The sequence below is a fragment of the Heterorhizobium halophytocola genome, from assembly GCF_017873095.1.
In the GTDB taxonomy this organism is placed as follows: domain Bacteria; phylum Pseudomonadota; class Alphaproteobacteria; order Rhizobiales; family Rhizobiaceae; genus Allorhizobium; species Allorhizobium halophytocola.
Genome location: NZ_JAGGJU010000008.1, coordinates 1 through 57,671, shown reverse-complemented (window position 1 = coordinate 57,671; position 57,671 = coordinate 1). Strand labels below are relative to the sequence as shown.

Genomic DNA, 57,671 nt, shown 5'->3' with positions numbered 1-57,671 from the left:
CGGGCTCGGTCACCGGTTGCTTGGTGGAGCGGTCGGCAACCAGTTCGGCGCCACAGAAAAGCCCGAGGCCGCGAACCTCGCCGATCACCGGATGTTTTTCTTGCAGGACCCGCAGATTGGCCAGCAGCCGCTCGCCCATCGCCGTCACGTTTTCCAGCAGGTTCTCGTCCTCGATGATCCGCATGTTTTCCAGCGCGGCCGCCGGTCCGGCGACACAGCCGCCAAACGTCGAGATGTCGCGGAAGAAGGACATCGGATCGGACGGGTCGTCCTTGAACAGGTTGAAGATCTTCTCGGTCGTCACGGTGCAGGAAATCGCGGCATAGCCCGAGGCCACGCCCTTGGCCATGGTGACGAAATCCGGCTCGACGCCGAAATGCTGGTAGCCGAACCATTTGCCGGTGCGCCCGACGCCGCAGACGACCTCGTCGATGTGGAGCAGCACGTCGTAGCGCCTGCAGATCTCCTGCACGCGGTCCCAGTATCCCTTGGGCGGCACGATGACGCCACCGCCGGCGGTGACCGGCTCGAGGCAGAGCAGCCCGACCGTGTCAGGGCCTTCGCGCAGGATCACCGCCTCGATCGCGTCGGCAGCGCGCTCGCCGTAATTGTCGATATCGCCATACTGTCCACGATATTCCAGGCAATGCGGCACCTCGACGAAACCGGGCGGCATCGGGCCATATTGTTCGCGCCGCTGCGGCTGGCCGGCAGCGGCCAGCGTCGCCAGGGTCGTGCCGTGATAATCGCGCTCGCGGTAGAGGATCTTCCACTTGTTGCCGCCATGGTGACGATGGGCCATCTGGCGCACCATCTTGAACACCTTCTCGTTGGCCTCCGAGCCCGAGTTCGAATAGTAGACGCGGCTCATGCCGGGCATTTTCGAGATCAGCTTTTCGGCGAACAGGGCGCCGGGCACGGAGCCGGCGGAATTGGCGAAATAGTTGAGCTTCACAAGCTGGTCGCGCACCGCATCGGCAATGCTTTCCCGGCCGAAGCCGACATTTACGGTCCACACCCCGCCCGAGACCGCATCGAGGTATTCGCGGCCCGCAGCATCCCAGACGCGCATGCCCTTGCCTTCGATATAGATCTTCGGATCGACGGTCTCATAGGGCTTGTGCTGGCTCATATGATGCCAGACATGGGCCCTGTCCGCTTCGATCACGTCGCGAATGTCGTTGGACTGAAGGGCAGTATCCATCATGATCTCCTGCAATAGCGGTAGATCTCCCGATACCACAGGGGTCGCCGATTGTGACTTGGCAAAATCCGCTGGCACCCTGAAATCCGTGGTCTGGACCGCCCAGTCACGGCGTCGGCAACCGGGTTGCGAGCGTGCGGATGACTTCCACATCGGCATTGGCAAAGGCTGCCCGCAGATAGCCCTGCTGGTTGTCGCCGAAGCAGGTGCCCGGCAGCATCAGGATGCCGTATTCGCTGGCCAGCCTTTCGGTCACCGCCATCGCACCCTCTTCGCCGAAAGGATGGCGCAGATAGGCGAAATAGGCGCCGATCGAGGTGATCTGCCAGCCGGGCCGGGCCGCAATCGCGTGGATGAAGGCCTGCCGACGCGCATCAATGATCTGGCGGTTGCCCTCACGCCAGGCGGACAGGGCGCCGAGAGCAAGAGCGACGGCATGCTGCGCCGGGCGCGGAGCGCAGATCTGCAGATTGTCCATGACCTTTGCCAGTTGTTCCATGACCTCTGCCCCGCAGACGAGAGCTCCGAGCCGGTGGCCCGGAACGCAGAACACCTTGGAGAAGCTGTAGAGGTGGACAAAATGGCTCTGCCAGTCCGGCTTGCCGAACAGTGCATGGGGGGCAGGCAATTCGGGCGGCAGGAAATCGCGGTAGGTTTCGTCGGCGACCAGCACGACGCCGTGGCGCCTGCAGGCCTCGTAGAGTTCGTCCAGCCGCTCCGGGCTGTATACCGCCCCGGTCGGATTGTTCGGGGTGACAACGAAGACGGCGCGGGTATTGGCGCCGATCGCCGCCTCGACACGCGCGGCGACAGGTGAAAACCCCTCTTCGGGATCCGCATCGACCAGTGTGACCCCGACGCCCAGCATGCGCAGGGTCATCTCGTGATTGAAATAATAGGGTCGGATGACGATAACATCGTCGCCGGGCTTCAGCAGGGCCAGCGCCAGCGCGAAAAAGGCCTGATTGCCGCCGGCCGTGATCTGCACCTGGCGCGCGTCGACATTTGCGGAATAGGCGCTGTTGACGTCTGCCGCATAGGCTTTCCTCAGCACCGGCTCCCCCTGGATATCGCCATAGCCGCATAGATCCCGGCGGCCGGCCGCGTCCGCCAGCCAGCCCAGGAGATCGGGATGTGGCGGATAGCCCGGCACCGCCTGGGACAGGTCGATCACCGGACCGGCACTGCCGTCATAGCGGCGCAGGAAGGCTTGCACGGCGGGGATCGGCGGCGGGGCGAGCCGTTCGACCAGCGGGTTGACGCGGACGTGTGCGGGCATGTCGTTCATGAGGTCACCTCTGGGGGCAAGACTTTGCCGGGATTGAGCAGACCGTCCGGGTCGAGTGCTGCCTTCAGCCGCCGCATCAGGGCGATTTCGGGCTTGGAACGGGACCAGGACAGCCAGTTGCGCTTGAGACTGCCGATGCCGTGCTCGGCGGAAATGCTGCCGGAATACCAGCGCGTGCGGTCGTAGACGATCTCTTCGACGCGATGCCGGATAGCGGCCGTGCCGCCGGGCGCCGAGGCCATGACGTGGATATTGCCGTCCGCCGCATGGCCGAAGAACACCGCACGGGCCTCCGGAAGGGTCTTTGAAAGGGTCGCGCGCACATCCTCGACGAAAGCGCCGAGCACCGCCGGCGACATCGAGACGTCGAAGCTTTCGTGGTCCCCCAGGACCGGCTCGATCTCGGCGCTGGCGTCGCGGATCGACCAGAGCCGCTCCATGTCCGCGAGCGACTGCGCCACCACCGCGTCCTCGATCAGGCCGGCTTCGAAGGCGCCCTGCAGGAATGCCTTGAACGCCTCTTCCTCGCGCGCGCCATCCGGCCCGCCGACCTCGACCAGGAAATAGAAGCCATGGCCCGCCTCGAACGGATCCCGGCAGCCAGGAACGTTCTGTGTTACCATCCGCCAGTAATCCGGCCACATCACCTCGAAGGCGGACAGTGCGGGCCCGAGGCTGCGGCGCGCCTCGATCAGGCATGCCATGGCCGCGTCGAAATCCCGTGTCGCCACCATGGCAAGACCGGTCCAGGCGGGCTTCGGCACAAGCGCCAGCACCACGCGGGTGACGATTCCGAGCGTGCCTTCCGAGCCGATGAACACCTGCTTCAGATCATAGCCGGCATTGTTCTTCAGCATCTTGCCGAGACTGGAGATCACCGTGCCGTCGGCCAGCACCACTTCCAGCCCGAGCACCGACTGGCGCGTCATGCCGTAGCGCAGCACGCGGTTGCCGCCGGCATTGGTCGCGACATTGCCGCCGATCGCGCAAGTGCCGCGCGCGCCGAGATCGACAGGGCAGAGAAGACCCTGCGCATCGGCCGCCTGCTGCAGGGACTGCAAGGTTGCGCCAGCCTCGGCCGTTATGGTCATCGAGACGGGATCGACCTCCTCGATCCGGCGCATTCGCTCCATCGACATGGCGAGGCTGCCGGCCGTCGGCGTCGCACCGCCGCAAAGCCCCGTCAACCCGCCCTGCACGGTTACCGGCAGGCGGTGGCGTGCACAGATCGCCATGGCGGCGGCAACCTGCGCCGTGTCGGCGGGGCGCAGTACCGCGAGCGGTTCGACAGGATCGCCGACGCTTGCATCCGCGCGGTTGCGCATGGGGCGATCGTCCCCCGAAAGATAGCCGGCGGGACCGAGGCATGCCGCGAGTTCATCCAATGCAATCTGGAGCGTGTCGGTCATCGGTTCGTCTTAGGTCGAGCCGCAAAGGGCCATCGGGAGCACGATCGGCCATTCGCCGACGGTTGGCAGCCATCATGGCAGGTCACGTCATTGCAATGCAATTGATATTGTTATAGCCGTTCCTGTGAAAATAACTAACAAGGCTCCTTTCCCGGATGGTGCGTCGTCTGCCCCCGCTGAACCCGCTGCGCGCCTTCGAGGCGGCGGCCCGTCACGGCTCGGTCTCGCTCGCGGCACAGGAACTCAATGTCACCCACGGCGCCATCAGCCACCAGATCAAGAGCCTGGAGGCAACCCTCGGCGTCAGCCTGTTCGAACGCGGCGGGCAGCGGATCAAGCTGACCCCGCAGGGTGCGCAATTGCTGCCGTCCGTGTCATCCGCCTTCACCGAGATCGCCACGGCCACCGCGCGGCTGACCCGTCCAACGACCAGTGGCACGCTGACGGTTGCCTGCATCCCGGCGCTGATGTCCTTCTGGCTGATGCCGCGCATCGGGGAATTCGTGCGCCAGTTCCCCGATATCCGCTTGACGCTGATATCCTCCAACGATGCGGCCAATATCAGCAATCCGGCCGTCGATCTCTGCGTGCTCTACGGCAATGGCAAATGGCCGGATTGCTGGGCGCGGCTTTGGAGTTCGCTCGAATTCTTCCCCGTCGCCAGCCCGACCATGCTCAACAGCCGACCCTTGCGAAACCTGCGCGATCTGCGGGACCATGTGCTGTTGCATGCGGACGCGGACGGGCAGGAATGGACCACCTGGCTGACGGCCATCGACGCCCGGGGCTTCATCGACAAGGATCGGCAGCATTTCATGGGCGATGCGCGGCTGGCGACCGAAGCGGCCCTGCACGGGCTCGGGATCGCCATGGGCGACAGCATCACCGCACGCGGGCTGATCGACAGCGGCGATCTGGTCGTGCCGTTCAATCTGGCAGTGCCGGCCAACGAAGCCTTCTACATCGCGGCGCGTGAGGAGGTGCAGGGCACGATGATCGCCCGGGTGTTCATCGACTGGCTTTTTGCAACGCTGGAAGCGGCGGCCCCCCATGACCCGCGGCTGTCCGCCCGGCATATGCTGCGCCGCCGGCCGGAAAGCGAGACGGAGACCGCATCAAGCGGCTGACAGGCCTCATTCGGCGATCTCGGCAGCGACCTTCAGCAGCCAGCTTTCGAAGACCTGCATGGATTGGCTGACCTCCGGCAGGTCCGGCCTGGCGAACCAGTAGCCATAGGCACTGCGGTAGGAAAGGCCGGCCGGATTGACGAGGCGGCCGGCGGCGAGATCCTCGACAATCAGTCCCCGCGGCATCAGCGCCATGCCCTGCCCGGCAAGGGCCGCGCGGATGACCATGGTATAATAGCCGAAGCGCGTCGTGTGGCGCACCGGCAGTCCGGCCCGCCCCCGGCTTTCGGCAAAATGCTGCCAGTGAAGGGCTGTCTGCGGGTGTTCGAGCATCTCGCCGCCGGCGGCCTCCTCGACCGTCTCGGGAGAGCCATGCTTTGCCCAGTAGGACGGGGCGCTGACGAGCAGGACGTCGCGCCCGAACAGGAAATGCGCCACCTCGCCGGCCGGCGGTTCGATGACGAAACGGAAGATGCCGTCCGGCACCTCCGACTGGGTGGGAGACACAAACGTGGTGAACTGCACCTCGATATCGGGATGGGCTTCGGTGAACTCGGCAAATCGCGGCAGCAGCCAACGGTCGCCGAGGATCGGTGGAACCTGCAACCGCAGGACCCGGGGGCCGGGCTTCAGCCGCGCCACCTTCAGCATGGCATCTTCCATAGCCTTCAGCGCCATGCGGGCATGCTCGATATAGATCGCGCCGACCTCGGTCGCCACCATGCCGCGTGGCGTACGCGAAAAGGCCGGGCTGCCGATCAGTTTCTCGAATGCGATCAACTGCTTGGACACTGCGCTCTGCGACAGGTTGGTGCTGGCCGCCGCGGCACTCGTCGAGCCGCGCTCGGCAACGGCCAGAAGCACCCTGAGCGCCGTCATCGACGGCAATGGCATGCCGGATACCATGCTGTTCTCCCTGGGCAAGGCTGATGAGCTCGCCACGGCTCTTTTCATCGCTGCCCCAAAATTTCCCTGCTGATGCAATCTAGCACCCTAGTCGTTTTCGTCATACCCCCGGGAAATATCTTCGCTTGTCCATGTTTTGAGCACATGCAAGCTTCGCTGAAAGTTTAGTCAGTGGAATATGCCATGCCCGAGCCGACACAGTTGTGGGGTGGACGTTTCAAGTCCGGCCCTTCAGAAGCCCTCGCCAATCTTTCCCGTGCCCCTGCCTCCTATTTCAGGCTCTACCGCGAGGACGTCGCCGGATCGCGGGCGCATGCCTCCGAGCTCTTGCGTGCCGGTGTGCTGGATGCGGCCGAGTTTGCCGCCATCCGCAATACGCTCGACGAAATCGAGGCCGACATCGCCGCCGGCCGGGAAACGCCGATCGCCGGCGACGAGGATGTGCACACCTTTCTCGAACGCCTGTTGATGGCGCGGCTCGGCGCGATGGGTGGCAAGCTGCGCGCCGGCCGCTCGCGCAACGACCAGACGGCCAACAACACACGGCTCTATCTGCGCCGCATGGCGCGCGAGCTTTCGGCCGGCATCATCGCCGTCGAGGAGGCGCTGCGCCTGCAGGCATCGGCGCATGTCGAGACCGTGATGCCGGGCTTTACCCATCTGCAGCCGGCCCAGCCGATCGTGCTTGGCCACCACCTGATGGCCCACGCCCAGTCACTGCTGCGCGACCTGCAGCGTTTCCAGGATTTCGACCGACGCTTTGACCGCTCGCCGCTCGGTGCCGCGGCGCTTGCCGGCTCCGGCATCGCCTGCCGTCCGGATCTGTCGGCGGTGGAACTCGGCTATTCGGCGGCTTGCGAAAACTCGATCGATGCCGTGGCCTCGCGCGATCTCGTGGCAGAATTCCTGTTCATCTGCTCGCTGACAACGGTCGATCTGTCGCGCATCGCCGAGGAAATCTGCATCTGGAGTTCCAAGCAGTTCAGCTGGGTAAAACTGCATGATTCCTATTCGACCGGCTCGTCGATCATGCCGCAGAAGAAGAACCCGGATATCGCCGAGCTCACCCGCGGCATGTCCGGCACGCTGATCGGCAATGTCGCCGGCTTCCTGGCCACCATGAAGGCCATGCCGCTTGCCTATAATCGCGACCTTGCCGAAGACAAGCGGTCGCTGTTCGAGACCATCGACGTGCTGCAACTGATCCTGCCGGCCTTTGCCGGCATGGTCGAAACCCTCGACTTCCAGGTCGACAAGCTGCGCGCCGAAGCCCCCCGCGGTTTCACGCTCGCCACCGAAGTGGCCGACTGGCTGGTTGGCCAGGATATCCCCTTTGCCCAGGCCCACGAAATCACCGGCAGCGTTGTGCGCTATTGCGAGGAAAGGGGCCATGACCTCGAAGGCCTGACGCCGGACGATCTTCCGAAGATCGATAGCCGGCTAACGGCTGAGATGCTGGATGCGCTGACACTGGAAAAGGCCCTTGCCAGCCGCACCGGATACGGCTCCACTGCGCCGGATCGGGTGCGCGAACAGATCGAACGGTTCGGCCAGGCACTCGACCTATGCCGCGACTTTGCCGGGACCTCCTTGAGCGGCACCGCCTTTGTCGCCGGCCTTCCCGCAAACGAGGAGCCTGCCGCCCGATGACAGGGACAGCAAGCGCCGGCGAGACCGGCAAATATGAAATCGCCCATCTGACCCTGGTGCCCAAGCGGCATGTCGGCCGCACGATCTCGGCGGCCGCGGTACTTCTGCTGATTGCCGCCCTCATCCGGGCCTTCAGCGTCGGCCAGATCGAATGGGGTTATGTCGGACAGTTCCTGTTCGCCCCGGTCATCATCGCCGGTATCGGCAATACCCTGGTGATGACGGTGGCGGCCATGGCGCTTGGTATCGTGCTCGGCGTTCTCATTGCCATCATGCGGATCTCCGGCAATCCGGTGCTGTCGTCGATTGCCGTCGGCTATGTGTGGATCTTCCGCGGGGCGCCGGCGCTGGTGCAGCTGATGCTCTGGTTCAATCTGGCGCTGATCTTCCCGACGCTCGGCATTCCCGGCCTGTTCGAATGGCGCACGGTCGATGTCATGACGCCCTTCGTCGCGGCCATGCTGGGGCTCGGCATCTCGCAGGGCGCCTATACGTCCGAAGTCGTGCGCAGCGGCCTGCTGTCCGTCGACAGCGGGCAGTACGAGGCCGCCAAATCGATCGGCATGACGCATATGAAGATGCTGCGCCGGATCGTGCTGCCGCAGGCCATGCGGGTCATGGTGCCGCCGATCGGCAACGAGGTGATCGGCATGGTCAAGCTGACCTCGCTTGCCAGCGTCATCCAGTATTCCGAAGTTCTGCACAATGCCCAGGTGATCTACTACGCCAATGCGCGCGTCCTCGAACTGCTCCTGGTCGCAAGCTTCTGGTATCTGGTGGTCGTCTCCGTGCTGTCGATCGGCCAGCATTATGTCGAACGCTATTTCGGGCGCGGCTCGAAGTCGATCACGGCGGCGGCATGATGGAGGAGAAGGCCATGAACTCCGAGATCATCGTCAAGGCGGTCGACGTCACCAAGCGGTTCGGCGACTTCCTCGCCCTGGACAAGGTCAATTTCGAGGTCCGGCGCGGCGAGGTGGGCTGCATCATCGGCCCGTCCGGCTCGGGCAAGAGCACGCTTCTGCGCTGTCTGAACCTGCTGGAGCGCATGGATGGCGGCGGCATATGGGTCAATGACGAGCTGATCGGCTATCGCCGCGACGGCGACAAGCTCTACGAGATCTCCGATGCGGACGTGGCGCGCCAGCGCCGGCGAATCGGCATGGTGTTCCAGCGCTTCAACCTGTTCCCGCACATGACGGCGCTCGAGAACATCATCGAGGGTCCGGTGCACGTGCTCGGCGAGCCGCCGGAAAAGGCCCGCGCGGAGGCCAAGCGCCTGCTGGAGCGGGTCGGACTTTCCGACAAGCAGGATCACTACCCTTCGGCGCTTTCGGGCGGCCAGCAGCAGCGTGTGGCGATTGCCCGCGCCATGGGCATGCGGCCCGACATGATCCTGTTCGACGAGCCGACCTCGGCGCTCGACCCCGAGCTTGTGTCGGAAGTGCTCGATGTGATGCGCGATCTCGCCACCTCCGGCATGACGATGATTGTCGTCACCCATGAAATGGGCTTCGCCCGCAATGTCGCCGATACCGTGACCTTCATGGAGGCCGGCAAGGTGGTCGAGACCGGACCGGCAGCCGAGGTTCTCGGCGCCCCGAAAAATGCCAGAACCGCCGAATTCATCAAGGCGGTCCAGACCTGATCCTCAACCCTCGCTTCCACTCCAAAAACCTTAAAAAGGGGAACCCGATGAACAAGACACTTCTCACGCTCGCCATGGCGCTTGCCGCCAGCGGCACGGCGCTGGCCGCCGAACTGCCGGACAACATCAAGGCGGCCGGCAAGGTGGTCGTCGCCAACACGCCGAACTACCCGCCGATGGAGTATCGCGACCCCGCGACCAACGAACTGATGGGTCTCGACATCGACCTCGGCACGGCGCTTGCCAAGCAGCTCGGCATCGAGGTCGAATGGTCGGATATCGGCTTCGAGCAGATGATCTCCTCGCTGACCACCGGCCGCGTGGACCTGATCGAATCCGGCATGAGCGACCTGCCGAAACGCCGCGATGCCCTGGATTTTCTCGACTACATGAAGTCGGGTGCGCAGTTCTACTCGACCACCGCCCACAAGGACGAGTTCAAGCAGCCGACCGATCTTTGCGGCAAGACCATCGGCATGAGCCGCCGCACCTCGTTCCCGGACGAGACGGCGAAGTGGAGCGCTGCCAACTGCGAAGCCAAGGGTCTGCCGGCCATCAAGGTCGTCGGCACCGAGGGTTCGGCCGATGCCCGCACCCAGCTGAAGCAGGGCCGCGTCGATGCCGCCGTGCAGGGTTCGGAAACCCTCCCCTATCTGATGAGCGTCGACAAGGGCGCCTTCTTCACCATCGGCGAACCCTACACCGCCGTCTATCAGGGCATCGGCTTCGACAAGACGAAGCCGGAGCTGCGTGACGCCTATATCGACGGCCTGAAGGCGCTGATGGAGAACGGCGAATACAAGAAGATCTTCACCAAATGGGGTCTCGAAGGCGCGATGCTGGACGGCATCTACATCAACGGTGAAGCCCGGAAGTAACGATTGCGAGCCCCGGCCCATCCGCCGGGGCTCTTCATTCCAAGGTCGGGGCTGCTGGTCCCGAGGCAGGACCCATGACATACGACCTTTCGCCCCGCCCCCTCAATCCGGCAGCGCCGGCACCGGCCATGACCTGGCCGAATGGCGCCCGCAGCGCGCTTTTCATCGGCTTCGATGTCGATGCCGAGACGGCCTGGATCGGAAACACGCCTGCCAATGTCGACCGCATGGTCACCACGTCGCACGGTGGCTACGACGCGCGGGTGGGGATCGCGAAGATTCTCGACCTGATGGACGAACTGGCGCTCAAGGCCACCTTCTTCACGCCGGGGTGGACCGCACTTGCCCACCGCGACCTCTGCAAGCGGATCCTCGATGCAGGCCATGAAATCGGCCATCACGGCTATCTGCACAAGATGCCGGACCGCACGAAGCTCGAGGAAGCCTTCGAAGAGATCGATCGCGGCTTCGAGGCATTGGAGGCAGCGCTCGGCGTGCGTCCCGTCGGCTACCGGGCGCCGTCCGGCGAAAATTTCCCGGAGCTGCTCGCCCATCTGGCCAAGTCGGGCATCCGCTATTCGTCGTCGTTCCGCGACGATATCCTGCCCTACCGCCATGCGTCTGCCGACGGGGCGAAGGGGCTCGTCGAGATCCCCGTCAACTTTGCCTTCGACGACTGGAATTTCGGCATGACCGCGCGCACCAGCCCGCGCCCGATCTTTGGCCGCGACGCCGTGCTGCAGCTGTGGATCGATGAATTCGAGGCCACCCATGCCTGGGGCGGCGTCACCACGCTGGTTCTCCACCCGCAAGTGTCCGGGCGACCGATGCGCTGGTTTCTGCTGCGCGATTTCCTCCGCCACGTACAGCAGAAGGGCGACGTCTGGATCGCCACCGGACGCGACATCGCCCAGCACTTCGAAACGATCGAGCGGCCGGCGGCGTAGACACGCTCCATCAACACACCCTCACTGGTTGTGCGCCTTAAATATTTGCGCGCCAAGACTTCAGGCATATTGCCAAGCCGCCCCCTCATGCATTACCACTACCTTATGATGTGATTTATAAATTATTATCTCATTGGTTGTGAGGGCGACACATGACGGCGCGCAGATCTTGTGGGTCGAAGTCCGGGCTGACAACCGGAGCGGAACCTGTTTTGTCGGGGGAGATGCGACACGGCCTCAATGCAGGCAACAGAGGCCTTGTCCGGCAAAAGCCAGGCCGATCGATCGCATGGGTCGCGATGCTGCTTGCAACGGTCGCCCTGCTCGTCCTGGGCCTCAGCCCGTCGGCAAGGGCATCAGACCATGCGGATCCGACCAATCTGATGGGGCCTGAGTCCAATATCACCGGCCTGTTCCTGTTTCCCAAGGACGACAGGCTGATCCTGATCTTCAATGTGCGCCGCGCGCTGACCGTGCCTGCGCCTTACTCTCTCGAACCCTATCTCTATGAGATCAAGCTGGACCTCTCCACGCCGGTCGATTTCACCGATCCGGCCAACACGGCCCGCTATGGCGGAACGGTCAGCGAACCGGCCAAGCTGCATGCCGACGCGACCATCAGGATCAGGCTGAACAACGACGCCAGTCTGAAAAGCGTGGAATACGAGGGGCTCGAAAACACCGGCGACATCCGCAGCTTTTTCGGCGTGCGCGACGACCCGTTCACCTTTCCGCGCTTTTTCGGCGTCAACGTCGTCTCGATGGCCCTGAGCCTGCCGCGCAACGCCTTTCCCGACGGTCAGCAGGATTTCATCCTGTGGGGCACGACATCGCGGGACGGTGAGCAGATCGACCATGTGGGACGCTCGATCCGCACCCAATTGCCGCGCTTCGGCTTTTTGAACACGATCGCCCCGGACCGGCAAGTGCCGGCACTGGTCGAGCATTCCGCCCGGACGACGAAGATCTACAATTTCCTGAAGGGCAACAAGGAATGGTGGTCGGCAGCCTTCGGCGAGCTGATGGAAACGACCTTCCTGCTGCGCAAATACGACAACCAGCCGGATGTGATGATCTATAGCGACCGTTTTGCACCCGGCTATCCGAACGGTCGGCAACTGGGCGACGACGTGGTGGCACAGACCTGCGCCTTCGGCGACTGCCTGCTGCAGGACATCGCCTTCATCGAAGGCGGCTTTCCGCGTTCGACCGTCAACGACAAGCCGTTCCTGCCGGACTTTCCCTACCTGGCCGAACCCTGGCCGGACAAGGCGCCACCGGCACCGCCGACGCGTTCGCTGACCCCCTATCTCGTCGTGATTGCCATCATCTTCATCCTGCTCTCCTGGGTGCTGGTGGAGGTCCTGCATGTCCTGGTGCGAAATATCTGGCGTCGGGTCCGGCAGCACGGACACAGGGCCGCGACGTGACCGCGAGCGCCGGGCCTACAGCCTTGCTGTCGCTGGCCCTGCTGATTCCCCCGGCCCCGCTTGTCGCCCATGATTTCTGGATCGAGCCGTCGAGCTTTGCCCCAAAGGGCGGGACGGCCGTTTCGGTCGACCTGCGCTTCGGTCAGCAGTTTGCCGGCGAGCCGGTGCCGCGCAATTCGGCGACCATCGACAGGTTCAAGCTGATGGACGGGGCGGGCGGATCACGGGAGATCGCCGGCGCCGACGGGCTCACGCCGGCCGGAACGATCGTGGCAGACGACAGACGGACACAGGAGATCGTCTTCGATGGCGGTGGCGGGAAGGTTCAAATGCAGGCCGATCCGTTCGAGGCCTATCTCCTGGCCTACGGGCTGGAGTGGGTGATCGACTACCGCGCCCTGCAGGGCAAGATGCGGTCTCCGGGCCGGGAGATCTTTCACCGCCATGCCAAGGCGCTGCTGACGGGAATTGCGGCGAGCCCGGTTGCGACCGAGGCCTCAGACCAGCAGCTGGAACTGGTGCCCGACAGCGACCCGACGCAAGAACGCCGGCCGGGATTGCGCGGCCGGGTTCTCTGGAACGGCACGCCGCTTGCCGGCTGTCTCGTGATTGCCCGCAATCGCGCGACGCCGAAGTCGGCGCTCCGCGTTCGCAGCGACCGGGACGGCCGTTTCAACCTGCCGCTGGCGGGCGGCGTCTGGCTGCTGCAATCGGTATGGATGCAACGCGCCGGCTGGTTCAGCGCCCATGACTGGGAAAGCCACTGGGCCTCACTCACCTTTCTGAAGCCTGGTCCGTGACGTCTTCGCGGCCTTCACCGGCTTGTCGCCCTCCTCATCGGCCGCTGCACGCTCCGGCGACCCGGCTATCTGACGCTCCACGGCCTGCACGATCTGCAGCAGGGTCGCGTCCGGTGGCAAAGGGCCGACACCCGCCAGAAGTGTGTCGACGATCTCGAAGCCGAGCGAGCGATAGCTCTCGAACTGGGATTCGCTGAACCACTGGTCAGCCGTGCTTTCATGCGGGAAGGTCGGGCTTTCATTGGCATAGGCACAGATGCCCGCGCCTTCGGTGCCGTGATAGCCGGGCTTGATATAGAGGACATAGCCATCCTCGCCGCCCCCATCGGCATCCCGGTAGTGTATCCGCCCGACCGTGCAATAGGGCCCGAAATCCGGCGGTTCGCCCGAAAGGATGCGTGGCTTCAGCTGGTCGAGCTCGGGAAAGGTCAGGCAGACGCCGAGATCGATATGAATCTTGCGCACCGCATTGCCCAGATCGGCAAAGGTGAAGTCCGGGTCGCAACCGGCATCCGACAACACGATCAGCCGGCAGCGCCGCCGCACCATTTCATAGAGCGCCAGGTTTTCGAAGTGGCCGCCATCGGAGAGATTGACATAGGCGCGGTCTGCCGTGGTCTGGCCGAACGCCTCCTGCAGCCATGGCACCAAGGCCTGGCGCGGACCGCTCAATTGCCAGAAGCGGCGGCCATTCGGGCCCGGATTGGCGAGCCACCAGCCGAGCCGCACGTTGAAAAGGGCAAACAGCAGGGTGATGGAGGGCGCCGAGTTATAGCCCATATTGGGATTGGCCGCGGCACCGGAGACCGCCATGGCCGTGCCCAGCGATATGCCCTGCTTGCCGCCATATTGCGCAGAGGGCTGGTAGGCGCCGCGAAACCCCTGCGGCGTGCGCGGGCACAGATCCGCCGCTCCGGCATGGCGCGGCGTGACGACGAAGGACATGGCCTTGCGCTGCTGCCAGGCATTGTTGCGGGTCGAGACCACGTTCAAGGTGCAATTGACCACGTGGAACAGGCGCCCGATCGGCTGCCGGTTGCGGTCCACTCCCTGCTGCGGCCAGAGCTCATGCATCAGCGGATTGTCGTGGAGGTCGAAGCCGGTGAACGGGTTGGGCTGGCGGTCGGCATGGGTGGCGCCGAGATAGGCGCGCACCAATCTGTTGCGATAGAGGTCGTGCAGCGAGAAACGGTTGATATTGACCGTTCGCGACACGACCCAGGCGATGAGTGCCGTCAGGATGAAAACCTGAAACAACAATGGGACCAGATTGCCGGCATCGCCGATCACATCGATCTTCCTGCCGAACAACAGGGTGTCGAGGCCGGTATCCTTGTCGGCGATCGTCGTGCCCACGCTCTTGACCGGGGCCAGCAGCACTTCCAGCAGCGACGTCCCGAGCACGATATAATCGAGCAGCGCTGAAAGAATGATCAGCACCAGCGCGAGAAAGGCCTGGCCGCCGGCCAGCTGGATGAATTTCCCGAGTCTGGTCAGGCCGCTCACCACCTGGGGATTGTCCTTGCGGCCGCCGAGCAGGCCCATGGTCGCCGTCGCCGCGAGGCTACCGCCGATCAGGGAATGGTAGAGCAGGTTGGTTTCGCTGCGCAGCAGGTCTGCCAGCCGGGAGCCGAGAAGGCCAAGTATCGTCGAGACCGTCCAGAACACGCCGGCTGCGACGAACCAGCCTGCGGCCCTTGCAAACCATTCCCGCTGCGCGTCGGAGCGGGTTTCCGTGCTGGTTTCGGCGACATAGACGGTTTCCGCCGTCACCTGCGCCATCAGGAACCAGGGCGGGCCGAGCACGGCAAGCGTCAGAAGCCGGGCCGGTGCATAATCGATCCCGACGAAGAGATGGATGCCGGCAAGGATGACCGCGGACCAGACGACACCGGCAAAGGCCCAGCGGATCAGGCGCAACAAGGGGCTATGCGGCTGACCGCGATGCGCGGGATAGGACAGCAGTCCGCTGGCGATGAAGATGGTCGGACCGACCAGCATCACATTCAGCGTATCGGGCGCCCATTTCTGCACGCCGATCGGCAATATCGCCCATGTGGTCAAAAGCGCGGCGCCGAAGATGGCAAACAGCAGATCCCATCGTATGAATTCCGACTGATTGCCGCCCGCATCGCCTTGGGCGTAATTGACCAGCGTATACCGCTGGCCGAGCATCAGCAGCAGCGTTCCGGCCGCCAGCAGCCCGGCATGGGTATAGTAGTGTTCTGCAAACGGCCCCGTGGCGCCGACAAAGGTAAGCGTCACCAGGACCCACTTGAGCGCCAGCAGCAGGCTGGCCAGGGCCGAGACCACGAGCAGCCAGACCAGCGTCAGGTTTCTGACCACGATCGTCGCCGCCGTCCAGGTGTCTGCCGACGTCAGGCCGACCTTCGGCGTCAGATAATTGCTGTCGCGGCGCAGATTGCAGATCGGCAACGGCTCGCGATCGGGACCGTCAGGCCGTTGCGTCAATTGCGCCTGGACCCGGTCAAAGCTCTGACGGCTCAACCATGCGGAAAGCCAGCTGCCGATATAGCCGCCGCCGGAGACGGTGGACAGATAGCGAAAGCGACCGAGCAGGGATGCCTCCGGTCGGGCCGGCTCGCCTGCGGCATCGCGCGGATAGGTGGCAAGCGCCTGCATGACGCCGAGTGCGAATGTGGCGCTGCGGATCCCCCCGCCCGAGATGCACAAAGCCGTTCGATCGAGACCATTGAGTGCGCGATTGAGCTCCACCGTGTCGAGGCCGGCTGGAATGCTGACACCCTCGATCTCCTGGGCCTCCTGGCGCAGGAGCATCGACGTATCGATCGACCTGGCCACCGGAGGCATTTCAGCTGCCACGTAAGACCGGATGACGTCCCACCACATCGACTGTTCTCCCACCCTCAGACGATGCCCGATTGCTTGATGATGACATCGGCGGCCTTCTCGCCGACCATGTAGACGGCACTGACGATGAAGAAGCCGGGGATGCGGGGAAACACGCTCGCATCCACGACCCTGAGGCCGCTCACCCCATGCACCTTGAAATCGCCCGAGAGCACGCCCAGGCGGTCGCGCGGTCCGATCGAGCAGGTGCAGGAGGCATGATGGCCCCAGGCATGATCGCGGACGAACTGTTTGAGCTGTGCATCGGTCTGGACCTCGACACCCGGGAGATGCTCCTTCACGATCAGCCCCTTCTTCATCAGCTTGGCCGTCATCGTGCGCACGAACTTGATGCCGGCGACGACCGAATCGAGGTCGGCGCCGTTTTCGTCATTGCCTTCCTCGAAGTAGCGAAAGTCGATCTGCGGCGGGTCGCGCGGATCGGCGGACCGCAGCGTGACGGTGCCGGCCGTGTTGACCGTATGCGCCTTCAGGATCGCCCAGGTCAGGTAGTTCAGATGGGCCGGAAACAGCGCCGAATAGCCCGGGAAATATCCCTTGAACAACCCCAGCAGCCCGAAGCAGAAAAGGTCCGGCAGCGGGCGCTCGGGCAGCGAACGCTTGATCACCGCAAGGATCGCGCCATTGGTCGTGTAGACGCCGTGGCGGCGGCGGCTCCATTCGCCATATTGCGGATCGCCGGCCGCGAATTTGGCGCCCGTCAGCACTTCCCAGTCCCGGTTCATCTCGTTGACGACCCCGACCTCGTAACGGTCCTGCATGTTGAGGCCGACGCCCGGCAGATCGACACGCACCGCAATGCCGTGCTTTTCCAGCTCCGCCTTCGGGCCTATTCCCGACAGCATCAGAAGCTGGGGCGTGTTGAAGGCACCGCCCGACAGGATGACTTCCTTGGCGCAATAGACCGCCTTGCGCTCAGGCTCGGTCTCGCTCGGCTGCCACGCGGCACGATAGAGGCGCTCCCCTTCCATGATCTCGACGCCGACGGCCCTGTTGTGGTCGTCGAAGAGCACGCGGGTCACAAGCGTATGGAGGGCGAGCGTCAGCCGGTCCGGGTGGCGGGCCTTAACCTCCAGCACGCGCTCGCGCGAACCGATGCGCTGGTGATTGCGGTTGGTGAGCGGCGGATAGCGCAGGCCCGTAGCATTGCTGCTGACGAGCCGCCAGTCGTTGGGATCGCCTTGGCTCTCTACAAACCAGTCCAGCCCCTCCTCCTGGTTCGGCTGCTCCTTGATCGCCTTGGCCGCGCTGTCGAAGATCGTGGCGACGAGCCCCTCGTCACCCAATGCCCGGATCGGCACCGCCTTCTGCGTCGTCAGCCAGCCGTTCCAGCCGTGCCGCGTCCAGTCCAGTCCGAGCTTTGCCAGCCATCGGTAGAGAAAAAACCGGTGTTCGCAGTTTTCCATGCGCTGGAAGATCTTGCGCATGGCGTCGCGGTTCCAGCTGTCGTCGCCTGTCAGTTCGGCGATGTAGTCCCAGTCCTCATTGTGCGGATAGACGAAAATCTGCGCATTGTGGGCCGTGCAGCCGCCGAGCGTGCCGGCGCGCGGATAGAATATACCGTTTTCCTCCGGCACGAATTTCGGATCGCGCTCCTGCAGCTGCTGGCTGTTATAGTGGCGCACGAAGAACTCCCAGCGCTGGCCGGTGTTTTCAGACGCGAAGGGGTGGAGGACGGGAACGTCGTAATCGTCGGGCAGACGGTTCTGGTCCGGATAGGCCGGATCGCTGCCCTGCAGCTGGCGCGGGTCGCCGCCGGCCTCGATCAGGAGGACGCGGGCGCCCGCTTCGGCCAGGCGCGCCGCCAGAGTGCCGCCACCGGCACCCGAGCCGACGACGATATAGTCATATTGCGCTTCGCTGGCGGGGCCTGCGGCCATCATCCATTCCCCCTTACTGTCCCGAGGTCGAGAAAAGGCGGGTCCGCTTCAGCGTCCCGCCCGCATGTCAGAGCATCTTCAGGAAGGCGATCAGGGCTTCCTTGTCGCTGTCGCTCAGGCCCTCAGGACCTGGTATGCCGGCGATCGTCGGAACCTGCCCGGTGCCGAAATAATGGCCGCGATTCACCTCGAAATCCGGGCATTTGCTGAGTTCGAGCAGAGGTTCCTTCAGGTTGGCGAAGACCTTCAGCGCGTCGGCGTCGCTGGCATTGCCGCCGAGTTCCTTCAGGTCCTTCTTGATCTCGATCAGCAGCTTCAGGAGCTTGGCATCGTTCGCGACGTTTTCCGCCGTACCGGCATTGTCGAGACGCAGATTGAGGTTGGACAGGATGTTGACCGGCGTTCCCTTAGGGATCGGCCCGATCCGGATCCCGCCGTCGCCGAACAGCCACGGCAGCCAGCGCTCCAGTGGCGAGGCCAGAACCGCCAGCTTGTCCGGCAGGTAGCCGCCGGCAATCGACAGATAGGAGGTCTCCGTCGTGCGGTAGATCTCGCCGACGCCGGCATCGCCGAGCACTGTGTCCTTGCGGCGCAACTCCGGCCACAGCATTTCCCGGATGCTTTTGTCGAAGGCCTCCATGCGATAGGCCACCGTCGGATTGGGTGTCGCGTAGGGCATGTCCGGCCCGACGCTGTTGTTGAGCAGATAGGGCGCCGTCGACCAGAGGCTTGCAAGCGTTGCCGGGCGCGTATAGCCCCGCCCCCCGGCCGGCATCTTGTAGTCCATCGGCGCGCCGGAGAACGGGTCCTTGACCGTGATCGTGCCGACCGACGGCAGGTCCTTGTAGCTTTGGGACGAGAAGTTGTCCCAGATATTGCCCGCGATCCCGTTGGTCGCAAGCGGCGAGCAGGCATTGGTGGCAAGCAGCGTCACCGGCACCCGCATCTCCGTAGACAGGTAATTATCATCGAGGAAGTCGGGCTGGAGAGCGATCTCGCGCATCGCCTGCTTGTAGGTCGGGGTCTGGACATAGGCCCAGTAGGCGTCCCAGCGCTTCATATAGTCCGGCCCGGCGCTGTTGCGCGGGTCGGCTTCTGGCGGAAATGCCGGTTGCTTGGACGAATGACAGGCCGCGCAATTCTCGGCGAAGATTTCCTTGCCGCGCGTGACGACCGTCTCGTCGGCCGTCAAATATTGCTCGGCATCCGGCGCCTCGGCCAGCTTGTGCGGCGCGCCGACATCCTTGTTGAGGAAGAACTGGGCAACGAAAGGCGTCTGCTCCTCGGTCGCCTGCCAGTAGACGGAATTCTTGCGACCGTCGACGATGCGGATCGGCGACACCGGCTTGCCGCCGGCGAGCGGATTGAAATGTAGCAGCCATTCCTCGCTGAACAGGCCGATATTGATGTAGACGCGGTTGAGCGCACCCAACACGCCGACGGAATCGGCGCCATCCTTCAGGACATGCGGCACGAAGACGGTGTCCGGTGCTTTGTAGGTCGCATCGAAGGCCTCATAGCCCGGGAAATCTGAAAACTGCCGGTTGTCGCGGCTGCCGCCGCCGAGCTTTTCCTGACCAAGCCGAAGACCGAGCTCCACCCTCTGCCGCGTCATGTAGACCGCGTTCATGGTGCGGGGATTGTTGATGTAGTCGGTCGAAACCAGAGAGGTGTCCAGCGTGCCCGGCTTGGCGGTATGGACCAGCTGGAAGATGAAATTCTTCTGATCGGCATCCCAGGAGAATATCCGGTCGATCCAGAAGAACTGGGCACCGACCACCGACGACAGGTTTTCAAATTGCGGATTGTTGGGATCATCCGGCGGGTTGGTCGGATCCGGCCCGACATGACAGAAGCCGCAGCCCATGCCGACCCTGTAGGGGCGCACCAGATCGCGCCGGTTATAGTAGGCCGGATCCTTGTAATAGCGCTCCGGGTCCCAGTCCTTCGCCGCATCCGCATCGAAGGCAGGGTTCGGGAAAAGCCTGAGGCCCACGATGCCGGTCGGCTCGCCGTAAAACGAACCGACCGGCAGGACCTTGCCGCTGGCGCTGTCGATCACCTTGCCGCGCGCGCCGATCTCGACACCCTTGTACTTGTCGGCATTGGCGAAAGGATCCGGCGCGCAGTCGGGATCGCGTATGTCGAGCCAGAGCCCGAACCGGTCCGCGTCGCCGGCCGTCGGCTTCTTGAAGCAGGGCTCATTGACCACGCCCAGATACTCCCAGCGATTGTCGCGATTGGCCTTCAGGCCCGGATAGCTGGAGATGGTCTTTAAAAGATCGAAGGTGCCGAAGGAGGAGTTGGTGAGTTCGTCCCACAGGCGGTCGTTGCCGGCGGTCCAGACGATCCAGTTGTTGCGGCCCTTGACCTCGTCGGGCGAAAGCTTGACCCCGCGATAGCCGCCGTCCATCTGGCCGAAATAGTCTTCGTCGGCTGCCGGGAAGGACTGGAGGTCACGGCCGGCCAGCATGGGCTCGTCCTTGACATGGCCAGCTTGCGGTCCCTTGTGCAGAAGATTGACCACCACGACGACGGCCGCCAGGCCAATCACGATCGCTGCACCCAACCACAAGATCCTGTGCCTGACCATTGCCGCCTCCTACCCCGATTGCGGGCATTGATTTTTTGATTATCGCGTCATAGTTGTATTTCAGTTCATGACAACTTTGCAATAAACCCTCTGCACCCACGGGTTGCAAAACGACCGATGCGACGACCGGTGATCAGAACAATTTTGGGTGTCACGCAGGCCATGCGTTGCGGCTGGGCCGTGACCGGACGGAGCCATCCGATCATCTTCGCTCCGGATGCCACAGCGGACTGCAACTTCTCCCTCCAATGCGCCTCAAGCGTCTGAAAGGCTTGAAACTGTGTTTTGGCGATGCCAGAACAGGAACGTGCCGACAGGGGTCGGTAGCAAGAAGGATTCAGCAATGAGCAGAACGGTCTATCTCAACGGGGCATGGCTGCCCGAAGCCGAAGCGAAGATATCGGTCTTCGACCGCGGCTTCCTGTTTGCCGATGCCATCTACGAAGTGACCGGGGTGATCGACGGCAAGTTGATCGACTATGATGCCCATGCCGCGCGGCTGAAGCGCTCCCTCCAGGCTCTCGGCATACCGATGCCGGTGGACGATGGGACGCTGCTCGACCTGCACCGGCAGATCGCGCAGCGCAACGGGATCACCGAAGGCCTCATCTATCTCCAGGTCTCGCGCGGCGCGCAGGATCGCGATTTCCTGTTTCCCGACCCGCTGGAACCGACCTTCGTGATGTTCACGCAGGCAAAGCGCATTCTGGACAACCCAAAGTGGAACAAGGGCATCTCGCTGAAGACGGTCGCCGAAGGACGCTGGTCCAGACGCCAGATCAAGACCGTGCAGTTGCTCTATTCTTCCTTCGAGAAGATGGAGGCGCACCGCGAGGGTTATGACGACGTGTTGTTCGTCGAGAACGGCCATGTCACCGAAGCGAGCTCGGCCAATTTCCACATCATCTCGCGCGAGGGCCGGCTGATCACCCGCGACCTGTCGAATGCCCTGCTGCATGGCATCACCCGTGGCTCCATCCTCGATCTCGCCCGCCGGGCCGGGCTGGAGACCGAAGAGCGCAGCTTCACCGTCGCCGAGGCCAAGGCGGCGGCCGAGGCCTTCATCACCTCGGCGACGAGCTTCCTGATACCGGTCGTCTCGCTGGACGGAACCAATATCGGCGACGGCACGGTCGGCCCGGTCGGCCGCCGGCTGCTCGATCTCTATATCAAGGATCGCCGGGAAAACGGCCTGCCCATCGCAACCTAGCGGAGCAGCGATTGCAGGAGCAGGCTATTGATGGCAACGCTCCCGTCCGGTCGGCAGAATTACCCGTAAAATTCGGTCATCTGCCGATCGGGCACCGCAGCGGACAGTGTCCTTCCAGATACGCGCAAGCCAAAATGACGGGAGAAACTGAAATACGGCAGTCATTACAACGCTGAAACACACGGGGAACATTTAGTTGCCGTATATACCGTCGATACAGTGCACCCCTGTCGATGCGCATTACTGATAAAAGGCACCTGAATGGTGGAAAAGCCCGAGCAGAGCTCTGACAACCACGGCGTCCGCACGGACCGGTTCACCACAGACGTCCACCCACCGCGCCAGCAGTTCGAGGTCTGGCGCGAATTCGTATCATCGCTGATGGATGTCGAACCTTTAGGGACGCCGGACCAAGGCTTTAAAGCAAGGGCGCGCGCCTTTGTGCTGGGTGACATGCACCTGGTCTCCTCCACCATGGATCCGATGACCTATAGCCACGAGATGAAGCATGTGGCCAAATCGGGCATCGATCACTGGTGCCTCTCCCTGATCAAGAAGGGTCAGGTATCCTGCACCGCGGGGGACAGGGTGCTGAAATCCTCGGCCGAGGATCTGCACGTCAAGTCACTCGCCTATTCGTTCGCCGGCCAGATGACCGGCACCGAAAGCGTCTGCATCTTTCTAAGCCGGGATCGCCATCCCGAACTGACCACGCTGCTGGATTCGGTCAGCCATCAGCTGTTGCAGGGACCGATTTCGCTCATCCTCAAGGATTTCATCCTGACCGCTGACAAGTATGCGGAAAACCTCAAGGTTTCCGAGGTGCCGGCGATGGTCGAAACCCTCACGCTGCTGCTTTCCGCTGCGGTGACGAACACCGCCGACAGTCTTGTCGAGGCGGAGGTGTCGATTACCGCGGGACGGCTGAACCTCGCCCGCAAATACATTCAGGAAAATCTCGGCTCGCCCGATCTCGATGCCGATTCCATCTGCCGGGCGCTCGAAATCTCCCGCAGGCAGCTCTATTACCTGTTCGAAGCGCGTGGCGGGGTTGTCAATTTCATCCGGCAGAAGCGACTTGCCGCCTGTTGCCGGGCGATTGCGGATCCGAGGGACCAGCGCCTCATCTCGACAATCGCCTATGCCTACGGCTTTACCAACCAGGCTCTGTTTTCCCGCCAGTTCCTGGCGGAATACGGCTTCAGGCCGAGCGAGGCGCGCGCAGCCGGAATGACCGGCCATCTGCCGCGGCCGACGCCCGCCAGTTCATTCGCGGAATGGCTGGTATAGTCGCCCTGCGAAGACATGGAGCAGGCAGGCGGGCCGGGTTACACAGCCCGCAGCGTCAGCCGATTGGCCCAGGAATGTTCTTGGCATGCCATAACGCCAGAGCCCTCAAGCCCCCTTGTCGCGGCTGGACGCCGGAGAATCTGTGCCTGGGCACGTCCCTGCCTCCGGCGCGTCTGCGTTGATCTGGATCCGGCCCGGATCGGCATCGCGGGCCGTGGCAACCCCTGCAGCCGTCGCTCCATGGGTCTTCGCCTGCCGGGCGATGAAACGCTCGCAGAGGTCGAGCAAGGCCGTCAGAGGCGGATAATCGGCGATCACCCTTCGATACCGGGCGCCGGACGGACCAATGCGCCGGCCGATATCGATCGGGGCCGCAAGGATGTCGGGTCCGAAGACATTGCCGGCATCGCTTGTCGGCAGCATGGTCAGGTAGTCGCCGTTCTGCAGGCTGCGTAGCGTCGCCATCAGCGAACTGCATCTGAGCATGATATTCGGCATCACGCCGGTGCGTTCGACGAGGGTGTGGACGATCTGCTGCTCGTAGATCGGGTCGGCGGAATAGATCACCCAGGGCATGCCGATCAGGGCAGTATAGTCGCCTGGCGCACAGGCATGGATCGGATGGCCGCGGCGGGCCACGAGGCGGTCGTGAACCCGGGTCAATTCCCGCGCGACCAGCAGGTCATGACCGCGATCCAGACGGTGAAGACCGCCGAAGGCGATATCGATACGCCCCTCCAGCAGGGCCGCATGGAGCGCGTCACCCGTCTGATATTGCAGTTCTACGGTCAGCCGCGGAAAACGCCTTTGCAGCTCACCGATGACATCGGGAAGAACGAGGCTGTCCCATAGCGGGCCGCCGCTGATCCTGAATTTGCCCTCCAGCATCCGGCCGTCTTCCACCAGCCGCTCCTCGGCAAGCGCCCAGTCGCGTGCCAGCCGTGACACCGAGGAGAGCAACCGCTCCCCGAAGGCGGTCGGGCTCACGCCGCGCGCATGGCGTTCCAGCAGGGGCTTGCCGTAGATGGCTTCCAATGTGGAAAGGGAGCGCGAGAGCGCCGGCTGGGTGATGTTCAACACCTGGGCTGCCTGGCGCAGGCTGCCCGCATCGCAAATGGCGGAAAACCGCAACAGCAGGCTCATCCGGTCGAGCATGGTGATAACATTCCTTTATCGCTCATGCCGCGAATAGCATTGGTCAGGCATCTCCTTCAACTGATATTCATGTCCCTATGGCCTGCGAAGCTGCAGCGGGTCGCAGGGAGGGCCGAAGCGCGCTTTCATCAACGGTCCGGTCGTACGGCCGCCATGGGGATCTGGTAGCCGGCTAAGCAATCTGCGATCCGATCATCCCTGCCGCCGGACAGCCGCCGAAGACCTCGATGCCGAAGGCAGCACCCTGCGGAACATCCAGCCTACCTGCTCATACCGGACGGAACCTTGCGATGACCCAACAGAAGCGCCCCAACATCCTCTTCATCATGTCGGATGATCACGCCGCCCGTGCGATCTCGGCCTATGGGGCGGGACTGAACGCGACGCCCAATCTCGACCGCATCGCCGAAGGCGGCATGCGGCTCGACCGCTGCTATGTGACGAATTCGATCTGCACGCCAAGCCGGGCGGCGATCATGACCGGCACGCACAACCACGTGAACGGCGTCACCACGCTCGACACCCATATCGACAACCGGCTGCCAAATGTCGCCAAGCATCTTCGCCACGGCGGTTACCAGACGGCCATCTACGGCAAGTGGCATCTGGGCGAAGGCAAGGGGCACGAGCCGACGGGCTTCGACGACTGGGCAGTCGTGCCCGGCCAGGGGGAATATTTCGACCCGACCTTCATCTTTCCCGATGGCCACAGGCGGCTCGAAGGTTATGCCACCGACCTGATCACCGAGATGAGCCTCGGCTTTCTGGAAAACCGCGACCCCGAAAAGCCGTTTTTCCTGATGTGCCATCACAAGGCCCCGCACCGCAATTTCTCGCCCCATCCGCGCCACCGCCATCTCTATTCCGACCCCCTGCCTTTGCCCGAGACCTTCCATGACGACTATGCGCGGCGGGCCTACGCGGCAGCAGTGGCCAGAATGCGGGTGCGCCAGGACATGACCTATGACGATCTCGGGCTGGTCCAGCCGGAGGGCGGGATAGAGGTCGGCGCGCCGATGTATCCCGGCGCCTCGATGCGAAAGGTGCCGGAGGTGGTGGAGGGCAGGCCCGTCACGCTGGTCGATGCGCTGACCGGCGAGAATTTCACCTTCACCGATCCGGTGGCGCTCGCCGAATTCAAGTATCAGCGGTACATGCAGCGTTACCTGCGCACCATCCAGGCGATCGACGAAAGCGTCGGACGGCTGCTCGACTGGCTCGACGACAGTGGCGAGGCGGATAACACCATCGTCATCTATACCTCGGACCAGGGCTTCTTTCTTGGCGAGCATGGCTGGTTCGACAAGCGCTTCATGTATGAGGAGAGCCTGCAGATGCCCTTCCTGGTGCGCTATCCCGCGGGCGTCGCGGCGGGCAGCCAGTCCCGCAAGATCGCCACCAATGTCGATTTCGCGCCGACCTTTCTCGATTTTGCCGGACTTCCGATCCCGAACTACATGCAGGGCGTGAGCCTCAGGCCGCTGTTCGAGCAGCAGACCGACGAGGCCTGGCAGGACGTCGCCTATCACCGCTACTGGATGAACCGCGACTACATACATAATGCGATCGCCCATTACGGCGTGCGCGACCGGCGCTACAAGCTGATCTACTGGTACGACAAGGCGATGGGCTGGATCGGCTCCGAGGAGGGCGAGGAGATCGGCGCATGGGAATTGTTCGACTGCGACAAGGATCCGTTCGAGCTGACGAATGTCGCTGCCGATCCGGCCTATGCCGAGGTGTTTCGCGCCATGCTGTCCAAGCTCGATGCCAAGATGGCGGAGATCGGCGACATGCCGGAGCATGACAGCCGGAGCGTTCTGTCAGGTCTGCCGGACGTCGCCTGAATGCCGCCGGCGCACTCTGCGCGCTGCGCCCGCGCTCCAGGTCACCGGAGCGCGGGTCTAATCAAAAGGCGTTCAAGCCTTGTTGTATTTTGCATCGACCTCGTTGATCGCATCGACATTTCCGGCCGAGCGGCCATTTTCGTCGAAGGTCTGGGACAGATAGGCGTCGGCGATCGACTTTGCCACTTCCGAGCCGATGACCCGGGCCCCCATGGTGATGATCTGCGCGTTGTTGGACAATGCCGCGCGTTCTGCCGAATAGGTGTCGTGCGTCAGGGCGGCGCGAATGCCCGGCACCTTGTTGGCGGAAATGCAGACCCCGATGCCGGTGCCACAGACCAGGATGGCCCGGTCGTATTTGCCGTCCAGCACCTGCTGCGCCACACGATCCGACAGATTGGCGTAGAAGGCATCCGGGCCCTGGTCGGTGCGCGAAATCTCGTCGACCTCGTGCTTGTCCTTCAGATAGTCGGCCAGCACCTTGGCGAGACCTTCGCCGGCGCTATCGCCTGCAATGGCAAGTTTCATGATCAGTTACCTCCGAGGGTGGCGGCGCATCGCGCCAGGATGTCGAGATAGCCGTCGACGTTCCACGCCGAACGACCGATGAAGAGCCCGTCGATATGCGGGCAGGCGATCAGTTCCTCGCAATTGCCGGGGTTGACCGATCCGCCATAGAGGCAGGGAATGCGCCGGCCGAGCACCTCTTCGGCGACCTGCGCAATCTCGGCATGGCGTGCCTGCGCATAATCGGCAGTCGCCGGAATACCGTTTTCGCCAATCGCCCAGACGGGCTCGTAGGCGAGCAGGATCGGTGCCTGTTTCTGCTGATCCGAAAGCCTGGAGAGTGCGCCCCGCACCTCGGCCGCCAGCACCTCGGCCGCGCGGCCGCTCTCGCGGTCCTCCAGCGTTTCGCCAATGCAGATCAGCGGCGTCAGGCCATGACGGACCGCGGCCTCGGTCTTGAGCCCGACGGTTTCGTCGGTCTCGCCGAAATGCTCGCGTCGCTCGGAATGGCCAAGTTCGACCAGATCGAGATTGCAGTCGGTCAGCATCGCTGGCGAGATCTCGCCGGTCCATGCCCCGGCATCGGCCCAGTGCATGTTCTGCGCGCCGACCTTGACCGAACTGTCCTGAAGGATGGCCCTGACCTCGCGCACCATGGTGAAAGGCGGGATGACGAAGCGCTGGATGCGTGGATCGGCGCCGCCATCGGCCGCCTTCAACGCCTCGGCGAACGCTTTCGCCTCGCGCAGTGTCTTGTTCATCTTCCAGCTGGTGCCGACCCAAAAATATCTGTCCTGGCTCACTGCTGTTCCTCTCCATTGGCAATCGCGATCACGATCTCGGTCCCTCGAGCGCAAGGACCGTGTCCTGCGGCAGTGGGTGATCCGAGACGACGGCGTTGAAATCGCTCCTAAACCGGGTGCCGGCATTAATCGTCGCGCCGCCACGCACCTTGCGCAGCATCCCGGAGGCCTCCAGATCGTCGAGATCGCGGCGGATCGTCATGCTGGACACCGCAAAGCGCGTGGCCGGACCTTGCAGATCGAACGCGTGGTGCTCGACGAGAAGATTGATGATTTCCTGCCTGCGTTCATCCCGTTTCTCCGTCCAGTTTCCTTCCCGCACCGATAAGAGGCGTCTTTTGCAACATCGACATTGTGATTTTCTCACAGCGGCCATGGTACTGGCAGGAAAAATCCATTCCTTTCAACGCTCTAGCAGAGTGCGTGCGCTGCGCTCGTCGGTGATCAAACCGTACAGGCTGTGGCTGTAGAGCACGGCGCTGATCGCTTCGGTCTTCAGCGCCCCGCCGGCAATCGCCACCAGCCGGTCGTCTCTGGTCTTGGACAGCGAGGCTGCCAACGTGCGCCGCGTGACGGAGGTTTCGAGCAGCCGGCCCTTGGCGTCGAAGAACAGGCCCAGCATTTCGCCAACGCCTCCAAGGGCCGCGATTTCCTCGACCTCGTGTTTTTCCAGCATGCCGGATTTCAGCAGATGCGCCTCGCCGTCGACCGTGCCGATACCGACGATCTTCAGGTCGGCACTGCTGGCAAGATCGAAGACTTCGCGAACGCCCCGTTGCGCAAGAAGGACATCGCGGTCTTCCTGGGTGTTGGCGAAAAAGGGAACCGGCATGACATAGGCCTGGGTGCCGGTCTTTTGCGCCAGCTGGTGCATGACGTCATAGGGATTGGCCGCATAGTTGCGGGTGAGGCCGCCGAGCAGCGAGACGAAGCGCTTGTCGCCCGCCGCAATGCGCGGCAATTGCTGGACCGCCGCCGAGAGCGTGCGGCCATGACCGAGCCCGATCACCTTGCTGTCGCCGGTCTCGATTTCGCGGCGCAGGAAATTCGCGCCCGCATGACCAAGCGTTGCCAGCGCCAGCCCGTCCTCGTCGACATCGGGGGAAACCTCGCAATAGGCAAGGCCATAGCGGCGGCAGAGTTCGGCCTCCAGATCCGCACATTCGGCAATCACGCCGTCGATCGAGACCTTGACCACGCCCTCCGCCACAGCCCTTGCGATCAGTCTGTGCGCCTTGACCGAGGGGATGCCGAGCCGTTTGGCAACCGCTGCCTGGGTCAGGCCGCCGACATAATGCAGCCATGCGGCGCGAACGGCCAGATTGTCGTCGTGATCAGCCATTGCCCCGAACCTTGCCTGCCGATTGAACAAGGAAAGATCCTTGCCCCGGCGCACCGGCGATCTGCAAGTGCTCGATGGTCGATGACATGCCATCCGCGCGCATCGCTCAGCCCACCTTCAGATCGGCAGCGCCGGTGTCGATATGCGGGGCCCAGAAGGCGACGCTTTCGGCAATCTGCGGGACAACCTCGCGGTCGTTCGGCTCACGCTCCTTGAAGGAGAGTTCGAGACAGATCTCGTTGTCGACCGCGCCACCCTCGGCAAAGGCCTTCAGCAATGGCTCGGGCTGGATGCGTCCCTTGGCATTGAACTGGGCGGTGAAGGGCCGATGCCCACCCTTGTCCATCAGGCTTTGCTTGATGTGGATGATCGGCGAGACCTTCGGCACCGCCTTCGCCCAGGCATAGGGGTCGAAATCGTCGGGATTGTCCGAGGTGACGTCGCCATGGTCGATATCGGCCATCATCCACATCGGAATGGCCATGTCGGCTGCCGTCAGGCGATCCTGCAGCGTCCTGCATGCTGCAATCGTCTCGCCGAATTCACGGCCGATGCTCATCGGCTCCCAGAACACATAGGAGAGACCGGCACCCTTGGCGTGCTCGGCCACCTCAGCCCAGCAGTCGATGGCGTTTCGGATCAGGTCTTCTCGGCGCTCCGGATCGTCGTAGTCGCGGTAGGTGAAGATCGCGAACTGTGTGCCGACGGATGTGCCGCCGAGATCGCCGATGATGTCGGCAAAGGTCTTGAACCAGTCGACATAATAGCGCCGCACATCGGCATCCGGATGGCCGAAATGGTTGAGCCGACCATAGGGACCGGTCATGCCCGAGGTGACCCGGACACCGGTACGCTGGAGCGCACTCTCCATCTGGCGGGTCAGCCGGCGAATGGTGGAGGCCGGCCAGCTCGGATTGATGAATTCATGGGTCAGCTGCAGATCGCGCAGCCTCAGGTCCCGGGCAACCGTGTCGATCAGATCGTCGGGTTCGGCAAAGCGGTTGACCAGCGGATTGGTGTTGAGCGAAAGGGTGAGTGCCATGTCCTATGCCGCCTCCGCTTTCTGTTCGGCAAACCACGCGGCAAAGGCCGCCTGCTCGGCTTCGCTCAGATGCAGCCGATGCTTGGTGCGCCGCCAGAGAATGTCCTCGGCGGTCTGTGCCCATTCGTTTTCCACGAGATAGCGGACCTCGGCCTCGTAGAGCAGACCGCCGAAATGTCGGCCAAGCCCCTCGAGCGAGGTCGCATTGCCGGCAATCCGCGCGATGCGCGCGCCGTAAAGCCGACCGTAATGCTTGCGCAGGGCCCGCGACATCCAGGGATAGGTTTCCTTCATCCTTTCGCGGAAAAGCTCGTAATCCGCGTTCTCGATCTCGCCGCCCGGCAGGCTCGCATGCTCCGTCCAGTCCTTGCCCATGGCGGGGAAGAACTTGTCGAGCTTGTGCAGGCCGCGCTCGGCCAGCTCCCGAAACGTGGTGATCTTGCCGCCGAAGACGTTGAGCAGCGGCGCCCCGCCGGTCTCGTCCAGATCGAAGACATAATCGCGGGTGACCGCGGACGGATTGCCCTGCCCGTCGTCGAAGAGAGGCCGCACGCCGGAGAAGCTGGTGAGCACGTCCTCGCGGCGCAGCTTCTCCTTGAAATAGCGGTTGACCGCGCTCAGCAGATATTCGATCTCGCCTTCGTCGGCGGTCACGTCCTCGGCACGGCCTTCATAGGAAATGTCGGTGGTGCCGATCAGCGCCTTGTCGCCTTCGTAGGGGTTGATGAAGATCACCCGCTTGTCGTGGTTCTGCACGAGATAGGCGTTCTGACCTTCCCAGAATTTCGGCACGATGATGTGGCTGCCCTTGACCAGGCGTACATTGCGGCTGGAATTGGAGCCGGCAACACGGGTGACGACATCGGTGACCCAGGGACCGGCGGCATTCACCAGAACCTTGGCGCGGAACTGCCGCTCCTCGCCGGTCGTCGTGTGGCGCGTGGTCACGAGCCAGGAACCGCCGTCGCGGCGGGCCGAAACGCAGGGGCTGCGGGTCAGCACGGTGGCACCGCGCTCGGCCGCATCGACGGCATTGAGCACCACCAGCCTGGCGTCATCGACCCAACAGTCGGAATATTCGAAGCCCTTGGTATATTTGTCGAGCAAGGGCGCGCCCTCGGGATCGCGGCGCAGATCCAGCGTCCGCGTCCCCGGCAGCTTCTTGCGGCCGCCCAGATGGTCGTAGAGAAACAGACCGAGACGCACCAGCCAGGCCGGGCGATCCTCGGGCGAATGCGGCAGCACGAAGCGCATCGGCCAAATGATGTGCGGGGCGGCATTCATTAGCACCTCGCGCTCGATCAGCGCCTCGCGCACCAGGCGGAACTCATAGTATTCGAGATAGCGCAGACCGCCATGCACCAGCTTGCCGGAGCGGGATGACGTGCCTTCCGCCAGATCGTCCTTCTCGCTGAGGACGACCGACAGGCCACGGCCGGCCGCGTCGCGGGCAATCCCCGCACCGTTGATGCCGCCGCCAATGACGAAAAGGTCGCAGCTCTCGATCTCACTCATGTCTTGCTCCTCTGTCGGCGCCCGCCGCCTGCCCTTGCCGCATGGCCGGATGGTTCAACGGGCGGCCAGGATGTCCCAGGCCGGCGCGATGCCGGTTCGAATTGTCTGATAGGCTTCGAAAAGCCGCTGCATGCGCTCGGCGTCCGCGGCAAGCGGCGGCTCGCCGGCTCCCAGATGCGGAGTGACCCAGTCGGCGATACAGGCATCCATATCCGGATAGACGCCGATCGCCACGGCCGCCATCATCGACGCACCCGCAGCCCCCGCTTCCTCGCGCTGGCTGACGCGAACCGGCGCCCTGATCGCCGCCGATAGCGACGAGCGGATCGCATCGGAACGGGCAGCGCCTCCACTGATGCGCACCTCCCGCGGCAGGGCACCCATGGCGTCGTAGCAATCGCGGGCGGCAAGCCCGAGGCCCTCGACGACGGCACGCACCAGATCCGGGAAGCGGTGGCGCACCGACAGGCCGCTGAAATTGGCACGTGCATTGGCATTGACGAAGGGGCCACGCTCGCCCGCCTCGGAGATATACGGATGATAGAGGATGTCCGAAGGCTTTGTGCCGACAAACCACTGGTCGACCCGCCCGAGAAGCTCGTCGAAGGCAACGGCCGTACCGAATTCGGCAAGCAGGTCCTGGGCGGTGTTGAGCAGCCAGTCGAGATTGATCGTGGCGCCCATATTGGTCTGCACCTGCGTGACGATCCCGGGGATCGGCAGGGCAATGACATAGCCGGTCCTCTGTGCATTGAGGACAACATCCTCCACGGCCTTGGCCTGCAGATGGACGCCGGTCGAGCCGATGGCGGACGCGGCCGCATTCAGGCCCTCACTGCGCACCCCGGCGCCGAGCGCCGTCATCACCATGTCGACATAGCCGAGACTGACCGGCGTGCCGGCAAGCAAGCCACATTCGGATGCGGCCTCTTCCGTCAAGGGATGGACAGTCCGGGTCCCGTCGATCACCGGCGGCAACAGGTGCTTGTGGGCTGCAAGCCCCAGCGCATCGAGCACCACATCGTCGTAGTCGCGCGTGCGGAAATTGCCGAAGGTGAAGCTGACCTCGGAGGGATCGGTGGCACGCACGCCCGTGAGCTTCAGATAGAGCCAGTCCTTGCAATGCAGGACAGCTTCGGCAGCGCCCAGCAATTCGGGGTAGCGGCTCTGCATATGCGCCATCTGGGCGCCCTGCTGACAGGTGTTGAGGCCGGTTCCGGTTGCCTCGAAACGGGCGCGATCCGTCTTCAATGCCGAAAGCTGCGTGACGGTTGGCGCTGCCCGCGCATCAAGCCAGAGCCAGGCATCGCCGACCGGCTGATCACCCTTTCCGACCAGCCAGGTGCCATCGCCCTGCCCGGTCACGGCAATCGCCGCCGTACGGTCCGCCAGATGTTCGATCTTCTCGCCCAGAGCCTTCAGGGCCGCCGCACAATCGGCCCATGTCCGGGTCATCGACTGCGTAACCGCCCCGCCGTCTGCGGTGTCATAGGCATTGCGCACCGACGCACTGGCGAGCTGGCGGCCAGACAGCGTGAAGGCGACCGCCTTCATCACCGAGGTGCCCGCGTCTATGCCGATAATGAGTTGATGGGCGTGCGTCATTCGACCTGCGGCAGGCGACGTATCGTCATGTGCAAACAGACTGACACCAGCTGCCCTCCCTTGTCCTCGCATAGGCCTCCGCCCGGCCGCGGCATCATCCTCCATGCCTGGCGCAAACCTATTAAGACCTTTGGCGCGATCTTAACATAATAATATCGTATGTCTCGATATTTTTTTCCCTCGATGAATTATTTTTCAATCCGGGCGGGATCTGATCCAGGTCTGACCCGCCGTCGTTTACCTAAACCCCAGACCCGTCAAAACACATGGGTTAGCCGGCCATGGTACGGAAATCAGCTGGTGACAAAAGGGCAATAACAATTAATATTCAATATATTGACCCTCGGCAGACAATTATTTTTGCGCCGCAAAATTTCTTGCCTTTGCATTTTCGCAGACGCGAAAGAAAGTCTGATCCCGAAAGCTCACCTGATACAACCGCCCCTGCTGGCGGGATCTACCCCGCGAAAAACCGCCATCGCTCCGTTGACGACTGCGTTAAGTTAACATATCTTTCTCATCAACTACCACGACACGGATGCAGATCGCCGTCCTGTCGTGATGTCGAAACGGCTGGAGGAGACTGCCGAATCGACATTTGACGGGAGGAATTCATGAGCGACGCGCTTCCAATCGACCTGATCACGCCCTGCGCCCGGTGGCACGCCCTGCCTGTGCAGGACGATCACGGCATGACCGTGCGCGGCCCCCGCCACGCGGCAGCGCTTGCCGCTCTCCAGTATTTCGTCATGACGATGCGAGGCCAACAATGACCGTGACCGACAGCGCAGCCCGTCGCCCGTCGACCCCCACCCACACGCGCCGTTGGGTCCTTGGCGCGGCAGCGGTCGTCGTCCTCGCGGCCATGGCATTCGATACCAAGGTGGTCGTCATCGGCTCCGAGCACGATGTGCGCGAACAGAAATTCCAGCCGGACGCCTTCGGGGAGGAACAGTTCCCGATCATTCAAAAGAGCGTCGAGACCCGGGCCGTCGATGCGGTCGAAGTGGCCAAGGCGATTGCAGCCGACAAGAAGGCAGCCGGCGAGAAATACGGCGTGGCTGCCTCCATCGGGCCGATCATCCCCGTGTCCTTCACCGGCGTCGTCGGCGAGCGCAAGTCGAACTACAACATGGTCGACATCGACGGCATGCCGGATGGCGTGAAGGTCCGCATCCAGACCGGTCCGGCCCTCAACGGCACCGATCTGCGCGATGCGACCGGCGACATCACCTTCGGCCAGTTCACCAACCAGATCGAGTATCAGAATGCCGGCTCGGCCATCAACAACCAGGTCAAGAAGACGGTGCTTGCCGATATCGACCCGGAAAAACTGACCGGCAAGACGGTCTCGGTGGTCGGCGTCTTTCGCCTGGTCAGCACCAAGAACTGGATCGTCACCCCGGTGAGGCTAGACGTCAAATGAGCATTGCCAGCACGTCCAGCACAACCGGCGACGTGGTCCTTGCGGCCCACAACATCGCCAAGTCCTACGGCAATATCCAGGCCCTCAAAGGCGTGAATTTCGACATTCACCAGGGTCAGGTGACGACGCTGTTCGGCGAAAACGGTGCCGGCAAGTCGACCCTGATGAAGATCCTGTCGGGCGTGGTAAAGCCGACCTCGGGCGAGATCGTGCTCGACGGCAAGCCCGTCACCTTCAATTCCTCGACGGAAGCGCGCGAACTCGGCATCTCGATCATCCACCAGGAACTCAGCCTGGCGCCCAACATGAATGTTCGCGACAATATCTTCATGGGCCGCGAGATCATGACCGCCACCGGCGTCGACTTCGCCGAGGAAGAACGCCAGACCCGGCTGCTGATGGAGGAACTGGAAGAGCAGATCGACCCACTGACGCCGGTCGAGGATCTTCGCCTCGGCCAGCAGCAGATCGTCGAGATCGCCCGGGCACTTTCGGTCAATTCCCGCATCCTGATCATGGACGAACCGACCTCGGCGCTCAGCGCCTCGGAGGTCGATGTGCTGTTCAAGGTGATCCGCGACCTGACCGGCCGCGGCGTCTCGATCGTCTATATCTCGCACCATCTGGAAGAAGCCCTGCAGATCACCAATCATGCCGTGGTGCTGCGTGATGGCGCCATGACCGCCTATGCGCCGCGCGCCGATATCGATCTCGAATGGATCGTCCGCAACATGGTGGGCGAGAACTTCGATCTGGGCTCGCCGCCGGACGGCTATGAATTCGGGCCGGTAGCCCTTGCGATCGATGGCCTGACAGTCCGGGGACCCTCCGGAGACTTTTCCGTAGTCGATGATCTCTCGCTCAGCGTGCGTGAAGGCGAGATCGTCTGCATCTACGGATTGATGGGCGCCGGACGCACCGAGCTCCTGGAATGCGTGGCAGGCCGTCTACCCCCCTCGGCCGGCAGCGTCAGCCTCCGGGGCGAGGATGTGTCCGGCCGCTCCATCGCGGACTGCATCGGCAAGGGGCTGGTCCTGGTGCCCGAAGACCGCCAGCGCGACGGGCTGGTGCAGACCATGACCGTCGGGCGCAATCTTTCGCTTGCCAGCATCGGCAGCTTTACCCGCGGCATGCTCACCTCCTTTGCCCGGGAAGCAAGCCTCGTCTCGGACGCCATCGCCAAGGTCCATATCAAGACCGATGGCGGCGAGGCGCCGATCGGTTCGCTGTCGGGCGGCAACCAGCAGAAGGTGGTGATCGGCAAGATGCTCGCCACCAATCCGGAAGTCATCCTGCTCGACGAACCGAGCCGCGGCATCGATATCGGCGCCAAGGCCGAGGTCTTCAAGTTGCTTGCCGAACGCGCAAGGCAGGGACTGGCCGTCATCTACACGACATCCGAAGTCGGCGAATGCCTCAGCATTGCGCACCGCATCGTCGTCATGCACCGGGGACGGATCTCCGCCGAGTTCGGCCCGGATGTCACCAAGGAACAAATCATGGCTGCCTCGGGAGAGGCTGTGGTCGCCCACTAGCCAGGATCAAGGAGCGCTGCGCAATGTCAGTCACCACCATGGACACCACCAAAGCGGCCCCTGCGGCGAAGCGCAAGAAAAGCCTGATCGAACTGCTGTTCGAAGGCCGCGCCTTCTTCGCCCTGATCGCGATCATCGTCGTCTTCTCGATCATGTCGCCGAACTATTTCAGCCTCGGCAATTTCCTGATCATGTCCTCGCATGTGGCCATTTTCGGCCTGCTGGCGATCGGCATGCTGCTGGTGGTCCTGAATGGCGGCATCGACCTTTCCGTCGGCTCGACGCTCGGGCTTGCCGGCGTGGTCGCCGGTTTCCTGATGCAGGGCATCACGCTCGAACAGTTCGGCGTCGTCCTCTACCCCCCTGTTTGGGTCGTCGTTATTCTCACCTGCCTTCTCGGCGCGGTGGTGGGTGCCGTCAACGGGCTGTTGATCGCCTATCTGAGGGTCCCGGCCTTCGTCGCGACACTCGGCGTCCTTTACGTCGCCCGCGGCGTCGCGCTGCTGATGACCAACGGCCTCACCTACAACAATCTCGGCGGCCGTCCCGAACTCGGCAATACCGGCTTCGACTGGCTCGGCTTCAACCGGCTCGGCGGCGTGCCGATCGGCGTGCTGGTCCTGGCGATCTTTGCCATCATCTGCGGCATCATCCTGTCGCGCACCGCCTTTGGCCGCTGGCTCTATTCTTCCGGCGGCAATGAGCGTGCCGCGGAACTGTCGGGCGTTCCCGTCACCCGCGTGAAAGTCTCCGTCTACATGCTGTCCGGCATCTGCGCCGCGGTGGCAGGTCTCGTGTTGTCCTCCCAGCTGACGTCCGCCGGTCCAACCGCCGGCACCTCCTATGAGCTGACGGCGATTGCCGCCGTCGTCATCGGCGGTGCGGCGCTGACCGGCGGACGCGGCACCGTGATCGGCACGCTGCTCGGCGCCTTCGTCATCGGCTTCCTGTCGGATGGCCTCGTCATCATCGGGGTGTCGGCCTACTGGCAGACCGTGTTTACTGGTGCCGTCATTGTCCTTGCCGTTCTCCTGAACAGCATCAAATACGCCCGTCGCTGACGATTGCGGCGCGCCCACCAATCTGACCGCGGGGAGCGAGGAGCGAGACATCAGGTTCGATCGCGGAAAGTGTTGCCGGTTACCGGCGGAACCTCAGCTCAATGAAAGGGAGTGAGAACATGTTCAAAAAAGGCAAGCGCGTATTATTGGCCGCCCTGGCGGTCGCCCCGTTGATGACCAGTGCGGCATGGGCACAGGATATGATGACGATCATCGTCAACGATCCGTCCAACCCCTACTGGTACACCGAGGGCGAAGTCGCCAAGAAGGCCGCCGAAAAACTCGGCTACAAGGCCACCGTCAGCGCCCACAAGGGCGACACGAATACCGAGAGCAACCTGATCGACACGGCGATCACCAACAAGTCGGCCGCCATCATTCTCGATCCGGCCAATGCCGACGGTTCGGTCGGCGCGGTGAAGAAGGCCGTCGCCGCCGGCATCCCGGTCTTCCTCGTCAATGCCGAGATCAACCAGGAAGGCCTTGCCAAGGCGCAGCTCGTGTCCAACAACGCCCAGGGCGCCGCCATCGGTGCGCAGCAGTGGGTGGAAGATGTCGGTGAAGAAGGCAATTACGCCGAACTGTTCGGCGCCCCCTCCGACAACAATGCCGCCACGCGTTCGAACGGCTACGAGACGGTGCTGACCCAGTATCCGGACCTCAACAAGGTCGCCAAGGAAGTCGCCAACTGGGATCGCACCCAGGGCCACGACAAGATGCAGTCGATGCTGCAGGCCCATCCCGACATCATCGGCGTCATCAGCGGCAACGACGAAATGGCGCTCGGTGCGATCGCCGCGCTGAAGGAAGCCGGCAAGCTCGACAAGGTGAAGGTCGGTGGTTTCGACGGTTCGCCGGATGCGGTTGCCGCGGTCAAGTCGGGCGAGTTGCAGTATACCGTGCTGCAGCCGGTTGCCGTATTCTCCGAAGCTGCGGTCAAGCAGGCCGACAGCTTCATCAAGACCGGCAAGACCGGCGTCGACACCGAAAAGCAGCTCTTCGATTGCCTGCTGATCACCAAGGACAATGTCGACAAGTATACCGCTCCCTTCGTTCTGAGCGAGTAACGCCATCCAGACAGGAGGCACGGCGCTCGTGCCTCCTGTCGTCCGACCTTTGATTTGCAACATGTTACCGGATACGAAGCGTAAAGGGGCAAAGTGTTGGAAGAGGCGGACGTGACCAGAAAAGTCGATGTCAAGGACATGCTGTCGGACGAGATGCCGAGCGACAGCCGGCATGCCAGGCAGCTCGTCAGGCGGCAGATGATCGCCGAGACGGTGATTTCCGAGGGCTCTATCCGCATCGAGGATCTGACCGAACGCTTTGGCATCAGCCTGATGACGGCCCACCGCGACGTCGACGATCTGGTCGGTCGCGGCATCATTCGCAAGACCCGCGGCATCGTGACGGCCGCCCCCACCAGCCTGATCGAATCCAGCGACGCCTACCGGGCGACCCGGCAGGCGAGTGAAAAGCGCTCGATCGCCGAGACCGCCATCAATTTCGTCGAGCCGGGCCAGGCCATTCTTCTGGACGATTCGACCACGGTCCAGCAGATGACCGCGCTGCTGCCGGCCAAGGTGCCGCTGACGGCCATCACCAATTCGGTGACGCTGATCAACGAGCTGAGGGAGATCCGCGACATCACCCTGATCGGTCTCGGCGGCCAGTATGTCAACTGGTGCAACGCCTTCATGGGGCATATCACCGTCAGCGAGATCCGCAGGCTTCGCGCCGATACGGTGTTCCTGTCGATGTCGGCCATCGTCGACGATATCGTCTTCCACCAGTCGCCCGAGACGGTGGAGACAAAACGGGCGATGTTCGAATGCGCGGCCAAGCGCATTCTTCTTTGCGATCACACCAAGTTCGAACGGCGGGCGCTGCACCGCTTCGCCGATCTCGATGAATTCGATGTCGTCATCGTCGATGAAGACATCCCCATCACACACCTGACGAGGATGCGCTCGGCCGGGATCAATGTCGTCGTGGCGGGCGGCAAGAAGGCCGGCTGACCGCGCCGGACATTCATCCGTCCGCAACACCAAACACTCGCGGCCATCGCAGGAGGGGCGCCCATGCCCAGCATTCTCGGGATCGACAGCGGCCTGACCGTTACCAAGGCGGTGATCTTCGACCTCGACGGACGGCCGCTGTCGATTGCCCGGCGCAGGGTGCCGCAGCTTATCCCGAAGCCACGTCATGTCGAACGCGACATGGAAGCCCTCTGGGATGCCACGGCCGACGCGATCGGCGAGGCCATTGCAGGACTTGGCCGTCCGGCGTCCGACATCGTCTCGGTCGCGGCGACTGCCCATGGCGACGGCATCTATCTGCTCGATCGCCAGACCCGCCCACTCGGCCCTGCCCTGCTGTCGCTCGATACCCGCGCCGCCGATATCGCCGACGCATGGAATGCCGGCGACATCGGCAAGGAGGCCCTGCATTTGACCGGCCAGATGCCGCATGCCTCGGCCCCTTCGGCGCTGCTTGCCTGGATCAGGGACAATCAGCCCGAGCGCTACGGCGCCATCGGTCATTTCATCGCTGCCAAGGACTGGTTGCGGTTTTGCCTGACCGGCACCATCGGTACCGACAGAACCGAGGCGAGCACCTCGTTTACCGATGTCGGGACGCAGCTTTATTCGGACCGGGCACTGCAGCTGTTCGGGCTTGAGGCCTTGGCGGACAAGCGGCCGGAGATCGCAGGTTCGGCAGACATCATCGGTGGCATCTGCGCGCAGACGGCGCGTCGCACCGGCCTGGTCGAGGGCACGGCGGTTGCAGCCGGACTGCACGACGTCACCGCCTCGGCGCTCGGCATCGGCGGCTACCGCGCCGACACGATCGCGATCGTCGCGGGCACCTATTCGATCAACGAGACCGTGTCCAGCGCGCCGAAGCCCGACGCCCGCTGGCTCTGCCGCAACGGCATCCGGCCCGGAGAGTGGAACAACATGTCGATGTCCCCGGCATCGACGGCCAATTACGACTGGTTCATCGAAGCCTTCTGTTCGACCGACAGCGCGATCGCCGCCGAGGCCGGGGAGAGCATTCATGCCCTTCTCGCCCGGGAGTTCGACGCTGCGGCGTCACGCCCCTCCAGCGTGTTCTTCCACCCCTATCTCTTCGGCTCGCCCTTTGGCGGCGCCTCCAGCGCCGGCCTTTTCGGCCTCAACGCCTGGCATGACAGGGGAGACGCGGTACGCGCGATCCTCGAAGGCATCGCCTTCAACCATCGCATCCATGTCGACGCGCTGCGCGACGGGTTCGGATCGAAGACGGCACGCCTGACCGGCGGCATATCGCGCAATCCCGCCATGGCCGGCCTGTTTGCCGATATCCTCGGCATCCCTGTCGCCGCCACCCGGACGGAAGAGGCCGCCGCCTGGGGTGCCGCACTCTGCGCCGGGGCCGCGACCGGGCATTTCAAGAGCCCGACCGACGATCCGCGCGCGCTCGCGGCGATCGAGACGCGTTTCGAGCCAGACCCGCAGCGGCACCGGATGTTCAACGAGAGATACGCCCTATTCGTCGAACTGGCCGAGGCGATGAAGCCTGTCTGGCCGAAGCTCCAGAGGCTCGGCGCGTCCACCCCTTGAAGGCCCGGGCGGTTGAGGGCCCAACGATCTGAGGAATGACTGGCATGAGCGAAGGTGTCCCGGTGGCAACCGAGGAAAGCACGGCGGAAGGCGGGATTACCGACTATGACGTGGTGATCATTGGCGCCGGCGTAAATGGCGCCGGGCTCTTTCGCGATCTCTGCCTGCAGGGCGTCCGCTGCCTTATCGTCGACAAGGCCGATTTCGGATCGGGTACCAGTGCGGCCCCTTCCCGACTGATCCATGGAGGCATCAAATATCTGGAAACCGGCGAACTCGGCCTCGTGGCGCAATCGACGCTGGAACGTAATCTGCTGCTGCGCAACGCCCCGCATTGCGTCGAGCCGCTGGCGACCTTCATCCCCTCTTTCTCGCTGATGAAAGGCGCGTTTGCAGCGCTGCGGACACTGGCCGGCTCGACCACGGCACCGCGCAGCCGCGGCGCGCTGCTGATCAAGATCGGGCTTGCGCTTTACGACATCTACGGCGCCCGCCACCGGGTGATGCCGAAGCATCGCTTCTTCTTCCGCAAGGCGGCGCTGAAGGAAATGCCCGAGATCACGCCACGGATCGTTGCCGGCGGCCTCTATTATGACGCCCGGATCAGCCGACCGGAACGGCTGGTGCTGGAACTGATCACCGACGGACTTCAGGCAAACCCGCAATCGGCGGCTTTCAATTATACCGAACTGACGGAATGCGTGGGCGACACGCTCACCTTCAAGGACGAGCGCAACAGGACGATCCGGGCGAAGCCGACAATCGTGGTCAATGCGGCCGGCCCGTGGATCGACCGGGTCAACGGCGCGCTTGGCGAGACAACGCGGATGATCGGCGGAACCAAGGGCTCGCATATCCTGCTCGACCACCCGCAACTGATCGAAAGCCTGCAGGGCCGGATGATCTATTTCGAAGCCGACGACGGCCGTATCTGTCTCGTCTACGACCATCTCGGCAAGGCGCTGGTCGGCTCGACGGACATCAAGTCCGATGATCCGGATAGCGTCTCCTGCGAAGACGACGAAATCGACTATTTCATCGCCAGCCTCCGATCGCTTCTGCCCCGCCTGCGCTTCGATCGGAACCAGATCATCTATACCTATAGCGGCGTGCGCCCCCTGCCGGCCTCCGATGCCAGCCAGCCGGGCCTGATCAGCCGCGACCATTCCGCCCCCGTTCTTCAGCCGAATGACCGTCGGCCTTTCCCGATCCTGTCCCTGATCGGCGGCAAATGGACGACCTTCCGCGGCTTTGCAGCGGAAGTGGCCGACACGCTCCTTAGGCGCCTCGGCCGTGAGAGACATATCGACACGACGATGTCGGCTATCGGCGGCGGACGCGATTTTCCAACCACCCCGCAGGCACGACAGGGCTGGATCTCGGCGCGGCAGCTAACAGGCGGGCTCTCCGCCGTGGAGCTCGACCGGATGCTCGCCCGCTACGGCACGACGGCGGATCGCCTCATTGCCCATATCGACAATGCCGATGGCGCAGTGTCGGACGGTGTTATTGTCGACATTCCCGGTTATCGGCGCGCGGAAATCGACTGGATCTGCCGCAGCGAGCGGGTATCCCATCTTTCCGACATCGTGATGCGGCGAACATCGCTGGCGATAGAGGGCTTGCTGACCGGCGCGGCGCTGGAGGACATCGCGACCGTTGCCGCTGCTGCGCTCGGCTGGAGCGAGACGCGGCGTGCCACCGAAATCGCATCCACGAAGCACCGTCTGGAAGGCATGCACGGTGTCCGATTGTAACGCCAGAGCCTTAAAACCGATGTCAGGCGACGACCGGATCCAGACTGCCGGTCCGGTAGCATTCGGCCCCCGCGACCGCTGTCAGCAGCTTGATCTTGCCGGCCTGCCCGGTGATGCCGAACGCCTGCAAACGCTGGCGAAACGGTCTCGTCGCGCGGTGATGGCCGGCTTCGTTTATTTGCGCAGATCGCATTCCGACCGCGTTTCGCTCGACACAAAACGCCAGCCACAAACTCACAATTTCCGTTCTCAATGCAACACATTTGCGTCGTGAAATCACATTTGCCGGGCGTGGGGCGCGGCGCTAGTCTGGCGGCGGGAACAGACCGGGCGGGGCTCGATATCGGGTCGCCCCGCGCCATCTGGCAGGAGACAGAGCGGCGGAGGTTGCCGCGGAAAGTCTGCAAGGGAGACGACGCATGACAAAAATCCTGGATGATGCGGAGAGCTTCGCAAGCGCGGCACTGGCAGGCTTTTCAAAGGCCTATGGCCGCTATGTCCATCTGGTCGCCGGCGGCGTGGTGCGCGCAACGCAGGTTCCCGACGGCAAGGTCTCGGTCATCGTCGGCGGCGGCTCCGGTCACTACCCGGCCTTTGCCGGCTATGTCGGCCCCGGCCTTGCCGACGCTGCGGTGGCCGGCGAGATCTTCGCCTCGCCCTCCACAGCCGGCATTGCCCGCGTCTGCCGAAGGGCCAGCCATGGCGGCGGTATCCTGCTCGGCTTCGGCAACTATGCAGGCGACGTGCTGAATTTCGGCGTGGCGGCAGAGCGGCTGCGCGCCGAAGGGATCGACGTCAGGATCGTCGAGGTGACGGACGATGTCGCGAGCGCACCCGCAGATCAGCACGAAAAACGCCGCGGCATCGCCGGCGATTTCCCGGTCTTCAAGATTGCCGGCGCGGCGGCCGAGGCCGGCCTCGCACTGGACGCGGTGGAGCGCATTGCCCGCCATGCCAATGACAGCACGCGCTCTTTCGGCGTGGCATTCGGCGGCTGCACCCTGCCCGGTGCCGGCGAACCGCTCTTTACCGTGCCGAAGGGCCGAATGGCCCTTGGTCTCGGCATCCATGGAGAGCCCGGCATCGAGGAGCGTGATCTGGCAACGGCCACGGAGCTCGCAACCCTGCTTGTCGACACATTGCTGCGCGAGAAGCCGGAGAACAGAACGCGGGCGGCGGTGCTGCTCAACGGTCTCGGCGCGACGAAATACGAGGAGCTGTTCGTCCTGTGGGATGCCATCGAGACGAAGCTTCGGGCCGAGGGTATCGAGATGATCGGCGCCGAGGTCGGCGAACTGGTGACCAGCCTCGACATGCAAGGCTGCTCCCTCACGCTCACCTGGCTGGATGACGAGCTGGAGCGCTACTGGCTTGCGCCCTGCGACACACCGGCCTTCCGACGGGGCGACATCATCGCCACAACGGCGGCCCCAAGCGTTGCCGGCCAGCACGACGAGGCGATCGACTATCCGCCGGCATCCGCAGTCTCGCGAAAGGATGCGGCCTGCCTTGCCGGGCTGTTCGAGGCCATCGCACAGGCACTGGGCGATGCCGAATCCGCGCTGGGTGCCATGGACGCGCTTGCCGGCGACGGCGATCACGGACAGGGCATGCGCCGCGGCGTCAATGCCGCCCGGACGGCCATCGATCTCGCGGTTCAAGGGGGCGCGGGTGCCGCGACGGCGCTGGCGGTTGCAGGTGACGCCTGGGCAGACCGCGCCGGCGGCACCTCCGGGGCGATCTGGGGCCTGCTGCTGCGCTCCTGGAGCCGATGGCTTTCCGACGATACCGGCATCGACAGCCATGCTGTCGCCAGAGGCGCCCGCGCGGCACTCGACGACGTCATGCGTCTCGGTGGCGCCAGGCCCGGCGACAAGACCCTTGTCGACGCCTTCCTGCCCTTCGTCGAAACCCTTGAAGGGGCGATTGCCGCGCAACAATCCCTGCCCGCGGCCTGGAATGCGGCAGCGGCCGCCAGCCACAAGGCGGCCGAAGCGACAGCGCCCCTGGCACCCAGGCTCGGCCGGGCCCGTCCCCTCGCCCAACGCAGCATCGGCCACCCGGATCCGGGCGCAACGTCCCTGGCGCTGGTCGCGCAGACGATCGGAAAGCGGCTCGACGGCTAGCATCGCGTTAACCGTCAACCGCTCCGCATCGCCTGCTTTTTAAAAGCAGCGGCGGGCGCGGGCAGTCATTGGCAAGGCGCGCACCTCGCGCTGCGACAAATTATTACAATTTTCCCCGGCGCTGGGATATCTCTGCGACAAACCCCGTCTATCAACAGATCTGAATATGGCCGGCCATGCTGATGGGCGGCTCGGTCTGCGCGATGACGGGGAGTTGAAGAATGGCGGTCGTCTTTCATCTGAATGGCAGTCCGGTGCGCTATGACGGCGATCCGGACACGCCGCTGCTGTGGGTCGTCAGGGACACGTTCGGCCTGACCGGCACAAAGTTCGGCTGCGGCGTCGCCCAATGCGGCGCATGCACGGTGCATGTCGACGGCAAGAACAGGCGCTCCTGCATCGCCCCGGTCTCGAGTGTCGAGAACCGGTCGGTGACGACCATCGAGGGCCTTGATGGTCCGCTTGCGGCCGCGGTTCAGGATTCATGGACCGAGATCAACGTGCCCCAATGTGGCTACTGCCAGTCCGGCCAGGTGATGTCCGCCATCGGCCTGCTGGCCATCCAGCCTCAGCCGACGGACACCGACATAGATCGAGCCATGGCCGGAAACATATGCCGCTGCGCCACTTATGTGCGCATCCGCAAGGCCATCCATCAGGCCGCAGCAAAGATGAGGGCCTGAGATGCGTCTTGCGACAACCCGCCGCTCGTTTATCGCCCGCGCCGCCGGTGGCCTGGTGATTTCGATGTTTCTCCCCACCCTGGCGCGTGCCCAGGAGATCCGACGCCTCAGGCCGGAAGAGATGCGCGAGGTGCCGGCTATGCCCAATGCCTTTCTGCGGATCGGTGAAGACGACATCGTCACGGTGATTTCCAAGCATATCGAATTCGGCCAGGGGACCTTCACCGGCCTTGCCACGCTCGCCGCCGAGGAACTCGATGCGGACTGGAGCCAGATGCGGGTCGAAAGCGCGCCGGCCGATGTCACTCTTTATGCGAACCTGAACATGGGCCAGCAGGGCACCGGCGGCTCGTCGGGAATGGCCAACAGCTATTACCAGATGCGTAAAGCGGGGGCTGCGGCGCGCGCCATGCTCGTCGAGGCTGCGGCCCGTGCCTGGCATGTTCCGGCAGCCGACATCACCGTCAACCGCGGCACGATCGCCCATGCCGCCAGCGGTCGAACCTCCGGTTTCGGGGCCTTTGCCGGGGCGGCAGCCCTGATCGAAATCCCGCGCGACCCGATCCTCAAGGATCCCGCCACCTTCACTCTGATCGGCTCGGAACTTCCAAAGATCGACACCACTGCGAAGTCGACGGGCAAGGCCAGCTATTCGATCGATGTTCAGCGACCGGGCCTCGTGCAAAGCGCGATCCTGCACCCTCCTGCGTTCGGCGCCACCGTGAAGCGGATCGACGCGACACGGTCCGAAGCCATTCCGGGCGTCCTGAAGGTGATGCAGGTTCCGCAGGGTATCGCGGTGATCGCCAATTCGCGGTTCGCCGCCCAGCGTGGTCTGGCGGCACTGATCGTCGAATGGGACATGAAGGATGCGGAACGGCGCTCGAGCGAAGAGATGTACCGTGCCTATGCCAGCGCCGCCCGCGACCCTGGCGCCGACGCAGAGACCCGCGGAACGGGCGCAGCAGCCCTCGACGGCGCCGCCCGCAGCATCGAGGCCGAATACCATTTTCCGTTCCTGGCGCATGCGACGATGGAGCCCCTGGGCGCCGTGGCCGAAGTCGGTCCCGACAGCGCCGAGTTCTGGATGGGCAGCCAGCTTGTCACGCGCGACAAGAAGGAGATCGAAACGACCCTGTCGATGGCACCCGAGCAGGTGAAGATCCATACCATGTTTGCCGGCGGCAGCTTTGGTCGTCTGGGAACACCCGACGCCGAATTTGCCGCCGAGGTCGCGACGATTGCAAGAGACTGGGGCAAGGGGCCGGTGAAGCATCTCTGGAGCCGTGAAAACGACATTCGCGGCGGCCGCTACCGTCCGATGTCGGTGCACCGCCTGCGGGGCGGGGTCGACGAAAACGGCGATATCGTCGCCTGGGATCAGGTGATCGCCATCCAGTCCTTTCTGAAGGGAACCGCCTTCGGCGGCGCGGTTCGAAACGGCATCGACGGCTCCGCCGTGGAGGGCGCGCGCGGGATGGTCTACGACATCCCCAACCTCCATGTCGGCTTGCATCTGATGGAAAACGGCGTGACCGGCAATTTCTGGCGTTCCGTCGGCAGCAGCCACACCTGCTATTCGGTCGAGACCTTTCTCGACGAGCTGCTGGTGCTCGGGGGCAAGGATCCCGTCAACGGCAGGCTGGCGCTGATCGGCGACGAGGATGCGCGCCTGCGCGGCGTGCTCGAACGGGTCGCCGACATGGCCAACTGGTCGGGCACGAAAGGCAATTCTGGCCGGGCGCTCGGCGTCGCGGTGGTCAAATGTTTCCGAAGCTATGTGGCGGAAATCGCGGAAGTGTCGCGCGGAGACGACGGCTTGCCGAAAGTGCACAGGATCTGGTGCGCGGTCGATTGCGGTGTCGCCATCAACCCGGACATCATCCGCGCACAAATGGAGGGCGGCATCGGATTTGCCCTGGGCGCGGCGATGTATAGCGAGATCACGATCGGCCCAGGCGGCGTGCCGCAGCAGGGCAATTTCGACCGCTATCGCTCGATCCGCATGTCTGAAATGCCGAAGATCGAAGTGTCGATCGTAAAATCGACGGCGGATCCGACCGGCGTCGGGGAACCCGGCGTCCCACCTGTCGCGCCGGCGGTCGCAAATGCATGGCGCGCTTTGACAGACAAGCGTCTGCGGGTTCTGCCCTTCACCCGGGGCGTGCAGCTATGAGTTTTTTCTTTCAACGGACAACATGGATGGCAAGTGCCGCACTGGTCGCGGCAGGTCTGGTTCTCGCCGGGATCGCCGGCGTCGCGGATTCCGCCGAGGTCGAATTGCGCGCACCGGACGCCTTTGCCGATATTGGCGACGGCAATGCACGTTCGAAGGCCCTTTTCACGGAAATGGGCAAGGTCATCGAGAGCCCGCGCTGCATGAACTGCCATCCGAGAACCGATCGGCCGACCCAGCATGAGGGGCTCGCCCACACACCGCCGGTCTTGCGCGGGCCGGATGGACGCGGCGTGGCGGGCCTAGAATGTTCCACCTGCCACGGCGCGGAAAACGTCACCTTTCCGGATGGCAAGGGCAGCATTCCCGGCCATGAAGACTGGCATCTGGCGCCGAGATCTATGGGCTGGCAGGGGCTCGACCTCAGTGCGATTTGCGCCCAGATCAAGGATCCCGAACGCAATGGCGGCCGGAGCATGGCGGATCTCGTACACCATAACGCAGAGGACACCCTGGTCGGGTGGGCCTGGAACCCCGGCATCGGCCGTATGCCGGCACCCGGATCGCAGCAACTGTTCGGGGAACTGACCCGCGCCTGGATCGCATCGGGTGCCGCCTGCCCCGATCCCCTGGCCAACTGAGGAGGCAAGATCCGCTTTGCCACACGCCATCGGACACAAGAGCGAACCTGCCCGTGATGGGAACCGAAGTGCGCACCCGGAGGATCCCTTGAGCTGCGCCAAGGCGTCGCTGCCGGCCCCCGTGCTGGACCGGTTGTTCGACATCCTCCAATCCGATGGCCAGCTCGGATCGCACACCGACATGCCGCATGCGGCCTGCCGGGAAACCGCCGGCATCCTGGACTATCTCTTCGATGCAGCCGAGATCGACCGCGTCGCTGGGCCAGCGTCGGTCTCAGATACGACGCATGACAGGCTGCCTGCAACACACGCCGACCTTGTCCGCGTTCCGTGGGGCGAAGCGTACCGCGCCGGTTACCGTCAGTTTTTCCATGCTGCCGGGCCGCAGATCCTGTAAAACGGGCAGGACTGACGGGGATATCAGATGCAACATTCCGCGCACATTGCAATAGTCGACGACCACAAGGACATCCGGGATCTGGTCGGGCAATACCTGCAGCAGCACGGCTACAAGGTGAGCATGGCAGAGAGCGGTGCCGCGCTTCGCAAGATCCTGGAGAGTGGCGATATCGACCTTGTCGTGCTGGATATCATGATGCCGCATGAAGACGGTTTGACGGTCTGCCGCCAGATTCGCAGCGCCACCGAGGTGCCGGTGATCTTTCTGACGGCCATGGCCGAAGATACCGACCGCATCATCGGGCTGGAAATCGGCGCCGATGACTATCTCGTCAAACCCTTCAATCCGCGCGAACTGCTGGCCCGCATTCGGGCCGTCCTGCGCCGGGTCAACAGCCTGCCGGCCCAGCACAAGTCGGCGGCAAGCGACAAGACGGTCCGTGTCGGGCATCTGCGCCTAAACATCGCGCGACAGGAACTGCTGGGCGAGGAAGGCGTCGGCATTTCGCTCAGCACGGCCGAATTTCGATTGCTCAAGGTGCTGGTCGAACGCCGCGGGACGGTTCTCAGCCGCGATCAGCTGCTGAGCCTGACGGCCGGACGAACCGCCGACGTGTTCGACAGAAGCATCGACAACCAGGTCAGCCGGCTGCGCAAGAAGATCGAGCATGATCCGAAAAATCCTTCGATCATCAAGACCCATTGGGGCGGCGGATACAGCCTTTGCATGGATGTGGACCCGGAATGACGCATTGGTGGAAGAGGAGCCTGACCGGCCAGCTGATCGGCTTCACGCTGATGGCCCTGGTCGTGGCGCAGGCTTTGACATTCCTGATCTCCTGGGACGAGCGATCGAAGGCGCTGCTCGCCGCGGCCAAGAGCGAGTTCATCAGCCGGACCGTGTCCGTCACCCGGCTGATCCAGGTTCTGCCGCCGGAATTTCGCCAGCAGGCGCTTCTGGCGAGCGAAACGAACTATACGCGGTTCTGGATTTCCACCGACGGGCTCGAACCGCTCGACACCTGGAGCCGGCGAGCCTCGAGCGAGCTCAAGCGACCGCTGGCAAACTTCGTCGACTTCAGGGAGAAATTGGGACTGAGCCCGGATAGGCATACCGGCGCGGCTGCCGCCACCTCCGTCGAGCCGAAAGCCGGCAGCACATGGGTTGAACCATCGAGTCTTCTCTGGAGCTTTCCGCAACAGGCCCGTTTCATGACCTTCGACGGACATGAGGGCCTCGGAATCGCGATCGAACTGGATAGCGGCCAGTGGCTCAACACCGTCTATCATCGGCCTCACACTGGCTCCTGGTGGAGCACCGGACCTTTGACATCAATCGGGATCACCGCGATCGGCCTTGCGGTGATCAGTGTCTTCATCGCCGCCCGGATCGCCCGACCGCTGAGACGACTGGCGGTTTCGGCCGAAGCTCTCGGACGCGGTGAAAACCTGCCGCCGCTACCGGAAAAGGGTCCCGACGACATCCGGCGAACGGCAGAGGCGTTCAACCGCATGCAGGAACGGCTGCATCGTTTCGTCCAGGACCGCACGCGCATGCTCGCCGCCATCGGCCACGACCTGCGCACGCCCCTTACATCGCTGCGCCTGCGGGCCGAATTCGTCAGCGATCCCGATGTCCAGGAAAAGATGCTGGCGACGATCAGCGAACTGGAGGCGATGACGGTCGCCGCGATTTCCTTTGCGCGCGGTGAAAGCAGCGGCGAGGAGACGCGGGCGATGGAGCTCGATGCGCTGGTAGGCAGCGTTTGCGACGATCTGGCGGACCTTGGGCAGGCGGTCAGCTATGCCGAGGGCCCGCAAATAACCTACCGATGCCGACCGGACGGCCTGCGCCGGGCGATCCGCAACCTGCTCGAGAACGCGGTCAAATATGCCGGTGGCGCCAAGGTCTATATCCGCCATTCCGGTGCCACGCTCGATATCGTGGTGGAAGACAGCGGTCCGGGTATTCCCGACGAGATGAAAGCCAGCGTATTCGAGCCCTTCGTCCGTCTGGAAGCGTCCCGCAACCGCGACACCGGCGGCGTCGGGCTCGGACTGTCGATCGTTCGCGCCGTGGCCCGCCAGCACGGAGGCGACGTCACCCTGAAGGACAATGACCCGGGCCTGAGGGCGATAATCTCCCTGCCGGCCGAAAGTGCTGCCGCCTCGGGGAAAAGCCGAAAGGCCTAAGCCGGCGATCCACGCTTTTTTAAAGATCGCGAAGCTCCCTGCCGAGGGCCTGGATACGCTGAAAGGCCGCGTATCGCTCTGCGTGGCCGCGCCGGACCCGTTCATCGGGGCGATATACCGCTTCCAGGCGACTCATCTGCGCCATCGCGTCCCGCATGTCGGCGAACCCTTCGGCCGCCACAGCGCCCAGGATTGCCGCGCCGAGGAGCACCGGCTCTTCGGCAACCGGTGCCGCCACCGGCTTGCCGCTGGCATCGGCCAATATCTGGCGAATGAACGGATGCTGGCCCGCACCGCCGCTGACCACCACCTGTGCGATATCCGCGCCGGCCTTGGCCTGCGTTTCGATGATCTGTCGAAGTCCGTAGCCGATGCCGTAGAGCCCTGCCAGATAGAGCCGGACAAGACTGTCGAGATCGCGCTCCATGCCGAGGCCGGTGATGACGGCGCGCGCCTGCGGGTCGGCGAAGGGTGCGCGGTTGCCGAGGAATTCCGGTACCACATGGATACCCCGCACCTGCTCCAGTGCGTCGGCCGGGTTGGCGCAACGCGCGCTCGCGAGATCGGCCAGCATGACCGGCAGCGCCTTGCCCTGCTGTCGGGCCATCGCCTTTGCCTCACCGGCAAAGGGATGCAGTAAGAGCAGCTGGTCGATCGCCGCGCCTGCAGCGCTCTGGCCACCTTCATTGAGCCACATGCCCGGCACCATCGCGGAAAAATAGGGGCCCCAGACTCCCGGGACAAAGACCGGTTCGGCCGTCGATGTCATGGTGCAGGAGGAGGTGCCGAACACATAGGCCAGACTGTTTTGCGGCGCGCCATCGCCACCGACGGTTCCGATGCCGCCAGCATGGGCGTCGATCATGCCGCTCGCGACCGCCGTGCCGACCGTCAGTCCCATCGCCTGCGCCGCCTGCGCCGTCAGCCCCTTGCCCAGCGCGCAACCGGGCTCGACGATCGACGTGCCGATGCGCTCGAAATTCTCCTCGGCCAGGACGCCCAGACCGATCTGCCGGAAATAGCTGGGGTCCCAGCGCGCCTCATGGGCGAGATAGGTCCATTTGCAGGTGACCGTGCAGGTCGAACGGGAGAGATCGCCCGTGGCACGCCATGTCAGGAAGTCGGCAAGGTCCAGGAACTGCCAGGCGCCGTCAAAGGTGTCCGGTCGGTTTTCCTTCAGCCACAGCAGCTTCGGTGTTTCCATCTCGGGGGAGATCCGTCCACCGACATAGCGCAGCACCTCATGGCCCTCGGCGTTGATCCTTTCCGCCTGGGACACGGCACGGTGGTCCATCCAGACGATGATGTTGCGTGCCGGGTCGTCGGACGGCCCGACGGCAATGGGTCGGCCCTCCTCTCCAAGAACGACCAGGGAGCAGGTCGCATCGAAGCCGAGCCCCAGAACCTCCTGCGCGGTAATGCCGGCGCTGGCGACGCATTCGCGAACACAGTCGCAAACCGCCTGCCAGATCTCGTCGCTCGACTGTTCGACGATGGAGCCGGCCTCCTGGTAGAGGGTGATGTCCCGCTTGGCGGATGCCAGCATCACACCGGACAGGTCGAAGACGCCGGCCCGAGCACTGCCCGTCCCGACATCGACGCCGATGACATAGCCCTTGCTGATGGTTTCGTTCGCCATGGCTTGTTTTCGCATTCGTGGAAGACAGAAGGCTGCCGCAGTTCGACGGCAGGCCTTTCGATCAGAGATCGACGCTGTTGGGCAGGATCACCAGATCCCGGATGGTGACATTGCGGGGACGCGACAGCATGAAGAGAACCGCGTCCGCAACCTCCTTCGGCTGCATCAGACTGCCATTGGCAAGCGCCTCCTCCATCTTGGCCTTTGGCCAGTCATCCAGAAGAGCCGTTACCACCGGTCCCGGCAGGACAGCACCGACGCGCACGCCGTGCTGGGCCACCTGGCGCCGGGTCGTGTGGACGAAGGCCTGCACCGCGAATTTCGAGGCCGTGTAGATCGGCTCCCAGATCACCGGCACGACGCCGGCAATCGAGCTGGTGAACAGGATATCGCCTGTCTTCTGTTCGATCATGTGCGGCAGCACGGCATGCACCGAGCGAAACGCCGCATTGATGTTGAGGTTGAGCATGCGATCCCAGGCATCGGGATCTCCCTCCGCCACCGGACCGCCGATATAAGCGCCGGCATTGGCATGGAAGATGTCGAGACCGCCGGCCTTTTCAAGGATGCGCGGCAAGATGCCGGAGACATCCCTGGGATCGAGAAGGTCGACCACCAGCGGAATGGCGCGCTCGCCCAACTCCATGCAGAGCGTTTCGAGCTTGTCCCTGGCGCGATCGATCAGAACGACCTTCCCACCTTCGGCGAGGAGTGTCCTGGCGCATTCCAGACCGATGCCCGAGGCGGCGCCCGTGATTGCTGCCACTTTGCCGTCCATGAGATTACCCATGATCTTTATTCCTTTCTTTTCGCTCAGGCGCGGCCGTGGCTGACACGAGAACGGCGCGCCAGCGAATCGACGATGACGGCGATCGCCAGGACCGCGCCGGTGATCATGTAGCGCAGGGACGAGTTGAGGTTCAGAAGAGTCAATCCGTTGGAGATCGCCTGAATGACGATCACCCCGAGCAGCGCCGAATAGGCACTGCCACGGCCGCCGAACAGGCTGGTGCCGCCGATCACCGCCGCCGCGATGGCATTGAGGTTCACGTCGCCCGTGCCGGCCTGCTGGCTGGAGGAGGCAAGACGCGAGGCCGATAGAATGCCGCCGAGCGAGGCAAGCGTCGAACACAGGATGAAGGCGCTCATGTAGATGCGGCGGACATTGATGCCGGAGCGGCGCGCAGCCTCCCGGTTGCCACCGACCGCAAACATCGAGCGACCCCATTTCGTCTTCGTCAGCGCATAGTTCAAGATCACCACGAAGCCGACGAAAAGGCCGAACATCCACGGAACGCCGCGACCGAGGTTCAGATAATATGCGGCAAATTCCAGGGCAACGGTGAAGATCCCCGCCTTGAGGACAAGCGCGCTCAAGGGCCCGGCCGACAGGTTCATCTCTCTGCGGCGGCTGCGCGCCTTCAGACCGGCAAACAGGATGATCGCACCCGGCAGGAGCGCCAGCAGATAGGACACCCAGGCCGGCATGACCAGGATCTGGCCAAAGCGGACAAGGGCGGAGGCGTAAGGCAGATTGATGCTGCCGGTCGGGCCGAGGATGTAGAGCTGCAAACCCAGAAGGGCCAGCAGCCCGGCAAGGGTGGCGACAAAGCTCGGCATCCCCAGGCGATTGTAAAGCACGCCGTAGACCGCGCCGACCAGCGCGCCGACGACGAGCGCTGCGATGATGGCGCCGATGACCGGCCACCCGGCATTGACCCAGAAGACCCCGATAATGGCAGAGGCCAGACCGCTCATCGAGCCGATCGACAGGTCGATCTCACCGAGCATCAGGACGCAGACGACGCCGAGCGAGATAAAGCCGACGGTCGCACAATCAAACAACAGGTTGACCAGGTTGTTCGGCGCGAGAAAGACCGGATTCAAGACGCTGAACACGACTGAAATGACGACCAAGCCGACGGCAACCGGCAACATGCCGAGATCGCCCGAGCGGACGCGGTCGATGAAGGCCTTGACCATTCCGAACACGCTGTCCTGATGGTGCACGCGTTCATCGCTGCGGTCGAGTGCCAGGGCAGCGGGGGCCGGGGCTGGCATTTCCTTTGACGTGTGGTCGTTCATGCGGGCCTCCCGCCAAGTTCGGTGGTGGCGCCGGCACGACGGTCCATGCGCCTCGAAACGGAATTTTCCGTCGCCCCGGTGATCGCGGCGACAAGTTCCTGGTTGGATGTCTCCGGTGTGAAGACACCGTTGTTGCGCCCCAGTCGCAGCACCACGATACGGTCGGCGACGGCGCGAACGTCTTCCATGTTATGGCTGATGATGATGACGCCAAGGCCGCGCTCGCGCACCCGTTCGATCAGGTTCAGTACCTCCGCCGTCTGCGCCACGCCAAGCGCTGCCGTTGGCTCGTCCAGCATGATGATCTTCGGATTGAGCAGCAGCGACCTGGCGATCGCCACCGTCTGCCGCTGACCGCCGGACAGCGAGGCGATCGGCTCGCGGACGGAGGGAATGCGTGCCGCCAGTTCGCGCAGAAGCGTCCAGGCCCGAACCTCCATCGCCACTTCGTCGAGATTCCATGGATCGATTTCGTGGCCGAGGAACAGATTGGCCACGACATCCAGATTTTCGCAAAGCGCGAGATCCTGAAAGACGGTGGCTATGCCGAGCTCGAGCGCGGTGCTGGGGCTGTCGAGCGATACCGCCCGGCCGCAGAATTCAATCGTTCCGGATGACGGCTGGTGCACTCCGGCCAGCGTCTTGACGAGCGTCGACTTGCCCGCGCCGTTGTCACCGACCAGGGCCACGACCTCGCCGGCCCTGACTTCCAGGTCGATATCCGTCAGCGCCGAGACGGCGCCGAAATTCTTTGACACCTTCTCTAGACGAAGGATCGTGGTTCCTCTTTGCGGCGGAGAGTTGTCTTCGCGGATCATGATAGGCCTCCAGGCTGCGGGACGTCCGACCGGGCGCCGCCCGGTCGGATATGCGGGATGTCCCTTACTCGGTGATACCAAGCGTCTTGCAGGCCGCGGCATATTCGCCGGTGCACACTTCCTCGGCCGTCTGGATCTTCTTGTCGAAGATTTCCGCCTTGATGTTCTCGGCCGTGACAACGGCCGGAACGAAGAGTTCCGATGGCGTCTCGTAGAGCTTGGTCTTCGCCTCGGGCGTCTCGCCCCTGGCCAGCTGCACGGCGACCTTGGCTGCGGCAGCCGCCACGATCTCCGACGGCTTGGAGATGGTGTTGTATTGGTCGCCGGCGATGATCAGCTGCAGCGCCGCGATGGTGGCGTCATTGCCGGTCACCGGCGGAACCGGCTTGACGCCGGCGGCCTTGAATGCGGCGATCGCGCCGCCGCCCGTGCCGTCATTGGCAGCGACCACGCCCTTGATCTTGTCGCCGAAGCGGGTGATCTGGCCGGCCGCCCATTCCTGCGCCTTCGGCGGCGCCCATTCCGGCGTGTCGTATTCGGCCAGCGTCTCGTAACCGGAATCCTTCAGGCCGCGATGAATGCCGTCCCGGATCAGGCCGGCGGCGGCGTCTGTCGGCGAGCCGTTGATTTCCAGGACGCCGGAACCTGCTGCAACACCCTCGGCCTTCAGGTGTTCGACGAGCGACACCGCGATGGCATGGCCGATCCCCTCATTGTCGAAGGAGACATAGTAATCCGCAGGCATGGCCGGAATCGGACGATCATAGGCGATGACCTTGACGTTCTGCGAATGGGCGATCTGGACCAGACCGGCGGCCGCCGACGAATCGACCGGATCGAGAACGATGACGGTGGCTCCCTGGGCGATCACGGAATTGAATTGCTGTTGCTGCAGCGAGGCATCGGCATTGGCATTCTGGTAGATGACCGTGCAATCGGCACAGAGCTTCTCCATTTCGGCCTTGAAGCCGGGGAAATCGTGCTGCTCGTAGCGGGTCGATGCCTGGTCGGGCATCAGAAATGCGACTGTTGCGGCATCCTGCGCCTGCGCGACACCGGCAAGACCGGCCAGCGACGCTGCGGTTGCCATCAGGAAATTGCGAATTTTCATTGTTTCCTCCTCCATCGCGAACCTTCTGTCAGGCCGCGCTCGACTGTCCTCTTCCATGCGATCGCCAGACCTCGCCCTCAGCCTGTTGCCACACCCGCCTTCGCCTATCGACGCGACGCCTCTGGCGTCGGCGCATTGGGCAAAGCCAAACTGTCGGCAACACCTCCCGACAGGCCTCCACAACCCATGACTACATCGATGAAGCAACTTTGCTCAATCGATGTAGCAACAATTGTCACGCAGAGGATTAGATGTCAAGTTGGTAAAAAGCGGAGCGACAAGAGTGAATCAGCAAAAGCCGGCCAAGCGCACGACGATCTACGATCTGGCGGAACTCGCGGGCACCTCGGCCAGTGCCGTCAGCGCGGTGCTCAACGGCAATTGGAAGAAGCGCCGGATCAGCAGTCAACTGGCTCAGAAGATTAGCAAAATCGCGGAGGAACAGGGGTATTCCGTCAACATGCAGGCAAGCCTGCTGCGCCGCGAGAAATCGAAAATCATCGGGATGATCGTGCCCAAATACGACAACCGCTATTTCGGTTCGATCGTCGAGCGCTTCGAGGACATGGCGCGCGAACGCGGGCTTTTTCCGATCATAACCTGCACCCGGCGCGATCCGGAACTGGAAGTGGAAGCGGCCAAGACCATGCTGTCTTACCAGGTCGATTGCCTGATTTCGACCGGCGCGACCGATCCCGACCGGATCACCGACATCTGCCACGCTGCCGGCGTGCAGAGCCTCAATCTCGACCTGCCCGGCACCAAGGCGCCCTCCGTCATCTCGGACAACTACGCCGGCGCCCACGACCTGACGCGCCGGGTTCTCGAAAACACGCTTGCGACGCTCGGACGGCTGACGCCTCTCGTCTTTGTCGGCGGCCGCGGCTCGGATCACAATACGGCCGAGCGTATCCGCGGCTTTGCGGCCGCGCATGCGGAAATGGAGCTGAACGTCGAGGCAAGCCATATCCTGGCCTGCGGCTATGCGCCGGATAGGGCGGAGGCAGCACTGACGGAGATGTGGCGCAAGGACGGCGACCTGCCGAAGGGGATGTTCGTGAACTCGACGATTTCGCTGGAAGGGGTCATGCGCTGGATCAACCGGCAGGACGCCTACCGCCTCCAGCCGCCGCTCCTCGGCTGCTTCGACTGGGACCCCTTCGTCGCCCTGCTCGGAAACGGCATAGAAATGGTCCGCCAGGACGTCCCCGCCATGCTGGAGGCGGTGTTTTCCATGATGGAGGAAAACACGCAAAAACCCCTCGTCAACATGATCCCGCCAATATTCGGGGGGTGACGTGTCCGTAGCAGACGAGAGGATAAGCCGGTGTTGAGGGAGGGGCGTCTTCGCCGCCTGGAACGGCAAAAAGCTCCTCGCTGTGTGCTGAGGAGCTTTGTGTGTGGTTTTTTAATTGTTTGTTGATTTGGTTGCGGGGGCAGGATTTGAA

General features: G+C 63.5%; 47 protein-coding genes and 1 pseudogene (1 of these 48 running past the window's edge). 27 read left to right on the top strand and 21 right to left on the bottom strand.

Annotation, left to right across the window (positions count from 1 at the left end; all coding sequences use genetic code 11):
• The 3 genes from J2Z17_RS14935 to J2Z17_RS14925 all read right to left on the bottom strand — a co-directional run.
• Positions 1-1,204, bottom strand: the 5' portion of a protein-coding gene (locus J2Z17_RS14935; protein WP_209946428.1) for an aminotransferase family protein. 179 nt of this gene lie to the left of the window's left edge; 1,204 of the gene's 1,383 nt are visible here — the first part of the coding sequence; it begins with the start codon at positions 1,202-1,204; its stop codon lies beyond the left edge, outside the window.
• Positions 1,205-1,310: 106 nt separating this feature from the next.
• Positions 1,311-2,483, bottom strand: a complete 1,173-nt coding sequence (locus J2Z17_RS14930) for an aminotransferase (protein WP_209946639.1) — start codon at positions 2,481-2,483, stop codon at positions 1,311-1,313.
• Between the two features lie 5 nt (positions 2,484-2,488).
• The gene (locus tag J2Z17_RS14925) at positions 2,489-3,901 is read right to left on the bottom strand and encodes an FAD-binding oxidoreductase (protein WP_209946427.1); all 1,413 of its coding nucleotides are present in this window, start codon (positions 3,899-3,901) and stop codon (positions 2,489-2,491) included.
• Between the two features lie 155 nt (positions 3,902-4,056).
• Between J2Z17_RS14925 and J2Z17_RS14920 the strand changes: the two genes are divergently transcribed.
• Positions 4,057-5,028, top strand: a complete 972-nt coding sequence (locus tag J2Z17_RS14920) for a LysR substrate-binding domain-containing protein (RefSeq protein WP_209946426.1) — start codon at positions 4,057-4,059, stop codon at positions 5,026-5,028.
• A gap of 6 nt (positions 5,029-5,034) precedes the next feature.
• On the opposite strand, the gene J2Z17_RS14915 is transcribed toward J2Z17_RS14920, so the two are convergent.
• The gene (locus J2Z17_RS14915) at positions 5,035-5,934 is read right to left on the bottom strand and encodes a LysR substrate-binding domain-containing protein (RefSeq protein ID WP_209946425.1); all 900 of its coding nucleotides are present in this window, start codon (positions 5,932-5,934) and stop codon (positions 5,035-5,037) included.
• A gap of 183 nt (positions 5,935-6,117) precedes the next feature.
• Here J2Z17_RS14915 and argH point away from each other — a divergent pair, with 183 nt between their 5' ends.
• The 7 genes from argH to J2Z17_RS14880 all read left to right on the top strand — a co-directional run bounded on the left by argH (position 6,118) and on the right by J2Z17_RS14880 (position 13,287).
• Entirely contained in the window at positions 6,118-7,584 is a 1,467-nt protein-coding gene (argH, locus tag J2Z17_RS14910; RefSeq protein WP_209946424.1) for an argininosuccinate lyase, read from the top strand.
• Positions 7,581-8,447 (top strand): amino acid ABC transporter permease, encoded by an 867-nt coding sequence (locus J2Z17_RS14905; protein ID WP_209946423.1) that lies wholly within the window; start codon positions 7,581-7,583, stop codon positions 8,445-8,447. Before argH ends, J2Z17_RS14905 begins: the two co-directional genes overlap by 4 nt.
• Positions 8,448-8,461: 14 nt before the next feature.
• Positions 8,462-9,232 carry an amino acid ABC transporter ATP-binding protein gene (locus tag J2Z17_RS14900; RefSeq protein ID WP_209946422.1) on the top strand — a complete coding sequence of 257 codons (771 nt, stop codon included), beginning with the start codon at positions 8,462-8,464 and terminating at the stop codon, positions 9,230-9,232.
• Between the two features lie 47 nt (positions 9,233-9,279).
• Positions 9,280-10,110, top strand: coding sequence for an ABC transporter substrate-binding protein (locus J2Z17_RS14895; protein ID WP_209946421.1), 831 nt, complete (start codon positions 9,280-9,282; stop codon positions 10,108-10,110).
• A gap of 74 nt (positions 10,111-10,184) precedes the next feature.
• Positions 10,185-11,057: a polysaccharide deacetylase family protein gene (locus tag J2Z17_RS14890; protein WP_209946420.1), complete on the top strand. Its 873-nt coding sequence runs from the start codon at positions 10,185-10,187 to the stop codon at positions 11,055-11,057.
• Positions 11,058-11,356: 299 nt separating this feature from the next.
• Positions 11,357-12,487 carry a hypothetical protein gene (locus tag J2Z17_RS14885; protein ID WP_209946419.1) on the top strand — a complete coding sequence of 377 codons (1,131 nt, stop codon included), beginning with the start codon at positions 11,357-11,359 and terminating at the stop codon, positions 12,485-12,487.
• Positions 12,484-13,287, top strand: a complete 804-nt coding sequence (locus tag J2Z17_RS14880) for a DUF4198 domain-containing protein (RefSeq protein WP_209946418.1) — start codon at positions 12,484-12,486, stop codon at positions 13,285-13,287. The genes J2Z17_RS14885 and J2Z17_RS14880 overlap by 4 nt, the downstream gene beginning before the upstream one ends.
• Here the strand turns inward: J2Z17_RS14880 and J2Z17_RS14875 are convergent.
• From J2Z17_RS14875 to J2Z17_RS14865, 3 genes are all read right to left on the bottom strand, one after another.
• A complete protein-coding gene (locus tag J2Z17_RS14875) occupies positions 13,258-16,086 on the bottom strand; it encodes a patatin-like phospholipase family protein (RefSeq protein ID WP_245224130.1) in 2,829 nt (942 codons plus the stop codon). The two genes, J2Z17_RS14880 and J2Z17_RS14875, sit on opposite strands and share 30 nt — an antisense overlap.
• A gap of 89 nt (positions 16,087-16,175) precedes the next feature.
• On the bottom strand, positions 16,176-18,062 hold the full coding sequence (locus J2Z17_RS14870) for a GMC family oxidoreductase (RefSeq protein WP_245224129.1): 1,887 nt from the start codon (positions 18,060-18,062) through the stop codon (positions 16,176-16,178).
• Between the two features lie 64 nt (positions 18,063-18,126).
• Positions 18,127-20,628 (bottom strand): c-type cytochrome, encoded by a 2,502-nt coding sequence (locus J2Z17_RS14865; protein WP_245224128.1) that lies wholly within the window; start codon positions 20,626-20,628, stop codon positions 18,127-18,129.
• Positions 20,629-20,995: 367 nt separating this feature from the next.
• Here J2Z17_RS14865 and J2Z17_RS14860 point away from each other — a divergent pair, with 367 nt between their 5' ends.
• Positions 20,996-21,862 (top strand): D-amino-acid transaminase, encoded by an 867-nt coding sequence (locus tag J2Z17_RS14860; protein WP_209946415.1) that lies wholly within the window; start codon positions 20,996-20,998, stop codon positions 21,860-21,862.
• Between the two features lie 261 nt (positions 21,863-22,123).
• Complete coding sequence (locus J2Z17_RS14855; RefSeq protein ID WP_209946413.1) at positions 22,124-23,152, top strand: helix-turn-helix domain-containing protein; 1,029 nt, start codon at positions 22,124-22,126, stop codon at positions 23,150-23,152.
• Between the two features lie 105 nt (positions 23,153-23,257).
• Here J2Z17_RS14855 and J2Z17_RS14850 read toward each other — a convergent pair whose 3' ends face one another.
• The gene (locus J2Z17_RS14850; RefSeq protein ID WP_209946411.1) at positions 23,258-24,307 is read right to left on the bottom strand and encodes a LysR family transcriptional regulator; all 1,050 of its coding nucleotides are present in this window, start codon (positions 24,305-24,307) and stop codon (positions 23,258-23,260) included.
• A gap of 290 nt (positions 24,308-24,597) precedes the next feature.
• Here J2Z17_RS14850 and J2Z17_RS14845 point away from each other — a divergent pair, with 290 nt between their 5' ends.
• Positions 24,598-26,154 (top strand): sulfatase family protein, encoded by a 1,557-nt coding sequence (locus tag J2Z17_RS14845; protein ID WP_209946409.1) that lies wholly within the window; start codon positions 24,598-24,600, stop codon positions 26,152-26,154.
• Between the two features lie 72 nt (positions 26,155-26,226).
• On the opposite strand, the gene derI is transcribed toward J2Z17_RS14845, so the two are convergent.
• From derI to J2Z17_RS14810, 7 genes and pseudogenes are all read right to left on the bottom strand, one after another.
• Positions 26,227-26,682 carry a D-erythrulose-4-phosphate isomerase gene (gene derI / locus J2Z17_RS14840; RefSeq protein ID WP_209946407.1) on the bottom strand — a complete coding sequence of 152 codons (456 nt, stop codon included), beginning with the start codon at positions 26,680-26,682 and terminating at the stop codon, positions 26,227-26,229.
• Positions 26,683-26,684: 2 nt separating this feature from the next.
• A complete protein-coding gene (locus J2Z17_RS14835) occupies positions 26,685-27,464 on the bottom strand; it encodes a triose-phosphate isomerase (protein WP_342454413.1) in 780 nt (259 codons plus the stop codon).
• Positions 27,465-27,561: 97 nt separating this feature from the next.
• Positions 27,562-27,786, bottom strand: a pseudogene (locus J2Z17_RS25235) (DeoR family transcriptional regulator); the annotation flags it as partial.
• A gap of 81 nt (positions 27,787-27,867) precedes the next feature.
• The gene (locus J2Z17_RS14825; protein ID WP_209946400.1) at positions 27,868-28,806 is read right to left on the bottom strand and encodes a sugar-binding transcriptional regulator; all 939 of its coding nucleotides are present in this window, start codon (positions 28,804-28,806) and stop codon (positions 27,868-27,870) included.
• A gap of 106 nt (positions 28,807-28,912) precedes the next feature.
• A complete protein-coding gene (locus tag J2Z17_RS14820) occupies positions 28,913-29,848 on the bottom strand; it encodes a sugar phosphate isomerase/epimerase family protein (protein ID WP_209946398.1) in 936 nt (311 codons plus the stop codon).
• Between the two features lie 3 nt (positions 29,849-29,851).
• Positions 29,852-31,363: a glycerol-3-phosphate dehydrogenase gene (locus J2Z17_RS14815; RefSeq protein WP_209946396.1), complete on the bottom strand. Its 1,512-nt coding sequence runs from the start codon at positions 31,361-31,363 to the stop codon at positions 29,852-29,854.
• 54 nt (positions 31,364-31,417) lie between these two features.
• The gene (locus J2Z17_RS14810; protein WP_209946394.1) at positions 31,418-32,968 is read right to left on the bottom strand and encodes an FGGY-family carbohydrate kinase; all 1,551 of its coding nucleotides are present in this window, start codon (positions 32,966-32,968) and stop codon (positions 31,418-31,420) included.
• A 614-nt stretch (positions 32,969-33,582) separates the two neighbouring features.
• Between J2Z17_RS14810 and J2Z17_RS14805 the strand changes: the two genes are divergently transcribed.
• The 8 genes from J2Z17_RS14805 (at position 33,583) to J2Z17_RS14770 (ending at position 42,352) form a co-directional block, all read left to right on the top strand.
• Entirely contained in the window at positions 33,583-33,741 is a 159-nt protein-coding gene (locus J2Z17_RS14805) for a hypothetical protein (RefSeq protein WP_209946392.1), read from the top strand.
• Complete coding sequence (locus J2Z17_RS14800; RefSeq protein ID WP_209946389.1) at positions 33,738-34,394, top strand: DUF2291 family protein; 657 nt, start codon at positions 33,738-33,740, stop codon at positions 34,392-34,394. Before J2Z17_RS14805 ends, J2Z17_RS14800 begins: the two co-directional genes overlap by 4 nt.
• Positions 34,391-35,929, top strand: a complete 1,539-nt coding sequence (locus J2Z17_RS14795; protein ID WP_209946387.1) for a sugar ABC transporter ATP-binding protein — start codon at positions 34,391-34,393, stop codon at positions 35,927-35,929. Before J2Z17_RS14800 ends, J2Z17_RS14795 begins: the two co-directional genes overlap by 4 nt.
• Positions 35,930-35,952: 23 nt before the next feature.
• Complete coding sequence (locus J2Z17_RS14790) at positions 35,953-36,990, top strand: ABC transporter permease (protein WP_209946385.1); 1,038 nt, start codon at positions 35,953-35,955, stop codon at positions 36,988-36,990.
• A gap of 119 nt (positions 36,991-37,109) precedes the next feature.
• Positions 37,110-38,057 (top strand): D-ribose ABC transporter substrate-binding protein, encoded by a 948-nt coding sequence (locus J2Z17_RS14785; protein WP_209946382.1) that lies wholly within the window; start codon positions 37,110-37,112, stop codon positions 38,055-38,057.
• 153 nt (positions 38,058-38,210) lie between these two features.
• On the top strand, positions 38,211-39,008 hold the full coding sequence (locus tag J2Z17_RS14780; RefSeq protein ID WP_209946637.1) for a DeoR/GlpR family DNA-binding transcription regulator: 798 nt from the start codon (positions 38,211-38,213) through the stop codon (positions 39,006-39,008).
• Positions 39,009-39,071: 63 nt separating this feature from the next.
• Positions 39,072-40,595, top strand: coding sequence for an FGGY-family carbohydrate kinase (locus tag J2Z17_RS14775; RefSeq protein WP_209946380.1), 1,524 nt, complete (start codon positions 39,072-39,074; stop codon positions 40,593-40,595).
• Positions 40,596-40,639: 44 nt separating this feature from the next.
• Positions 40,640-42,352 carry a glycerol-3-phosphate dehydrogenase/oxidase gene (locus J2Z17_RS14770; protein ID WP_209946378.1) on the top strand — a complete coding sequence of 571 codons (1,713 nt, stop codon included), beginning with the start codon at positions 40,640-40,642 and terminating at the stop codon, positions 42,350-42,352.
• Between the two features lie 22 nt (positions 42,353-42,374).
• Here the strand turns inward: J2Z17_RS14770 and J2Z17_RS14765 are convergent, their stop codons facing one another.
• On the bottom strand, positions 42,375-42,605 hold the full coding sequence (locus tag J2Z17_RS14765) for a hypothetical protein (RefSeq protein WP_209946376.1): 231 nt from the start codon (positions 42,603-42,605) through the stop codon (positions 42,375-42,377).
• Positions 42,606-42,771: 166 nt separating this feature from the next.
• On the opposite strand from J2Z17_RS14765, the gene J2Z17_RS14760 reads away from it, so the two are divergent.
• From J2Z17_RS14760 to J2Z17_RS14730, 7 genes are all read left to right on the top strand, one after another.
• Positions 42,772-44,478 carry a dihydroxyacetone kinase family protein gene (locus tag J2Z17_RS14760; RefSeq protein ID WP_209946374.1) on the top strand — a complete coding sequence of 569 codons (1,707 nt, stop codon included), beginning with the start codon at positions 42,772-42,774 and terminating at the stop codon, positions 44,476-44,478.
• 221 nt (positions 44,479-44,699) lie between these two features.
• Positions 44,700-45,161 carry a (2Fe-2S)-binding protein gene (locus tag J2Z17_RS14755; protein WP_209946372.1) on the top strand — a complete coding sequence of 154 codons (462 nt, stop codon included), beginning with the start codon at positions 44,700-44,702 and terminating at the stop codon, positions 45,159-45,161.
• 1 nt (position 45,162) lies between these two features.
• Positions 45,163-47,337, top strand: a complete 2,175-nt coding sequence (locus tag J2Z17_RS14750) for a xanthine dehydrogenase family protein molybdopterin-binding subunit (protein WP_209946370.1) — start codon at positions 45,163-45,165, stop codon at positions 47,335-47,337.
• Positions 47,338-47,363: 26 nt separating this feature from the next.
• The gene (locus tag J2Z17_RS14745; RefSeq protein ID WP_245224127.1) at positions 47,364-47,978 is read left to right on the top strand and encodes an Isoquinoline 1-oxidoreductase subunit; all 615 of its coding nucleotides are present in this window, start codon (positions 47,364-47,366) and stop codon (positions 47,976-47,978) included.
• An 88-nt stretch (positions 47,979-48,066) separates the two neighbouring features.
• Complete coding sequence (locus tag J2Z17_RS14740; protein WP_209946365.1) at positions 48,067-48,375, top strand: hypothetical protein; 309 nt, start codon at positions 48,067-48,069, stop codon at positions 48,373-48,375.
• A gap of 27 nt (positions 48,376-48,402) precedes the next feature.
• Positions 48,403-49,125, top strand: coding sequence for a response regulator (locus J2Z17_RS14735; RefSeq protein WP_209946363.1), 723 nt, complete (start codon positions 48,403-48,405; stop codon positions 49,123-49,125).
• Positions 49,122-50,570 (top strand): ATP-binding protein, encoded by a 1,449-nt coding sequence (locus tag J2Z17_RS14730; RefSeq protein WP_209946361.1) that lies wholly within the window; start codon positions 49,122-49,124, stop codon positions 50,568-50,570. The genes J2Z17_RS14735 and J2Z17_RS14730 overlap by 4 nt, the downstream gene beginning before the upstream one ends.
• A gap of 19 nt (positions 50,571-50,589) precedes the next feature.
• On the opposite strand, the gene J2Z17_RS14725 is transcribed toward J2Z17_RS14730, so the two are convergent.
• From J2Z17_RS14725 to J2Z17_RS14705, 5 genes are all read right to left on the bottom strand, one after another.
• Positions 50,590-52,209, bottom strand: a complete 1,620-nt coding sequence (locus J2Z17_RS14725) for an FGGY-family carbohydrate kinase (RefSeq protein WP_209946359.1) — start codon at positions 52,207-52,209, stop codon at positions 50,590-50,592.
• Positions 52,210-52,270: 61 nt separating this feature from the next.
• Positions 52,271-52,999 carry an SDR family oxidoreductase gene (locus tag J2Z17_RS14720; RefSeq protein WP_209946357.1) on the bottom strand — a complete coding sequence of 243 codons (729 nt, stop codon included), beginning with the start codon at positions 52,997-52,999 and terminating at the stop codon, positions 52,271-52,273.
• 23 nt (positions 53,000-53,022) lie between these two features.
• Positions 53,023-54,294, bottom strand: a complete 1,272-nt coding sequence (locus tag J2Z17_RS14715) for a sugar ABC transporter permease (protein ID WP_209946355.1) — start codon at positions 54,292-54,294, stop codon at positions 53,023-53,025.
• Entirely contained in the window at positions 54,291-55,112 is an 822-nt protein-coding gene (locus J2Z17_RS14710) for an ATP-binding cassette domain-containing protein (protein ID WP_209946353.1), read from the bottom strand. Before J2Z17_RS14710 ends, J2Z17_RS14715 begins: the two co-directional genes overlap by 4 nt.
• A 64-nt stretch (positions 55,113-55,176) precedes the next feature.
• Positions 55,177-56,223 (bottom strand): ABC transporter substrate-binding protein, encoded by a 1,047-nt coding sequence (locus J2Z17_RS14705; RefSeq protein ID WP_209946351.1) that lies wholly within the window; start codon positions 56,221-56,223, stop codon positions 55,177-55,179.
• A 283-nt stretch (positions 56,224-56,506) separates the two neighbouring features.
• Between J2Z17_RS14705 and J2Z17_RS14700 the strand changes: the two genes are divergently transcribed.
• Positions 56,507-57,520: a LacI family DNA-binding transcriptional regulator gene (locus J2Z17_RS14700; protein ID WP_209946349.1), complete on the top strand. Its 1,014-nt coding sequence runs from the start codon at positions 56,507-56,509 to the stop codon at positions 57,518-57,520.
• Positions 57,521-57,671 lie beyond the last annotated feature (151 nt).

What these genes read in the sequence shown, in the direction of transcription:
- J2Z17_RS14870 (WP_245224129.1), bottom strand. Translation starts at nt 18,062, where the DNA reads ATGATGGCCGCAGGCCCCGCCAGCGAAGCGCAATATGACTATATCGTC.
- J2Z17_RS14885 (WP_209946419.1), top strand. Translation starts at nt 11,357, where the DNA reads ATGCTGCTTGCAACGGTCGCCCTGCTCGTCCTGGGCCTCAGCCCGTCG.
- J2Z17_RS14800 (WP_209946389.1), top strand. Translation starts at nt 33,738, where the DNA reads ATGACCGTGACCGACAGCGCAGCCCGTCGCCCGTCGACCCCCACCCAC.
- J2Z17_RS14895 (WP_209946421.1), top strand. Translation starts at nt 9,280, where the DNA reads ATGAACAAGACACTTCTCACGCTCGCCATGGCGCTTGCCGCCAGCGGC.
- J2Z17_RS14820 (WP_209946398.1), bottom strand. Translation starts at nt 29,848, where the DNA reads ATGGCACTCACCCTTTCGCTCAACACCAATCCGCTGGTCAACCGCTTT.
- J2Z17_RS14905 (WP_209946423.1), top strand. Translation starts at nt 7,581, where the DNA reads ATGACAGGGACAGCAAGCGCCGGCGAGACCGGCAAATATGAAATCGCC.
- J2Z17_RS14760 (WP_209946374.1), top strand. Translation starts at nt 42,772, where the DNA reads ATGACAAAAATCCTGGATGATGCGGAGAGCTTCGCAAGCGCGGCACTG.
- J2Z17_RS14780 (WP_209946637.1), top strand. Translation starts at nt 38,211, where the DNA reads ATGCCGAGCGACAGCCGGCATGCCAGGCAGCTCGTCAGGCGGCAGATG.
- J2Z17_RS14805 (WP_209946392.1), top strand. Translation starts at nt 33,583, where the DNA reads ATGAGCGACGCGCTTCCAATCGACCTGATCACGCCCTGCGCCCGGTGG.
- J2Z17_RS14750 (WP_209946370.1), top strand. Translation starts at nt 45,163, where the DNA reads ATGCGTCTTGCGACAACCCGCCGCTCGTTTATCGCCCGCGCCGCCGGT.
- J2Z17_RS14790 (WP_209946385.1), top strand. Translation starts at nt 35,953, where the DNA reads ATGTCAGTCACCACCATGGACACCACCAAAGCGGCCCCTGCGGCGAAG.
- J2Z17_RS14900 (WP_209946422.1), top strand. Translation starts at nt 8,462, where the DNA reads ATGAACTCCGAGATCATCGTCAAGGCGGTCGACGTCACCAAGCGGTTC.
- J2Z17_RS14715 (WP_209946355.1), bottom strand. Translation starts at nt 54,294, where the DNA reads ATGAACGACCACACGTCAAAGGAAATGCCAGCCCCGGCCCCCGCTGCC.
- J2Z17_RS14730 (WP_209946361.1), top strand. Translation starts at nt 49,122, where the DNA reads ATGACGCATTGGTGGAAGAGGAGCCTGACCGGCCAGCTGATCGGCTTC.
- J2Z17_RS14855 (WP_209946413.1), top strand. Translation starts at nt 22,124, where the DNA reads ATGGTGGAAAAGCCCGAGCAGAGCTCTGACAACCACGGCGTCCGCACG.
- derI (WP_209946407.1), bottom strand. Translation starts at nt 26,682, where the DNA reads ATGAAACTTGCCATTGCAGGCGATAGCGCCGGCGAAGGTCTCGCCAAG.
- J2Z17_RS14710 (WP_209946353.1), bottom strand. Translation starts at nt 55,112, where the DNA reads ATGATCCGCGAAGACAACTCTCCGCCGCAAAGAGGAACCACGATCCTT.
- J2Z17_RS14925 (WP_209946427.1), bottom strand. Translation starts at nt 3,901, where the DNA reads ATGACCGACACGCTCCAGATTGCATTGGATGAACTCGCGGCATGCCTC.
- J2Z17_RS14875 (WP_245224130.1), bottom strand. Translation starts at nt 16,086, where the DNA reads ATGCTCCTGCGCCAGGAGGCCCAGGAGATCGAGGGTGTCAGCATTCCA.
- J2Z17_RS14770 (WP_209946378.1), top strand. Translation starts at nt 40,640, where the DNA reads ATGAGCGAAGGTGTCCCGGTGGCAACCGAGGAAAGCACGGCGGAAGGC.
- J2Z17_RS14920 (WP_209946426.1), top strand. Translation starts at nt 4,057, where the DNA reads ATGGTGCGTCGTCTGCCCCCGCTGAACCCGCTGCGCGCCTTCGAGGCG.
- J2Z17_RS14825 (WP_209946400.1), bottom strand. Translation starts at nt 28,806, where the DNA reads ATGGCTGATCACGACGACAATCTGGCCGTTCGCGCCGCATGGCTGCAT.
- J2Z17_RS14795 (WP_209946387.1), top strand. Translation starts at nt 34,391, where the DNA reads ATGAGCATTGCCAGCACGTCCAGCACAACCGGCGACGTGGTCCTTGCG.
- J2Z17_RS14755 (WP_209946372.1), top strand. Translation starts at nt 44,700, where the DNA reads ATGGCGGTCGTCTTTCATCTGAATGGCAGTCCGGTGCGCTATGACGGC.
- J2Z17_RS14735 (WP_209946363.1), top strand. Translation starts at nt 48,403, where the DNA reads ATGCAACATTCCGCGCACATTGCAATAGTCGACGACCACAAGGACATC.
- J2Z17_RS14845 (WP_209946409.1), top strand. Translation starts at nt 24,598, where the DNA reads ATGACCCAACAGAAGCGCCCCAACATCCTCTTCATCATGTCGGATGAT.
- J2Z17_RS14815 (WP_209946396.1), bottom strand. Translation starts at nt 31,363, where the DNA reads ATGAGTGAGATCGAGAGCTGCGACCTTTTCGTCATTGGCGGCGGCATC.
- J2Z17_RS14850 (WP_209946411.1), bottom strand. Translation starts at nt 24,307, where the DNA reads ATGCTCGACCGGATGAGCCTGCTGTTGCGGTTTTCCGCCATTTGCGAT.
- J2Z17_RS14705 (WP_209946351.1), bottom strand. Translation starts at nt 56,223, where the DNA reads ATGAAAATTCGCAATTTCCTGATGGCAACCGCAGCGTCGCTGGCCGGT.
- J2Z17_RS14725 (WP_209946359.1), bottom strand. Translation starts at nt 52,209, where the DNA reads ATGGCGAACGAAACCATCAGCAAGGGCTATGTCATCGGCGTCGATGTC.
- J2Z17_RS14860 (WP_209946415.1), top strand. Translation starts at nt 20,996, where the DNA reads ATGAGCAGAACGGTCTATCTCAACGGGGCATGGCTGCCCGAAGCCGAA.
- J2Z17_RS14810 (WP_209946394.1), bottom strand. Translation starts at nt 32,968, where the DNA reads ATGACGCACGCCCATCAACTCATTATCGGCATAGACGCGGGCACCTCG.
- J2Z17_RS14785 (WP_209946382.1), top strand. Translation starts at nt 37,110, where the DNA reads ATGTTCAAAAAAGGCAAGCGCGTATTATTGGCCGCCCTGGCGGTCGCC.
- J2Z17_RS14890 (WP_209946420.1), top strand. Translation starts at nt 10,185, where the DNA reads ATGACATACGACCTTTCGCCCCGCCCCCTCAATCCGGCAGCGCCGGCA.
- J2Z17_RS14930 (WP_209946639.1), bottom strand. Translation starts at nt 2,483, where the DNA reads ATGCCCGCACACGTCCGCGTCAACCCGCTGGTCGAACGGCTCGCCCCG.
- J2Z17_RS14775 (WP_209946380.1), top strand. Translation starts at nt 39,072, where the DNA reads ATGCCCAGCATTCTCGGGATCGACAGCGGCCTGACCGTTACCAAGGCG.
- argH (WP_209946424.1), top strand. Translation starts at nt 6,118, where the DNA reads ATGCCCGAGCCGACACAGTTGTGGGGTGGACGTTTCAAGTCCGGCCCT.
- J2Z17_RS14915 (WP_209946425.1), bottom strand. Translation starts at nt 5,934, where the DNA reads ATGGTATCCGGCATGCCATTGCCGTCGATGACGGCGCTCAGGGTGCTT.
- J2Z17_RS14745 (WP_245224127.1), top strand. Translation starts at nt 47,364, where the DNA reads ATGGCAAGTGCCGCACTGGTCGCGGCAGGTCTGGTTCTCGCCGGGATC.
- J2Z17_RS14720 (WP_209946357.1), bottom strand. Translation starts at nt 52,999, where the DNA reads ATGGGTAATCTCATGGACGGCAAAGTGGCAGCAATCACGGGCGCCGCC.